At 42.6% G+C, this 57,671-nt stretch carries 56 protein-coding genes, 1 tRNA gene, 1 pseudogene and 1 other annotated feature; of the genes and pseudogenes, 48 read left to right on the top strand and 10 right to left on the bottom strand.

Annotated features, from left to right (window positions below; translation table 11 throughout):
* Positions 1 to 26: 26 nt before the first annotated feature.
* The 10 genes from rpmE (at position 27) to H8S07_RS07715 (ending at position 9,003) form a co-directional block, all read left to right on the top strand.
* Complete coding sequence (gene rpmE / locus H8S07_RS07760; RefSeq protein ID WP_021860808.1) at positions 27 to 230, top strand: 50S ribosomal protein L31; 204 nt, start codon at positions 27 to 29, stop codon at positions 228 to 230.
* 72 nt (positions 231 to 302) lie between these two features.
* Entirely contained in the window at positions 303 to 1,229 is a 927-nt protein-coding gene (locus H8S07_RS07755; RefSeq protein ID WP_186855791.1) for a DUF1385 domain-containing protein, read from the top strand.
* A complete protein-coding gene (gene prmC / locus H8S07_RS07750; protein WP_021860806.1) occupies positions 1,210 to 2,085 on the top strand; it encodes a peptide chain release factor N(5)-glutamine methyltransferase in 876 nt (291 codons plus the stop codon). Before H8S07_RS07755 ends, prmC begins: the two co-directional genes overlap by 20 nt.
* A 41-nt stretch (positions 2,086 to 2,126) precedes the next feature.
* A complete protein-coding gene (gene prfA, locus H8S07_RS07745; protein WP_021860805.1) occupies positions 2,127 to 3,200 on the top strand; it encodes a peptide chain release factor 1 in 1,074 nt (357 codons plus the stop codon).
* A gap of 55 nt (positions 3,201 to 3,255) precedes the next feature.
* Positions 3,256 to 4,158, top strand: a complete 903-nt coding sequence (locus tag H8S07_RS07740; RefSeq protein ID WP_118519447.1) for a DUF2156 domain-containing protein — start codon at positions 3,256 to 3,258, stop codon at positions 4,156 to 4,158.
* Positions 4,159 to 4,180: 22 nt separating this feature from the next.
* Entirely contained in the window at positions 4,181 to 5,374 is a 1,194-nt protein-coding gene (locus H8S07_RS07735; protein ID WP_118519446.1) for a pyridoxal phosphate-dependent aminotransferase, read from the top strand.
* Positions 5,375 to 5,409: 35 nt separating this feature from the next.
* Positions 5,410 to 6,465: a histidinol-phosphate transaminase gene (hisC, locus tag H8S07_RS07730; RefSeq protein WP_118519445.1), complete on the top strand. Its 1,056-nt coding sequence runs from the start codon at positions 5,410 to 5,412 to the stop codon at positions 6,463 to 6,465.
* Positions 6,466 to 6,474: 9 nt separating this feature from the next.
* A complete protein-coding gene (locus H8S07_RS07725; RefSeq protein ID WP_118519444.1) occupies positions 6,475 to 6,987 on the top strand; it encodes a COG2426 family protein in 513 nt (170 codons plus the stop codon).
* Positions 6,988 to 7,016: 29 nt separating this feature from the next.
* A complete protein-coding gene (locus tag H8S07_RS07720; RefSeq protein WP_117536747.1) occupies positions 7,017 to 7,988 on the top strand; it encodes a carbohydrate kinase family protein in 972 nt (323 codons plus the stop codon).
* The gene (locus tag H8S07_RS07715) at positions 7,972 to 9,003 is read left to right on the top strand and encodes a 3-deoxy-7-phosphoheptulonate synthase (RefSeq protein WP_117536746.1); all 1,032 of its coding nucleotides are present in this window, start codon (positions 7,972 to 7,974) and stop codon (positions 9,001 to 9,003) included. The genes H8S07_RS07720 and H8S07_RS07715 overlap by 17 nt, the downstream gene beginning before the upstream one ends.
* Positions 9,004 to 9,052: 49 nt before the next feature.
* Here H8S07_RS07715 and H8S07_RS07710 read toward each other — a convergent pair whose 3' ends face one another.
* A complete protein-coding gene (locus H8S07_RS07710) occupies positions 9,053 to 9,412 on the bottom strand; it encodes a helix-turn-helix domain-containing protein (protein ID WP_021860798.1) in 360 nt (119 codons plus the stop codon).
* A gap of 190 nt (positions 9,413 to 9,602) precedes the next feature.
* Between H8S07_RS07710 and H8S07_RS07705 the strand changes: the two genes are divergently transcribed.
* From H8S07_RS07705 to H8S07_RS07610, 20 genes are all read left to right on the top strand, one after another.
* Positions 9,603 to 9,836, top strand: coding sequence for a hypothetical protein (locus H8S07_RS07705; protein ID WP_021860797.1), 234 nt, complete (start codon positions 9,603 to 9,605; stop codon positions 9,834 to 9,836).
* Between the two features lie 201 nt (positions 9,837 to 10,037).
* Positions 10,038 to 10,499, top strand: coding sequence for a hypothetical protein (locus H8S07_RS07700; protein ID WP_118519440.1), 462 nt, complete (start codon positions 10,038 to 10,040; stop codon positions 10,497 to 10,499).
* A 104-nt stretch (positions 10,500 to 10,603) separates the two neighbouring features.
* On the top strand, positions 10,604 to 11,659 hold the full coding sequence (gene ispG / locus H8S07_RS07695; RefSeq protein WP_021860795.1) for a flavodoxin-dependent (E)-4-hydroxy-3-methylbut-2-enyl-diphosphate synthase: 1,056 nt from the start codon (positions 10,604 to 10,606) through the stop codon (positions 11,657 to 11,659).
* Complete coding sequence (locus H8S07_RS07690; RefSeq protein ID WP_186855790.1) at positions 11,652 to 16,199, top strand: PolC-type DNA polymerase III; 4,548 nt, start codon at positions 11,652 to 11,654, stop codon at positions 16,197 to 16,199. The genes ispG and H8S07_RS07690 overlap by 8 nt, the downstream gene beginning before the upstream one ends.
* 72 nt (positions 16,200 to 16,271) lie before the next feature.
* Positions 16,272 to 17,138 carry a DMT family transporter gene (locus H8S07_RS07685; protein WP_118519438.1) on the top strand — a complete coding sequence of 289 codons (867 nt, stop codon included), beginning with the start codon at positions 16,272 to 16,274 and terminating at the stop codon, positions 17,136 to 17,138.
* Between the two features lie 5 nt (positions 17,139 to 17,143).
* The gene (locus tag H8S07_RS07680; RefSeq protein ID WP_118519437.1) at positions 17,144 to 17,707 is read left to right on the top strand and encodes a tRNA (mnm(5)s(2)U34)-methyltransferase; all 564 of its coding nucleotides are present in this window, start codon (positions 17,144 to 17,146) and stop codon (positions 17,705 to 17,707) included.
* Positions 17,708 to 17,789: 82 nt separating this feature from the next.
* Positions 17,790 to 18,266 carry a pyridoxamine 5'-phosphate oxidase family protein gene (locus tag H8S07_RS07675; RefSeq protein WP_118520862.1) on the top strand — a complete coding sequence of 159 codons (477 nt, stop codon included), beginning with the start codon at positions 17,790 to 17,792 and terminating at the stop codon, positions 18,264 to 18,266.
* A gap of 151 nt (positions 18,267 to 18,417) precedes the next feature.
* Entirely contained in the window at positions 18,418 to 19,728 is a 1,311-nt protein-coding gene (locus tag H8S07_RS07670; RefSeq protein WP_021860790.1) for a phenylacetate--CoA ligase family protein, read from the top strand.
* Position 19,729: 1 nt separating this feature from the next.
* On the top strand, positions 19,730 to 21,484 hold the full coding sequence (gene iorA / locus H8S07_RS07665) for an indolepyruvate ferredoxin oxidoreductase subunit alpha (RefSeq protein ID WP_186855789.1): 1,755 nt from the start codon (positions 19,730 to 19,732) through the stop codon (positions 21,482 to 21,484).
* The gene (locus H8S07_RS07660) at positions 21,484 to 22,053 is read left to right on the top strand and encodes an indolepyruvate oxidoreductase subunit beta (RefSeq protein ID WP_117536739.1); all 570 of its coding nucleotides are present in this window, start codon (positions 21,484 to 21,486) and stop codon (positions 22,051 to 22,053) included. The genes iorA (H8S07_RS07665) and H8S07_RS07660 overlap by 1 nt, the downstream gene beginning before the upstream one ends.
* A gap of 10 nt (positions 22,054 to 22,063) precedes the next feature.
* Positions 22,064 to 22,483: an ACT domain-containing protein gene (locus tag H8S07_RS07655; RefSeq protein WP_021860787.1), complete on the top strand. Its 420-nt coding sequence runs from the start codon at positions 22,064 to 22,066 to the stop codon at positions 22,481 to 22,483.
* A 44-nt stretch (positions 22,484 to 22,527) separates the two neighbouring features.
* Entirely contained in the window at positions 22,528 to 23,859 is a 1,332-nt protein-coding gene (locus H8S07_RS07650; protein WP_117536738.1) for a phenylacetate--CoA ligase family protein, read from the top strand.
* A 14-nt stretch (positions 23,860 to 23,873) separates the two neighbouring features.
* Positions 23,874 to 24,320, top strand: coding sequence for a hypothetical protein (locus H8S07_RS07645; protein WP_021860785.1), 447 nt, complete (start codon positions 23,874 to 23,876; stop codon positions 24,318 to 24,320).
* 13 nt (positions 24,321 to 24,333) lie between these two features.
* Positions 24,334 to 24,570, top strand: coding sequence for a putative signal transducing protein (locus tag H8S07_RS07640; protein WP_021860784.1), 237 nt, complete (start codon positions 24,334 to 24,336; stop codon positions 24,568 to 24,570).
* 71 nt (positions 24,571 to 24,641) lie between these two features.
* A complete protein-coding gene (cobT, locus tag H8S07_RS07635) occupies positions 24,642 to 25,805 on the top strand; it encodes a nicotinate-nucleotide--dimethylbenzimidazole phosphoribosyltransferase (protein WP_186855788.1) in 1,164 nt (387 codons plus the stop codon).
* Entirely contained in the window at positions 25,793 to 26,353 is a 561-nt protein-coding gene (locus H8S07_RS07630; RefSeq protein WP_186855787.1) for a bifunctional adenosylcobinamide kinase/adenosylcobinamide-phosphate guanylyltransferase, read from the top strand. The genes cobT and H8S07_RS07630 overlap by 13 nt, the downstream gene beginning before the upstream one ends.
* The gene (locus H8S07_RS07625; protein WP_186855786.1) at positions 26,354 to 27,130 is read left to right on the top strand and encodes an adenosylcobinamide-GDP ribazoletransferase; all 777 of its coding nucleotides are present in this window, start codon (positions 26,354 to 26,356) and stop codon (positions 27,128 to 27,130) included.
* A gap of 101 nt (positions 27,131 to 27,231) precedes the next feature.
* A complete protein-coding gene (locus H8S07_RS07620; RefSeq protein ID WP_021860780.1) occupies positions 27,232 to 27,618 on the top strand; it encodes a bifunctional adenosylcobinamide kinase/adenosylcobinamide-phosphate guanylyltransferase in 387 nt (128 codons plus the stop codon).
* Positions 27,615 to 28,211: a histidine phosphatase family protein gene (locus H8S07_RS07615; protein ID WP_186855785.1), complete on the top strand. Its 597-nt coding sequence runs from the start codon at positions 27,615 to 27,617 to the stop codon at positions 28,209 to 28,211. The genes H8S07_RS07620 and H8S07_RS07615 overlap by 4 nt, the downstream gene beginning before the upstream one ends.
* Before the next feature lie 123 nt (positions 28,212 to 28,334).
* Positions 28,335 to 28,405 (top strand) — tRNA-Gly (locus tag H8S07_RS07610).
* A 134-nt stretch (positions 28,406 to 28,539) separates the two neighbouring features.
* On the opposite strand, the gene H8S07_RS07605 is transcribed toward H8S07_RS07610, so the two are convergent.
* From H8S07_RS07605 to H8S07_RS07585, 5 genes are all read right to left on the bottom strand, one after another.
* Positions 28,540 to 29,775, bottom strand: coding sequence for a phenylacetate--CoA ligase family protein (locus H8S07_RS07605; RefSeq protein WP_186855784.1), 1,236 nt, complete (start codon positions 29,773 to 29,775; stop codon positions 28,540 to 28,542).
* A gap of 44 nt (positions 29,776 to 29,819) precedes the next feature.
* The gene (locus tag H8S07_RS07600; RefSeq protein WP_186855783.1) at positions 29,820 to 30,392 is read right to left on the bottom strand and encodes an indolepyruvate oxidoreductase subunit beta; all 573 of its coding nucleotides are present in this window, start codon (positions 30,390 to 30,392) and stop codon (positions 29,820 to 29,822) included.
* The gene (gene iorA, locus H8S07_RS07595; protein ID WP_186855782.1) at positions 30,385 to 32,208 is read right to left on the bottom strand and encodes an indolepyruvate ferredoxin oxidoreductase subunit alpha; all 1,824 of its coding nucleotides are present in this window, start codon (positions 32,206 to 32,208) and stop codon (positions 30,385 to 30,387) included. The genes H8S07_RS07600 and iorA (H8S07_RS07595) overlap by 8 nt, the downstream gene beginning before the upstream one ends.
* A 347-nt stretch (positions 32,209 to 32,555) precedes the next feature.
* Positions 32,556 to 33,902: a 3-phosphoshikimate 1-carboxyvinyltransferase gene (gene aroA / locus H8S07_RS07590; protein ID WP_186855781.1), complete on the bottom strand. Its 1,347-nt coding sequence runs from the start codon at positions 33,900 to 33,902 to the stop codon at positions 32,556 to 32,558.
* Positions 33,892 to 34,989 carry a prephenate dehydrogenase gene (locus H8S07_RS07585; protein ID WP_186855780.1) on the bottom strand — a complete coding sequence of 366 codons (1,098 nt, stop codon included), beginning with the start codon at positions 34,987 to 34,989 and terminating at the stop codon, positions 33,892 to 33,894. The genes aroA and H8S07_RS07585 overlap by 11 nt, the downstream gene beginning before the upstream one ends.
* Positions 34,990 to 35,216: 227 nt before the next feature.
* On the opposite strand from H8S07_RS07585, the gene H8S07_RS07580 reads away from it, so the two are divergent.
* From H8S07_RS07580 to H8S07_RS07555, 6 genes are all read left to right on the top strand, one after another.
* On the top strand, positions 35,217 to 37,292 hold the full coding sequence (locus H8S07_RS07580; protein ID WP_021859538.1) for an elongation factor G: 2,076 nt from the start codon (positions 35,217 to 35,219) through the stop codon (positions 37,290 to 37,292).
* Between the two features lie 143 nt (positions 37,293 to 37,435).
* Entirely contained in the window at positions 37,436 to 38,794 is a 1,359-nt protein-coding gene (gene trkA / locus H8S07_RS07575; RefSeq protein ID WP_021859539.1) for a Trk system potassium transporter TrkA, read from the top strand.
* A 14-nt stretch (positions 38,795 to 38,808) separates the two neighbouring features.
* Positions 38,809 to 40,254 carry a TrkH family potassium uptake protein gene (locus H8S07_RS07570; RefSeq protein WP_118520842.1) on the top strand — a complete coding sequence of 482 codons (1,446 nt, stop codon included), beginning with the start codon at positions 38,809 to 38,811 and terminating at the stop codon, positions 40,252 to 40,254.
* A 14-nt stretch (positions 40,255 to 40,268) separates the two neighbouring features.
* Positions 40,269 to 41,921 (top strand): CvpA family protein, encoded by a 1,653-nt coding sequence (locus tag H8S07_RS07565; protein WP_118520840.1) that lies wholly within the window; start codon positions 40,269 to 40,271, stop codon positions 41,919 to 41,921.
* 18 nt (positions 41,922 to 41,939) lie between these two features.
* A complete protein-coding gene (locus tag H8S07_RS07560) occupies positions 41,940 to 42,872 on the top strand; it encodes an AEC family transporter (RefSeq protein WP_117536728.1) in 933 nt (310 codons plus the stop codon).
* 312 nt (positions 42,873 to 43,184) lie between these two features.
* Positions 43,185 to 45,104 (top strand): Ig-like domain-containing protein, encoded by a 1,920-nt coding sequence (locus H8S07_RS07555; RefSeq protein WP_186855779.1) that lies wholly within the window; start codon positions 43,185 to 43,187, stop codon positions 45,102 to 45,104.
* Positions 45,105 to 45,257: 153 nt separating this feature from the next.
* On the opposite strand, the gene H8S07_RS07550 is transcribed toward H8S07_RS07555, so the two are convergent.
* Positions 45,258 to 46,631: a CapA family protein gene (locus H8S07_RS07550; protein ID WP_186855778.1), complete on the bottom strand. Its 1,374-nt coding sequence runs from the start codon at positions 46,629 to 46,631 to the stop codon at positions 45,258 to 45,260.
* Between the two features lie 152 nt (positions 46,632 to 46,783).
* Positions 46,784 to 47,206 (bottom strand): ATP-binding protein, encoded by a 423-nt coding sequence (locus tag H8S07_RS07545; RefSeq protein ID WP_117536725.1) that lies wholly within the window; start codon positions 47,204 to 47,206, stop codon positions 46,784 to 46,786.
* Positions 47,207 to 47,565: 359 nt separating this feature from the next.
* On the opposite strand from H8S07_RS07545, the pseudogene H8S07_RS14630 reads away from it, so the two are divergent.
* A pseudogene (locus H8S07_RS14630) lies at positions 47,566 to 48,183 on the top strand (P-II family nitrogen regulator); the annotation flags it as partial.
* Between the two features lie 81 nt (positions 48,184 to 48,264).
* Positions 48,265 to 48,484: a binding site (T-box leader), on the top strand.
* Positions 48,485 to 48,610: 126 nt separating this feature from the next.
* A complete protein-coding gene (leuS, locus tag H8S07_RS07535; RefSeq protein WP_117536723.1) occupies positions 48,611 to 51,040 on the top strand; it encodes a leucine--tRNA ligase in 2,430 nt (809 codons plus the stop codon).
* Positions 51,041 to 51,120: 80 nt separating this feature from the next.
* Here the strand turns inward: leuS and H8S07_RS07530 are convergent, their stop codons facing one another.
* Positions 51,121 to 52,164 (bottom strand): site-specific integrase, encoded by a 1,044-nt coding sequence (locus H8S07_RS07530; protein ID WP_186855777.1) that lies wholly within the window; start codon positions 52,162 to 52,164, stop codon positions 51,121 to 51,123.
* 125 nt (positions 52,165 to 52,289) lie between these two features.
* Positions 52,290 to 52,679: a hypothetical protein gene (locus H8S07_RS07525; protein ID WP_186855776.1), complete on the bottom strand. Its 390-nt coding sequence runs from the start codon at positions 52,677 to 52,679 to the stop codon at positions 52,290 to 52,292.
* A 151-nt stretch (positions 52,680 to 52,830) separates the two neighbouring features.
* On the opposite strand from H8S07_RS07525, the gene H8S07_RS07520 reads away from it, so the two are divergent.
* The 10 genes from H8S07_RS07520 to H8S07_RS07475 all read left to right on the top strand — a co-directional run bounded on the left by H8S07_RS07520 (position 52,831) and on the right by H8S07_RS07475 (position 57,663).
* On the top strand, positions 52,831 to 53,019 hold the full coding sequence (locus tag H8S07_RS07520) for a helix-turn-helix domain-containing protein (RefSeq protein ID WP_186855775.1): 189 nt from the start codon (positions 52,831 to 52,833) through the stop codon (positions 53,017 to 53,019).
* A 50-nt stretch (positions 53,020 to 53,069) separates the two neighbouring features.
* Positions 53,070 to 53,261 carry a MerR family transcriptional regulator gene (locus H8S07_RS07515; RefSeq protein ID WP_186855774.1) on the top strand — a complete coding sequence of 64 codons (192 nt, stop codon included), beginning with the start codon at positions 53,070 to 53,072 and terminating at the stop codon, positions 53,259 to 53,261.
* A complete protein-coding gene (locus H8S07_RS07510; protein WP_186855773.1) occupies positions 53,248 to 53,598 on the top strand; it encodes a hypothetical protein in 351 nt (116 codons plus the stop codon). The genes H8S07_RS07515 and H8S07_RS07510 overlap by 14 nt, the downstream gene beginning before the upstream one ends.
* Entirely contained in the window at positions 53,520 to 54,965 is a 1,446-nt protein-coding gene (locus tag H8S07_RS07505; protein ID WP_186855772.1) for a DNA primase family protein, read from the top strand. Before H8S07_RS07510 ends, H8S07_RS07505 begins: the two co-directional genes overlap by 79 nt.
* A 125-nt stretch (positions 54,966 to 55,090) precedes the next feature.
* Positions 55,091 to 55,489: a hypothetical protein gene (locus tag H8S07_RS07500; RefSeq protein ID WP_186855771.1), complete on the top strand. Its 399-nt coding sequence runs from the start codon at positions 55,091 to 55,093 to the stop codon at positions 55,487 to 55,489.
* 16 nt (positions 55,490 to 55,505) lie between these two features.
* Positions 55,506 to 55,991: a hypothetical protein gene (locus tag H8S07_RS07495; protein ID WP_186855770.1), complete on the top strand. Its 486-nt coding sequence runs from the start codon at positions 55,506 to 55,508 to the stop codon at positions 55,989 to 55,991.
* Positions 55,992 to 56,132: 141 nt separating this feature from the next.
* The gene (locus tag H8S07_RS07490; RefSeq protein WP_186855769.1) at positions 56,133 to 56,342 is read left to right on the top strand and encodes a hypothetical protein; all 210 of its coding nucleotides are present in this window, start codon (positions 56,133 to 56,135) and stop codon (positions 56,340 to 56,342) included.
* Positions 56,335 to 56,502, top strand: a complete 168-nt coding sequence (locus H8S07_RS07485; RefSeq protein WP_186855768.1) for a hypothetical protein — start codon at positions 56,335 to 56,337, stop codon at positions 56,500 to 56,502. Before H8S07_RS07490 ends, H8S07_RS07485 begins: the two co-directional genes overlap by 8 nt.
* An 11-nt stretch (positions 56,503 to 56,513) precedes the next feature.
* Positions 56,514 to 56,855, top strand: coding sequence for a phBC6A51 family helix-turn-helix protein (locus tag H8S07_RS07480; protein WP_186855767.1), 342 nt, complete (start codon positions 56,514 to 56,516; stop codon positions 56,853 to 56,855).
* A gap of 268 nt (positions 56,856 to 57,123) precedes the next feature.
* Positions 57,124 to 57,663 carry a capsid assembly scaffolding protein Gp46 family protein gene (locus tag H8S07_RS07475; RefSeq protein WP_186855763.1) on the top strand — a complete coding sequence of 180 codons (540 nt, stop codon included), beginning with the start codon at positions 57,124 to 57,126 and terminating at the stop codon, positions 57,661 to 57,663.
* Positions 57,664 to 57,671 lie beyond the last annotated feature (8 nt).

The raw sequence follows: 57,671 nt of genomic DNA, 5'->3' as shown, positions 1-57,671 counted from the left end.
AAAAATAAAAAGAAGAGGTGAAAATCATGAAAGAAGGAATACATCCAGCATATTATCAGGCAACCGTAACTTGCAACTGTGGTAACACATTCGTAACAGGATCAACTAGCGAGGACATCCACGTAGAGATCTGTTCTAAGTGTCATCCGTTCTATACAGGACAGCAGAAAGCAACTCAGGCTCGTGGCCGTGTTGATAAGTTCAATAAGAAATACGGAATGAACAAATAAGTTCGCAGGTTTTGGGTTGAGGTTTTGTAATCTCAACCCTTTTTTCGTTATAAAAGTTTTAAAGGAGGCTTTATGAAGTCATCAGAAATCGGAGGCCAGGCAGTCATCGAAGGTATTATGATGCGCAACGGAGATGAATATGCCGTGGCAGTGAGAAAGCCGGACGGAGAAATCCATGTGAAGACGGAACATTATGAAGGAATTTCCGGTAAATGTGGGATACTTTCTAAGATTCCATTTATCCGGGGGATTTTTAAATTTGCAGATTCTATGGTTCTTGGAATCCGGACATTAATGTATTCGGCAGAATTTTTTGAGGAAGATGAAGAAGAACAGAAAAAGGAGCTGACAGCAAAAGAACAGGAGAAAAAAGAAAAACAGGATGCATGGGCAATGCGCGGTATGCTTGCGTTTTCTCTTGTATTTGCTGTTGTGATCTTTATGATGGTTCCGTATTTTCTGTCTTCATTGTTCAAAAATATTATTCCGTCATACGAAATCCGGACACTGCTGGAGGGAGTGGTACGGATTCTGATATTTATTTTATATCTGGCACTGATTTCCAGAATGGAAGATATACAGCGCACGTTCATGTATCATGGTGCAGAGCATAAATGTATCAACTGTATTGAACATGGAATGGAACTGAATGTTGAAAATGTCCGCAAGAGTTCCAGACAGCACAAACGTTGCGGAACCAGCTTCCTGTTCCTGGTTCTTGCAATCAGTATTATTTTACTGCTTCTGATCCATGTGGATTCCATGGGGATGCGTGTTGTTGTAAGACTCCTGCTTCTGCCCGTAATTGCCGGAATTTCTTATGAGATCCTGCATCTGGCGGGAGACAGTGACGGTGCACTTATCAATCTTGTGAGCAAACCGGGACTTGCGATCCAGAAGTTGACAACGAAAGAACCGGATGACAGTATGATCGAAGTCGCGATCCAGGCAGTAGAAGCAGTGTTTGATTGGAGAGATTATGAACGGAAAAATTTTTAATCTGGAAGAGCTTTTTCGAAGTGGCAAAGAGAGACTGCGCGAAGCACAGATTGAAGAAGCAGATCTGGATGCGTGGTATCTGTTGGAATATATTACCGGAGTTACGAAGACGGCATATTATGGTAACCCCAAAGCAGATGTGCCGGAAGAACAGGCAGAAGAATACGAAGTCGCACTTGCAAAGCGCGCAGAGCACATTCCATTGCAGCATATTACCGGGAGACAATACTTTATGGGATATGAATTCCTTGTAAATGATCAGGTACTTGTTCCTCGACAGGATACCGAGAATTTGGTAGAAGAAGCATATCGTCATATAAAAGAAAAATTAAAAAAAGAGCCGAATAAGAAAGTACAGGTTTTGGATGTGTGTACCGGCTCTGGCTGCATTTTACTAAGTCTTATGAAGCTGTGCGGACAGATCGAAGGAACCGGTGTGGATATATCCGAAGGCGCACTGGAAGTAGCGCGACAGAATGGAGAGAGACTTAAGGCGGATGCTGTATTCAGGAAGAGTGATTTGTTTGAAAATGTGGAAGGAGCATACGATATCATCGTTTCCAATCCACCGTATATCCGGAGTGCCGTAATCGAAGAGCTTGCCGATGAAGTAAAATTACATGATCCGTATATTGCGCTTGATGGGAAAGAAGACGGACTGTATTTTTACCGGAAGATTATTGCTCAGGCAGGAAAATACCTGAAACCGGGCGGATGGATCTTATTCGAGATCGGGCACGATCAGGCAGAAGAGGTATCCGCGCTTCTTGCGCAGGCGGGATACGACAAAATTGATGTGAAAAAGGATCTGGCAGGACTTGACCGTGTTGTCAGTGCAATGTACAATAAAGGATAGCCTTGAAACAGGTGTGAAGAGAAGAAACAGGAGGAGAAAATATGTTTGACAAATTAGAAGATTTGCTCATTCGATTTGAAGAAATATTAAGCGAGCTTCAGGAGCCAGATGTTGCAAATGATCAGAACCGTTTCCGTAAACTGATGAAAGAGCAGAATGATTTGACCCCAATCGTTGAGGCTTATAAAGAATATAAAGCCTGCAAGCAGGCAATTGCAGATAGTCTTGAGATGTTAGATGAAGAGTCTGATGAAGAACTGAAAGAACTTGCAAAAGAGGAACTAAGTGAGTCCAAGAAGAGAGTGGAAGAATTAGAGCATGAGCTGAAGATCCTTCTTCTGCCTAAGGATCCGAACGATGACAAGAACGTTATAGTCGAAATCCGTGCAGGAGCAGGGGGAGATGAAGCTGCTTTATTTGCTGCTGAGATTTACCGTATGTATCTGCATTATGCAGAAGGACGCCGTTGGAAAGTTGAGATGATTTCATTAAATGAGAATGGAATCGGTGGATTCAAAGAGTGTGTATTTATGATTACAGGACAGGGCGCATATTCCCGTTTGAAATACGAAAGCGGTGTACATCGTGTACAGCGTGTGCCGGAGACAGAGAGCGGCGGGCGTATCCATACATCCACGATCACGGTAGCGATCATGCCGGAGGCAGAAGATGTAGACGTAGTGATTGATGACAAAGATATCCGTATTGACGTTATGCGTGCATCCGGTAACGGTGGACAGTGTGTCAATACAACAGACTCTGCGGTACGTCTGACTCACTACCCGACAGGAATCGTGATTTACAGCCAAACAGAGAAATCCCAGTTACAGAATAAGGAAAAAGCTTTCCGTTTGTTACGTTCCAAATTATACGATCTGGAGATGGAGAAGAAACAGGCATCTGAAGCAGAAGCAAGAAGAAGCCAGATCGGTACAGGAGACCGTTCTGAAAAGATCCGTACTTACAACTTCCCACAGGGACGAGTAACAGATCACCGTATCAAGCTGACACTGCATAAACTGGACTCTATTCTGAATGGAGATCTGGACGAGATCATCGACAGCCTTACAGCAGCAGACCAGGCAGCAAAGCTCGCGAATATGAACGAAGAGTAAAAATTATACGAATTGTTTATAACGAGATAAATGAACAAAATATAGAAGGAAGATTATGGAAGAATATCAGTTTAAAAAGGCAGCACTGGAAGACAAAGAGATCATTGATCACTATTTCAGGCATCATACCAGCCGGAGCTGCGAGAGAACTTTTGTAAATCTGTATCTCTGGTCAAGACAGTATCCGGTAAAATGGGCAGTCATAGAGAATACACTTGTATTCAAAAGTGAGGACGAGAATCACATTGCCTTTGCTTTTCCGGCAGGAAAAGATGAGGATGTGAAGAATGTGATCCCGGTTCTGGAAAGATACTGCGAAGACCGGGGACGTACATTTTCCATGTATAATGTGACACCGGATAATTTTGAACGTTTGCAGGAATGGTTCCCGGACAGATACCAGATCGAGTATGACCGTGACCAGGCGGATTATGTTTATGAGACTGAGAAGCTGGCAACCTTATCCGGTAAAAAATTACATGGCAAGCGAAACCATATTAATAAATTTAAAATTATGTATGAAGACCGCTGGAGCTACGAACCGATGACAAAGGGTAATGTGGAAGACTGTTTCCAGATGGCATTAAAATGGAGAAATGAAAACGGTTGTGAGGAAGATCTGGAGAAGAATGCAGAGATCTGTGTGACACTGAATTCACTCAGATTGTTTGAAGAACTGGGTCTGAAAGGCGGTGTACTCCGTATTGATGGAGAAGTAGCAGCCTTTACGGTAGGAGAACCAATCTGTTCGGATACTTTTTGTGTGCATATTGAGAAAGCATATGCAGAAGTACAGGGAGCATATCCTATGATCAACCAGCAGTTTGTATCACATGAGTGCATGGATTACAAATATGTAAACAGAGAAGAAGATACCGGGGCAGAAGGCTTAAGAAAGGCAAAGATGTCCTACCGTCCGGTGTTCATGGTGGAAAAAGGCACTGTGACAAGAAAATAAATAATAAAAAGGAGTGTGTAACATGATTGCAGAGAAGATGAAAGGAATGGTAGCAAACAGTTCTGCCATTCGTGCGATGTTCGAAGAAGGTAACAGACTGGCAGAGATATACGGGGCAGAGAACGTTTTTGATTTCAGCCTTGGCAATCCGAATGTGCCGGCTCCGGAAGCAGTAAAAAAAGCGATTATCGAGCTTGTAAGTGAGAGTGATCCGATCGTACTGCATGGCTACACAAACAGCAACAGCGGTTATGCAGATGTAAGAGAGACAATTGCAAATTCGCTGAATGAGAGATTCGGAACTTCTTTTGAAGGAAAGAATATCATCATGACAGTAGGGGCAGCAGGTGGCTTAAATGTTATTTTGAAGACACTGTTAAATCCGAGAGATGAAGTAATTGCGTTTGCACCATATTTCGGAGAATACCGTTCTTATACAAACAACTTTGACGGAGTACTGGTTGAAATTTCACCAGATAAAGAGACGTTCCAGCCGAAGCTTGATGAGTTCGAGCAGAAGATCACAGCAAAGACAAAAGCAGTCATTGTGAACACACCGAACAACCCGACAGGTGTTGTATATTCAGAAGATACAATTAAAAAAATGGCAGCGATCATGGAAGCAAAACAGAAAGAATTCGGAACAGAGATTTATCTGATTTCTGACGAACCATATCGTGAACTAGCATACGATGGAGTGGAAGTGCCATATCTGACGAAGTATTATGACAATACGATCGTAGGATATTCCTACAGTAAGTCGTTATCACTTCCTGGAGAACGCATTGGATATCTTGTGATTCCAGACGAAGTAACAGACAGTGAAACGGTATTGTCAGCAGCTAATGTAGCAAACCGTATTCTCGGATTTGTAAACGCACCGACATTGCAGCAGAAAGTCGTTGCAAAATGCATTAACGAGAAGACAGATCTGTCTTTCTATGACAGAAACAGAGAGACTTTATACAATGGACTTCTGGAGTGCGGATTTGAGTGTATCAAACCACAGGGAGCATTTTATCTGTTTGTAAAATCTCCAATTGCAGATGAGAAGGAATTTTGCAGCATTGCGAAGAAATACAATCTGCTCCTCGTTCCGGGAAGCTCTTTCGCATGCTCTGGATATGTAAGACTTGCATACTGTGTATCTTATGAAACAATTGTAAATTCTCTTCCGAAGTTCAAAGAGCTTGCAAAAGAGATGAAATGTATCTAGGCAGTTGTTAATGATGTACAGATAAAGGAGAGTCTATGTATTCATTTGAAGAGAATATAAGGAAAGTAGAACCGTATGTTCCGGGAGAACAGCCGACCGGAAAAGTAATTAAATTAAATACAAACGAGAATCCGTATCCGCCGGCAAAAGGTGTGACAGAAGCGCTGGAGTCTATGAATACGGATCTTCTCCGCAAATACCCGGATCCGACAGCAGATATTCTTGTGAAAGAACTGGCAGATTTTTATAATGTCGGAGAGGAACAGGTATTTGTAGGAGTGGGATCGGATGATGTGTTATCCATGTGTTTCCTGACATTTTTTAATTCGGATAAGCCAATCTTTTTCCCGGATATCACGTATTCATTTTATGAAGTATGGGCGAACCTGTACCGCATCCCATATACGTGCAAGGAGCTGGATAAGAATTTTGAGATTGTTCCGGAAGATTATTACGGAGAAAATGGAGGCGTGATCTTTCCGAATCCGAATGCGCCGACCGGGCTTTATCAGGAACTTGATAAAGTGGAAGATATTATCCGACACAATCCGGATGTGATTGTAATTGTAGATGAGGCATATGTTGATTTTGCAGGAGAGTCAGCACGTTCACTGATTGACAAGTACGATAATCTGATCGTTGTGCAGACCTTTTCAAAAGCAAGATCCATGGCAGGCATGCGGATCGGATATGCGATCAGTAATCCGCATCTGATCAAATGCCTGAATGATGTAAAGTATTCATTTAACTCTTATACGATGAACCAGACATCACTGGTCTGCGGTGTCGAAGCTGTAAAAGACCGTGCACATTTTGAAGAAACGGTGCATAAAATTATCGAGACAAGAGAATGGGCAAAAGAAGAGCTGGCAAAACTTGGATTTGAGTTCCTTGATTCCAAGGCGAACTTTATCTTTGCAAAACATCCCGAATACGATGCAAAAGAACTTTTTGAAGCAATGAAAAAAGAGAATATCTATGTGCGTTTCTGGGGAAGCAGACGGATCGAGCAGTACATGCGGATTACAATAGGAACAAAAGAAGAGATGGAAACAATGTTTTCATTTCTTAAGAGATATATGAATAAATAGGAGAAGAATATGACAGAAACTTTAGTGCAGGGCCTGATACATGCCCTTAGAGGAAGCATGGGAAAAGAAGCAATCGTCTTTATCATTTCCATGATTCCGATCGTAGAACTTCGTGGTGCATTACTTGTTGCAGGACCAATTCTCGGTGTGCCGGTAGCAGAAGCGATTCCGCTTTCAATTATTGGAAATATCGTGCCGGTGCCTTTTATTCTGCTTCTGATCACACCGATCTTTGCATGGATGAAAGGAACGAAGAAGCTGAAACCACTGGTGGAAAAGCTGGAAACAAGAGCAATGAGCAAAAAAGACCAGATCGAGAAATATGAGTTCTGGGGACTTGTACTGTTTGTTGGTATTCCACTTCCGGGAACCGGAGCGTGGACAGGATCTCTGATCGCAGCGCTTCTGGGAATAAGATTCAAAAAAGCGTTTCCGGCAATCATGCTTGGAATCTGTATGGCAACTGTCATTATGTGGTTTGTTTCTTATGTCCTGCTTGGCGGCGTGCATTTGCTTGGATAGAGAAAAGAAGAAAAACGGGAGAGACTATTATGGATAAGATTTATGATGTAACAGCGATGGGCGAGATGCTGATCGATTTTACGAAAAACGGAGAGAGTGAACAGGGAAACGGTCTGTTTGAAGCATGTCCGGGCGGAGCGCCATGCAATGTTCTTGCAATGCTGAACAAGCTTGGCAGAAAGACTGCTTTTATTGGAAAAGTTGGAAATGACCAGTTTGGAAGACTTTTAAAAGATACGATCGATGCGATAGGGATTGAGACAAAAGGTCTGATCTTGGATGAAGAGATTAAGACAACACTTGCCTTTGTTCATACATTTCCGGACGGAGACAGGGAATTCTCTTTTTATCGTAAACCAGGTGCAGATATGATGCTGGAAGAAAAAGAAGTTGATGAAGAATTGATTCGCGGATCAAAAGTATTTCATTTCGGTACATTATCCATGACAGATGAGCCGGTTCGCACAGCGACAAAGAAAGCGCTCGAGACTGCAAAAGAAGCAGGATGTCTGATCACATTTGATCCGAATTTACGACCACCGTTATGGAAATCTCTGGATGAAGCAAAAGAGATGATGGAATATGGATTTACACAGTGTGATGTGTTAAAAATATCTGATAATGAGATTCAGTTTGTATCCGGAAAAGAAGACTATGATGAGGGAATTCAGTATTTACAGGATAAATATCACATTCCACTCATTTTCCTGACAATGGGAAAAGACGGAAGCCGTGCATATTACAAAGATATGCGTGTAGAAAAAGCGGGTTATCCGGTGAAAGCGATAGAGACAACCGGAGCAGGGGATACATTCTGCGGATGTGCGATCAATGGTGTGTTAAAATATGGAATCGATAATCTCACAGAAGAAAATCTGGAGGAAATCCTTCAGTACGCGAATGCCGGCGCAGCGCTTATTACATTAAAAAAAGGAGCTATCCGTTCCATGCCGGAACCGGAACAGATAGAAGAGATGATAAAAAATGGCAGTCAGAATTAATAAAGAACTTCCGTCACCGGCGGAATTAAAAAAAGAATATCCATTGTCGGATAAATTAAAAAACATTAAAGAAAAAAGAGATGAGATGATCAAGGATGTATTTGCCGGTAAATCCGATAAATTCCTTGTAATTGTCGGACCGTGCTCCGCGGATAATGAAGATGCGGTATGCGAATATGTAAACCGTCTTGCGAGAGTTAATGAAGAGGTCGAAGATCGTTTGATCCTGATCCCGCGTATTTATACAAATAAACCGAGGACAACCGGGGAAGGATACAAAGGAATGCTGCATCAGCCAGATCCGGAGAAAGCACCGGATCTGTACGCCGGAATCCTTTCCATCCGTAAGATGCATTTAAGAGCAATGGAAGAGACAGGGCTTACAGCGGCAGATGAGATGCTCTACCCGGAGAACAGAAGTTATCTGGATGATATTTTATCTTATGAGGCGATCGGTGCAAGATCTGTGGAAAATCAGCAGCATAGATTAACAGCAAGTGGAATGGACATCCCGGTAGGAATGAAGAATCCGACCAGCGGAAATCTCGAGGTTATGCTAAATTCCATTGTTGCAGCACAGAAAGGACATCGTTATATTTATCGCGGAATGGATGTGTCTACAAGCGGTAATCCTTATGCACATGCGATTCTGCGTGGTGGTGTAGATAAATACGGAACCTGTATTCCGAACTATCATTACGAAGACTGCATCCGCTTATATGATCTGTACCAGAAAAAAGATCTGGAGAATCCGGCAATTATTGTAGATGCCAACCATTCAAATTCGAATAAGAAATTCAAAGAACAGATCCGTATTACAAGCGAAATTCTGCACAGCAGAAGATACAATCCGGCTCTCAAAGATATGATAAAGGGTGTTATGATTGAGAGCTATCTGGAAGAAGGAAGACAGGATATCTGTGATCATATGACTTACGGAAAATCAATTACAGATCCGTGTCTTGGATGGGACGATACAAGAGATCTGATTCTGAAGATAGCAGAAGAATGTTAATAGGAAAATAAAAAATACGTATACTAAAATCTCGGTTTTGGTATACGTATTATTGTATTTTTAAGTGGGAAGTTGCTTCCCAGGACTCTAAGAGTTCCAAGTAATGTAACAACTCCTTTTTCGATTGGAGTGACAGCTTACGGTATCTTGTAAGCAGGAGCGCTTCGGTCTGCGAAGTGTGCGGCTCATCAAAAGTGGTAATTTCAACAGGGGAATCATCAAGCAGATAATCTACGCTGACATGGAACAAATCTGCCATAACATTCAGTTTGTCATGGGAAGGTTCTCGGCTTTTTGTTTCATATCCGGCAACAGTAGAACGTGCAACATTTAAAGCGGCGGCAAGCTGAGCCTGTGTCATATGATTTTGCCCGCGTAAAGCTTTTAATTTTTCAGCGAATGATGCCATAATACGTTACCGCCTTTCTGGATATTGGATAATATATATGTATTTTAACAATTGTTTCGATAAAGAACATAGAATGTGCCAATACTCAACAATAAGCAGAACAAAAGTTCCGAAACGCGACACAAATGAGACATGAAAGGAACAAATCAGCTGGCATCATAAATTTATTATATGGAAAGGAAGCGATATTATGCGTCAGGAAAGATTTAAGATGGAAAGAGAAGGACTGGTTGAAGAAGGTCAGGAGGTCGTGATCAGCGAAAGAAGCGCCGTGACCGGTCAGTATACTTATCTGGTAGAGCCGTCAGTTGCAATGTCCGGCATTTACCGTACAAGAGAGCGTATCATGTCCCGAAAAGGGATTATCAAGGAAATCGAGAAGACAGAGAGAGGTTTTTATCTCGTAGTGGAGATGGAGGAATAAAGTTATTTACACAGGGACAGACAAGAAATTTCACCGGATGATAATTTCCCCAAAATAAAAAATCTCCATTATGACTAAGAAAATTCAATAGAGGGAACATTATTTTGGAAAAGACACAAGGCGCTTGCCATTGACACCCGATTGGAAAAAACTTATAATTTGTATAAAACATATTAGTATTATACGGAAGGACGAAGATAGATGTTTATAGCAAAAAATGATGAAGAACAAAGAAGCAGAATCTGGAGGGCAGTCGTACTGGTTTCAACTGCGCTGATCATCCTGATTGCAATCTTCCTGCTGACGAAGATGTTCACTTCCAATCCGGTAGAAGGAACCTGGAAGGATGAGAATGGAAGAATGGATCTGAGTATCCATGGCAGCGGTTCGGCAGATGTGACGCTGTTAGATTTCCAGGAGCAGGACAAAGTAGAAGTGCCTTTAGCTTATTCGATTGATAAGGATGCGAAGACGATTACATTTTCCTATGATGACGCGAAGTTAAAAAGCGTAGCTGATAAGTCTAAGGGCGCATATAGCGAAAATGATCTGGAGACAGCTCTTGAATCGCTGGCATCGACTTACACGTACAGTGTTGACCAGGAGTGTCTGACACTTACGGAGAGCGAATATGGCGATCAGATGGTATTAGATAAGGAATAATTAAGATCCCTCTATTTTCCCTGTTCAAAGGAACGGGTGATAGAGGGTTTTTCCGACATTTAGAGAGAAAAGAAACAGAATAATTGCGGTTAAGGAGAGGAATTATGACAAGAGAACGTACGAAAGTAGTACAGATTGGAAATGTGAAGATCGGTGGAGGAAATCCGATTGCAATTCAGTCTATGACGAATACGAAGACAGAAGATGTAGATGCAACGGTTGCACAGATCCATGCGCTGGAGAAAGCAGGGTGTGAGATTATCCGCTGTGCTGTGCCGACGATAGAAGCGGCGGAAGCACTTGGAAAAATCAAGAAGCAGATTCATATTCCATTGGTGGCGGACATTCATTTTGATTACCGGTTGGCGATTGCTGCGATTGAGAATGGCGCAGATAAGATCCGTATCAATCCGGGAAATATCGGGGATGCATCCCGCGTGCAGGCAGTGGTAGATAAGGCAAAAGAACATGGCATCCCAATCCGTGTCGGGGTAAACAGCGGTTCTCTGGAGAAGAATCTGGTAGAGAAATACGGTGGCGTTACAGCTGAAGGCCTGGTTGAGAGTGCCATGGATAAAGTACATATGATTGAAGAGATGGGCTATGACAATCTGGTTGTCAGCATCAAATCTTCCGATGTACTGATGTGTGTGAAAGCGCATGAGCTGATCGCTGACCAGTGTAAATATCCATTACATGTAGGTATTACAGAGTCCGGTACTTTACTTGCCGGAAATATTAAGTCATCCATTGGGCTCGGTCTGATCCTGCATCAGGGAATCGGAGATACGATCCGTGTATCACTGACCGGAGATCCGACAGAAGAGATCAAGTCTGCAAAATTAATTTTAAAGACACTCGGACTTCGTAAAGGTGGAATCGAAGTTGTGTCCTGTCCGACCTGCGGAAGAACGAAGATCGATCTCATAGGTCTTGCAAATCAGGTAGAGCAGATGGTAGCTGATATTCCGCTTGATATCAAAGTTGCGGTGATGGGCTGTGTCGTAAACGGACCGGGAGAAGCAAAAGAAGCAGATATAGGAATCGCCGGAGGAATCGGAGAAGGACTTCTGATCAAGAAGGGCGAGATTGTGAAGAAAGTAAAAGAAGATGAGTTGTTAGAAACATTAAGATGGGAGCTTTTACACTGGAATGAATAAAAAATTTTTTGAAGTATTTCCAACATTAAAGGTGAAAGATGATATGCGTCTGTTATTACAGGACGTAGAAGTTAGCAAAGTCACGACGAATTCTAATCGTGACTTTGTCCGTATTCATATAGAAAGTGCTCATTTACTTCAGAAGAAGATGATCTACCGTGTGGAATCTATGGTAAAGGAGCAGTTATTCGGAAAAAACAGACTCCAGATAGAGGTAAAAGAGCAGTATCATTTATCGGCACAGTATACGCCGGAGAATCTGCTTAACGAGTATCTGGACAGTATTCTGGAAGAACTGGGGACGGAGAGTGTCGTAGAGCGCAGCATGATGCAGAGCGCTACGTGGTCTTTTGATACGGAAAATGTACTGAGACTCCAGCTTACAGATACAATTGTTGCAAAGGGCAAGAAAGAGCATCTCGTACATTATCTGGAGCGGATATTTGCAGAGCGTTTTTGTTGTCCGATTGAAGTACACGTTACATATAAGAAAGCAAAAGACAGCAAATTAAAATATAATGACCAGAAGATTCAGCAGGAAGTAGAAGCAATTCTGGAACACACAGCGGCAGTGAGAGAAGAAAATGCCGCTCAGGAAGCGGAAGCTTCGGACGAAGATAAGAAAAAAGAAACGAAAAAAGAGGAAAAGAAAGCAGCAGCGGTGCAAAAGTCTGCATCAAAACCAATGACTGGTGGAAAAGGTAAGAAATTTTCCGGAAACTTTGGTAAAAAAGAGCGGTTTTCTCCATTTAAGCGGAATCCGGACGATCCGAATCTACTCTATGGACGTGATTTTGATGATGATCCTATCGAGTTATCCACAGTTGTAGGTGAGATGGGTGAGATTACCTTCCGTGGCAAAGTCATTGAATTTGATACCCGTGAGATCCGTAATGAGAAGACAATTGTCATGTTCGCAGTGACAGATTTTACCGATACGATCATGATTAAGATGTTTGTAAGAAATGAGCAGCTCCCAGATGTATTAGGTGATATCAAGAAAGGCGCTTTTCTGAAAATCAAGGGTGTAACAACGATCGATAAATTTGACGGAGAACTGACAATCGGTTCGGTAACCGGAATCCGCAAGATCAGTGATTTCACAGAATCCAGAATGGATACTGCGCCGGAGAAACGTGTGGAGCTTCACTGCCATACAAAGATGAGCGATATGGACGGTGTCTCTGAGGTAGTTGATATTCTGAAGCGTGCCCATGAATGGGGACACAAGGCGATCGCAATCACAGACCACGGCGTGGTACAGGCATTCCCAATTGCCAATCATTTTATTGAAGGATTGGATAAAGACGATCCATTTAAGGTGATTTACGGAGTGGAAGGTTATCTGGTTGATGATCTGCAGGATGTTGCAGTGAATGAAAAAGGGCAGAGCCTGAATGACACATATGTAGTATTCGACCTTGAGACGACCGGATTCAGCTCAATCAAGGACAAGATTATCGAGATTGGTGCTGTAAAGGTGGAAAATGGAGTGATTACTGACAAATTCAGTACATTTGTCAATCCGAAAGTGCCGATTCCGTTTGAAATTACGAACCTGACGGGCATTACCGATGACATGGTTATGGAAGCGCCGGATATCGAGACGATCCTGCCTCAGTTTCTCGAATTTGTCGGAGATGCGGTACTGGTGGCACACAATGCAAGCTTTGATGTAAGCTTTATTGAACAGAATTGCAGATATCAGGACATCACACCGGATTTTACATCGGTAGACACGGTAGCGATGGCGAGAATCTTACTGCCGACTTTATCGAAGTTTAAGTTGAATGTTGTGGCGAATGCACTGCACATTTCTCTGGAAAATCATCACCGCGCTGTTGATGATGCGGGAGCGACGGCAGAGATTTTCGTAAAATTTGTGGAAATGCTGCGCGCCAGAAATATTAAGACGTTGACGAAATTAAACCAGTTTGGAGCGCAGAATAAGGATGCAATCAGGAAATTACCGTCCTATCATGTAATTATTCTTGCAAAGAACCAAACCGGTCGTGTGAATCTTTACAAACTGGTGTCGGAGTCACATCTGGACTTTTATGCGAGACGCCCGCGTATTCCGAAGAGTGAGTTGTCAAAATACAGAGAAGGCTTGATTGTAGGAAGCGCCTGCGAAGCGGGAGAGCTGTATCAGGCGATCTTAAATGATAAGTCTGAACAGCGGATTTCCAGAATTGTCAACTTCTATGATTATCTGGAAGTACAGCCGCTTGGAAACAACGAATTCATGATCGATAGCCCGAAGATTACGAAGGTAAACAGTGAGGAAGATTTGCGTGAGATCAACCGGAAGATTATTGCGTTAGGTGAAAAGTTCAATAAGCCGGTTGTGGCAACCTGTGATGTGCATTTTCTGAATCCGGAAGATGAAGTGTACCGCCGGATTATTATGGCGGGTAAGGGATTCCCGGATGCGGATAACCAGCCGCCGCTGTATCTGCACACAACGGATGAGATGTTAGAAGAATTTGAATACCTCGGTTCTGCGAAAGCAAGAGAAATCGTAATAGAGAATCCGAACCGGATTGCCGATATGATCGAACGGATTTCCCCGGTGCGTCCGGATAAGTGTCCGCCGGTTATCCCGGATTCGGATAAGACGTTGCGTGAGATCTGTTATAATAAAGCGCACTCCATGTACGGAGAGGAACTTCCACCGGTTGTTACGGAACGTCTGGAGAGAGAGCTGAACTCTATTATTTCCAACGGATTCGCTGTTATGTATATTATCGCACAGAAGCTGGTATGGAAATCAAATGAGGACGGCTATCTGGTAGGTTCCCGTGGATCCGTAGGATCTTCTTTCGTTGCTACGATGGCGGGAATCACGGAAGTTAATCCGCTAAGCCCGCATTATTACTGCCCGAATTGTCATTACAGTGATTTTGATTCGGATGAAGTGCGTGCGTATGCCGGAGGCTGTGGATGGGATATGCCGGATAAGAACTGCCCAGAATGTGGCACACCGTTGATCAAAGATGGTTTTGACATTCCATTTGAGACTTTCCTTGGATTCAAAGGAAATAAAGAACCGGATATTGACCTGAACTTCTCCGGTGACTACCAGAGTAATGCGCATAAATATACAGAAGTTATTTTCGGAGCAGGTCAGACTTACCGTGCCGGAACGATCGGTACGCTGGCAGATAAGACAGCGTTCGGTTATGTGAAGAATTATTATGAAGAGCGCGGACAGGGAAAGAGAACCTGTGAGATCAATCGTATTGTAGGTGGATGTACCGGTATCCGCAGAAGTACCGGACAGCATCCGGGTGGTATTATCGTACTTCCACTGGGTGAGGATATTAACTCGTTCACTCCAGTGCAGCATCCGGCAAATGATATGACAACAGATATTATCACAACACATTTTGATTACCATTCCATCGATCACAACTTATTGAAGCTGGACATTCTCGGACATGATGATCCAACAATGATCAAGACGCTGGAGGAATATATCAGCTCACCGGCGATGGACAATGAATACAATGAAACAGATCACAAATTTGTAGCGACGGATATTCCGCTGGATGATCCGGACGTAATGTCACTCTTCCACGATACATCGGCGCTTGGAATCGCACCGGATGATATCGGAGGCTGTCCGGTTGGCTGCCTTGGTATTCCGGAGTTTGGAACGGATTTCGTTATCCAGATGGTTGTCGATACGAAACCAAAGACGTTATCGGATCTGATCCGTATCTCCGGTCTGTCTCACGGAACGGATGTATGGCTGAATAATGCGCAGGATCTTATCAAGAGTGGCAAGGCAACGATTTCCACAGCAATCTGTACGCGAGATGATATTATGACGTATCTGATCAATAAAGGACTGGACAGTGAGGAATCCTTTACGATTATGGAACGTGTGCGAAAGGGAACAGTAGCAAAGGGAAAATGTAAGGAGTGGCCGGACTTTAAGAAAGATATGATCGACCATGATGTACCGGACTGGTATATCGGTTCCTGCGAGAAGATCAAATATATGTTCCCGAAAGCCCATGCGGCTGCATATGTCATGATGGCATACAGAATTGCTTATTGTAAAGTTAATTATCCGCTGGCATATTATGGCGCTTATTTTGGAATCCGTGCTAATGCATTTTCTTATGAAAAAATGTGTCAGGGTAAGGAAAAGCTGCAATATTATATCAATGACTATACAAGAAGATCTTCCTCGCTTACGAATAAAGAGCAGGATGAGATGAAGGATATGCACATCGTGCAGGAAATGTATGCGAGAGGATTTGAATTTATGCCAATCGATATTTATAAAGCGAAAGCGACAAAGTTCCAGATTATTGACGGAAAACTGATGCCGCCGTTCTCTACGATTGATGGAATGGGAGATAAGGCTGCAGAGGCAGTAGAAGTTGCCGCAAAAGATGGTCCATATCTGTCCAGGGATGATTTCAGACAGCGTACAAAAGCAAGTAAGACGGTTATTGATACGATGAATGATCTTGGATTGTTTGGAGAACTGCCGGAATCCAACCAGTTATCATTGTTTGATTTTTAAACGGATATTTTAAATCATCATTACAGAAATATAATGAAAAGAAAGTAAAAAAGATAAAGGAGTCAGTAAGACATGGAAAGTAAGAAACGGTACAAAGGAATTATATGTATTATCATGTCAGCTTTTTGTTTTGCATTGATGAGTTTCTTTGTACGAATGGCAGGAGATTTACCACCGATACAAAAAAGTTTCTTTAGAAACTTTGTGGCGGCTATTTTTGCCGGCGTTATATTAATGAAGAATGGAGTACCATTTCACTGTAAAAAAGAAAATTTAGGCTATATGCTTGGAAGATCCATCTGTGGAACGATTGGAATCCTCTGTAATTTCTATGCAGTAGATCATCTGGTGCTGGCAGATGCATCGATGTTAAATAAGATGTCTCCATTTTTTGCAGTAATCTTCAGCTACTTTCTGTTAAAAGAAAAGATTACGGTGCCACAGGGATTATTTGTAATCGGTGCATTTGTGGGAAGTTTATTTGTGATCAAACCGACATTCAGCAATATGGATCTGCTCCCTTCCCTGATCGGACTGTGTGGAGGAATCGGTGCAGGAGCGGCATATACGATGGTAAGAAAACTTGGAGAGCGGGGAGAAAAGGGACCGTTTATTGTATTTTTCTTCTCTACCTTTTCCTGTGTTGTGACGTTGCCATGGCTGCTTTTTGACTATCATCCGATGAGTCTTGCACAGATCGGGATTCTGCTGTTTGCAGGATTGTCGGCGGCAGGAGGCCAGTTCTCTATTACAGCAGCATATTGCTATGCTCCGGCGAGAGAGATCTCTGTTTATGATTATTCACAGATTATCTTCTCGGCAGGACTTGGATTTTTCTTCTTCGAACAGATCCCGGATCTGTTAAGCTGGATCGGCTATGCAGTCATCTGTCTGATGGCAGTAGCAATGTTTTTATATAACAATCGCAGAACGGAGTAAAAGATATGAGACAGTCACAGATTACACAGTGGTGTCAGGCGATCATAGAATCGCAGGCAGTAAAAGAAGGCCTGTATATCGATGCAACAATGGGAAAAGGTGGAGATACCGCCTTCTTATGCAGACTTGCAGGTGAAAATGGACATGTTCTTGCATTTGATGTGCAGGAAAAAGCGCTCCATCTTACAAAAGAGCGTCTTACAAAAGAAGAACTTGCAGACCGGGCAGAGCTTTATCTGTGCGGACATGAGCATATGGCAGAATATGCAGGAGAAGAGACTGTGGATGTGATCTGCTTTAATTTTGGATATCTGCCGGGTGGAGATCATAAGGTTGCAACCCATGCTGAAACCAGTATGCAGGCAATCCTGCAAGGATTGAAACTTTTGAAGCGTGGAGGGATGATGAGTCTCTGCATATACAGTGGCGGCGATACCGGTTTTGAAGAAAAAGATGCAATTCTGAATCTGTTGCGTACACTGCCGTCAAGAGAATATACAGTGATCGCAAATGAGTATTATAATAGAAAAAATAATCCGCCTATGCCAGTGTTTATTTTTAAATCATGATATACGAGTAGAATTGTGGAAGTATGAAGTATGGAGCAATTCGTATGGCATAATAATATACAAGAAGAAAGGAGTTCATAAGATGAGAAGAACAGACAGAGAAGTCACAGACAGAGAAAAACAGATGGAAATCCTGCATGTATGTAAAGTTGCAAGAATTGGAATCCAGGATGGAAAGGGCGTATATGTAGTGCCTGTAAACTTTGGGTTTACAATAGAAACAGATAAATTGACAATGTATGTGCATGGAGCAAAAGAAGGCAAGAAACTGGACTTAATAAAAGAAAATCCATATGTTGGATTTGAGATGGACTGCAAAGATGAACTCGTTGAAGGAAAAGTTGCATGTCAGTACAGCTACTATTATGCAAGTATTATCGGCAGTGGCAAGGCATCTGTCGTAGAAGATCAGGAAGAAAAATGCAAGGCTCTGGCAGCGATCATGAAACATCAGACCGGTAAAGAGTTCAAAGACTTCAGTGAGAATCCGAAGCTTGCAGATGCAGTTGGAGTTTTCAAAATCGAAGTGGATGAATATACATGCAAGCAGCATGCATAAAAAGGTGTCTGTAAAGTACCTTTTGTTCAATTAATGCTTTAAACTACGAAAGTAATGTGCTATACTATAACAAGTGGCAGGCGTAAAGGTTTTGCGCCTGTTTTCGTAATATTGGGGAGAAGAATCCCGGTAGCATGAAGGAGGATGTAACATGATTTGGGCAAAGGAAGAAACCCTGCCAAGAGCTGAGATTGAGAAGATCCAGCTGGAGCGGTTAAAAGAGACCGTACATTATATTTATGAAAAAGTAGAACCATACCGTGAGAAGATGGATGCAGCAGGTGTGAAACCGGAAGACATTCAGACGCTGGATGATCTGAAGAAGCTGCCATTTACATATAAAGCAGATTTCAGAGATCATTATCCAACAGGACTGTTTGCAGTAGATAAGAAAGAACTGGTACGTTTCCATGCAAGTTCCGGAACAACCGGTAAACCGACCGTTGTAGGATATACAAGAAAGGATCTGGATACATGGCTAAATAACGTGGCACGAATCGCCTGTATGGGCGGTGCGACACCAGACGATATCGCACAGAATGCATTTGGATATGGAACATTTACCGGAGCGCTCGGACTGCAGGGCGGATTGGAGAAAATCGGAGCAGCAGTCATCCCGATGTCATCCGGTAATACAAAGAAGCAGATTATGTTTATGCAGGATGTTGGAACAACACTTCTGATCGCAACACCATCTTATGCACTGCATCTTGGAGAAGAGATTCGTGCAAGAGGACTGGATCCGGAGAAGGATCTGCATGTCCATATCGGTCTGTTCGGCGGTGAGGGCATGACAGAACCTATGCGTGACGAGATGCACAAAGTATGGGGGGAGAATTTCCTCTGCACACAGAATTATGGTATGAGTGAATTATGTGGACCAGGTGTTGCAGGTGAGTGTGAACAGCTCTGCGGTATGCATATTAATGAAGACTGGTTTATCCCTGAGATCATCGATCCGAAGACAGAAGAAGTACTCCCACCGGGAGAAAAAGGAGAACTGGTTGTAACTTGTCTCGGAAAAGAAGCGCTTCCGCTTGTTCGTTACAGAACTGGTGACCTGACCAGATTATTTTATGAACCATGTAAATGTGGAAGAACTACAGTGCGCATGGAGAATTTATCCGGTCGCGCAGATGATATGCTTGTTATCCGTGGTGTCAATGTATTCCCGACACAGATTGAAGAAGTGATGTTACAGATTCCGGAGATCGGACCACATTATGAGATCGTAGTAGAGAGAAAGAACCGTCTGGATGTTATGACGATTACTGTAGAATTAGTAGATGACAGACTGCTTGACAGCTACAGCAAGTTAAGCGAACTGGAGCAGAGAATCAAAAAGGGATTAAAAGCACAGCTTGGACTTGCGACACAGATCAAACTGGTTGCGCCACATTCTCTGAAACGATTCGAAGGAAAAGCAAAACGAGTAACAGATTTACGAAAGGATGGACTGTAAAATGGCAGAAAATAAAAAAGTAATTATGCTCGGCAATGAAGCGATTGCCAGGGGAGCATATGAAGCGGGAGTGAAAGTTTCCGCAGCATATCCGGGAACACCGAGTACAGAGATCAGTGAGAATCTGGTAAAATATAAGGATTCTCTGTACTGTGAGTGGTCACCGAATGAGAAAGTAGCAACGGAGGTTGCAATCGGAGCCTCCGTTGCAGGTGTCCGTGCAATGTCCTGTATGAAGCACGTTGGATTTAACGTGGCGGCAGATCCGGCTTATACTGTTTCCTATATGGGAGTTAACGGCGGACTGGTTATTGTTGTCGCAGACGATCCGGGACTTTACAGTTCCCAGAATGAGCAGGATACAAGAATGGTGGCACGTGCAGCACAGCTTCCGGTACTGGAGCCTTCTGACAGTTCAGAGGCAAAAGAATTTATGAAAATAGCTTTTGATTTAAGTGAGAAATATGACAGACCATTTGTATTCCGTACAACAACAAGACTCGCACATTCACAGGGACTGGTAGAGTTATGTGATCCGGTAGAAGTGCCGGACAAACCGTATGTAAAAGACATCCGCAAGACGGTTATGATGCCGGGCAATGCGAAGCTTCGCCATGTCGAGATTGAAAAACGCAATCTGGAACTCGCTGAAGTTGCAAATACACTTCCAATCAACCAGGTAGAAATGAACGATACGAAGATCGGTGTGATCACAAGTGGTATCCCGTATCAGTATGTAAGAGAAGCAATGCCGGATGCATCTGTTCTGAAACTGGGAATGGTGAATCCGCTTCCGAGAAAACTGATTGAAGATTTCGCTTCCAAAGTAGAGAAGTTATATATCGTAGAAGAGCTTGATCCGGTGATCGAAGAACAGGTAAAATCCTGGGGAATCAAAGCAACAGGTAAAGAGATCTTCACTGTTCAGGGCGAATACAGTGCCAATATGATCCGTGAAGCAATTCTCGGAGAGAAGCTGGATCTGAAACAGCCGGCGCAGGCACCGGGAAGACCGCCAATCTTATGTCCGGGATGTCCACACAGAAGTGTGTACTATGTACTGAATAAATTGAAAATGCATGCGGCAGGAGATATCGGATGTTATACATTAGGAGCCGTTGCACCGTTAAGTGTAGTAGATACAACAATCTGTATGGGCGCAAGTATTTCCAGCTTACATGGTATGGAGAAAGCAAAAGGTAAAGAATATATCAAAAACTGGGTAGCTGTTATTGGTGATTCTACATTCCTTCATACAGGAGTTAATTCCCTGATGAATATGATGTACAATAAAGCAACAGGAACGGTTATGATTCTTGATAACTCTACAACCGGTATGACCGGACATCAAGATCACGCTGCAACCGGTAAGACACTGCAGGGAGATCCGACTTATGCAATCGATATTCCGGCACTTTGTCGTGCAATCGGTGTGAAGAATGTAATTGAAGTCAATGCATTTGACATTGAAAAATTGGAACAGGTTGTCAAAGAAGAAGTTGCGAAAGATGAAGTTTCCGTTATCATTACAAAGACACCTTGCGTACTGCTCAGCAAGAAGAAAAAACCATTATACGTGGCACACGCAGACAAATGTAAGAAGTGTGGAATGTGTATGAAACCGGGATGTCCTGCAATGACAAAGAATGAGGACGGAACGGTTCATATTGATGATACAATGTGTACCGGATGCGGACTGTGTGATAGCTTATGTAAATTCGGAGCAATAGAATTAGTAAAGGAAGGTGAGAAATAATGGCAGTAAAGAATATTATGATCGTCGGAGTCGGCGGACAGGGAACCCTTCTCACCAGCAGAATCCTTGGCGGACTGGCAATTGCAGGAGGTTATGATGTTAAATTATCCGAGGTACACGGAATGGCACAGCGTGGAGGAAGCGTTGTAACATTTGTCCGTTACGGAGATAAAGTAGCAGAGCCGATCGTGGAAGAAGGACAGGCAGATGTGATCATCGCATTTGAGCGTCTGGAAGCACTGCGCTATGCACATTTCCTCAAAAAAGATGGTGCACTGATCGTCAATGATTGGCGAATCGATCCGATGCCGGTTGTGATCGGAGCAGCTGAATATCCGGAGAATATTCTGGAGAATCTGAAAAAAGATTACCGTGTCTATGCAGTGGATGCTACAGAGGAATCTAAGAAACTTGGCAATCCAAGAGTATTTAACTTAATTGTACTCGGAATTGCAGCACAGCACATGGATTTTTCCAAAGAGCTCTGGTATGATGTGATAGAGAAGACGGTACCGCCGAAAACAATTGAGATTAACAAAAAAGCCTTTGACGTAGGCTATCAGTTATAGGAGGTGTCTTATGATCAGACAGGTATCAGTATTTGTAGAGAATAAACCGGGAAGTCTTATGGATGTAACTTCCAGACTGACAGAAGCAGGAGTGAATATCCGTGCAGTGGCAACATTTGACACACCGGAATTTGGAATTTTGCGAATGGTTGTAGATAAGCCGGATGAAGCAAAAGAATATCTGACAAAACTTGGGTATGTTGTGCGTATCCATGAAGTCATGGGAGTCGCACTGGAAGACAAGAAAGGCAACTTAAATCAGATGCTTGCAATTCTTGCAAAAGGTGAGCTGAACATCAATTATATTTATTCGTTTATTATCCGGGATGGCAAAGAACCGGTTATGGTGTTTAATACAGATGATTTTGCGAAAGCAGAGAAAGTATTAAAAGAAGCAGAGGTTAAGATTGTAGAAGAAGCCGATTTATAATACAAAGGTATTTTACAAGTACGAAGGAGGAGAGTTAACACGACATGGCAGCAGTATCATTAGAAAACTGGAAAGAACAGATCAGAGATCCGAAAATCGAGTGCATGAGCAGAGATGAGATGACAGCACTTCAGAGTGAAAGACTGATAAAACAGGTTGAAAACGTATATGAGCATGTTTCATTTTATCGTAAGAAGATGGATGAGATGGGAGTTTTGCCGGGAGATATCAAAGGAATCGAGGACATTAATAAGCTTCCATTTACAACAAAAGAAGATCTGAGAAATAATTATCCGTTCGGTCTGCTTGCAGTTCCGCAGGATAAGATCGTCAGAGTGCAGGGAACGTCCGGAACAACCGGAAAGCTTACACTTGCATCTTATACACAGAAAGACGTAGACGTCTGGGGTGAATGTGTGGCAAGAGGTCTTACGATGGCTGGACTTACCGCAGAAGACAGACTTCATATCTGTTATGGATACGGACTTTTTACCGGAGGTATGGGACTGGATTTCGGAGCAAGAAAATTAGGCGCTATGGCGATCCCGATGTCAGCAGGTAATACAAAGAGACAGCTCATGTGTATGGAGGATTTCGGAGCAACTGCATTTGCATGTACACCGTCTTATGCATTATATCTTGCAGAAGCAGCAAGAGAAGCAGGAGTTGTGGATCGTTTACAATTAAAGGTCGGAATCAACGGAGCTGAGCCTTGGACAGAAGAGATGCGTCACAAGATCGAAGAACTGCTGAATGTCAACTGTTTTGATATTTATGGATTATGTGAAATCACAGGACCAGGTGTTGCGTTAGAATGTATCCATCATAATGGTATGCATGTTTATGAAGATTACTTCTATCCGGAAGTACTGAATCCGGCAGATAATTCTGCATGTGCAGACGGAGAGACAGGAGAACTTGTATTTACAACACTTGCAAAAGAAGGTATGCCATTACTCCGTTACCGTACAAAAGACCTTACAAGCATTGATCACAGCACTTGTGCATGTGGAAGAACACTTCCTAGAATCCAGAAGTTCAAAGGACGTACCGATGACATGAAAGTTATCCGTGGTGTTAACGTATTTCCGACACAGGTTGAGACCGCGCTTCTGTCCATTGGTGGCGGTGTAGCTCCACACTATATTCTGATCGTAGACCGCGAGAATAATCTGGACGTTCTTACAGTTATGGTAGAAGTAGATGAGAAATACTTCTCTGATGAGATTCGTAAATTGGACGAACTAAAAGCAAAAGTCGGTGCAGTCTTAAAACAGGCACTGGGCGTTGCAGTCAGAGTTAAACTGGTTGAGCCAAAGACCATCCAGAGAAGTGAAGGAAAAGCAAAACGTGTCATTGACAACAGAGAGATGTAAAAGGAGGGGACAATATGGGAATCAGTAATACAATCCAGCAGTTATCAGTATTTCTGGAAAACCGCGAAGGACGTATGGACGAAGTGCTACGTGTCCTTGCAGAAAATGATGTCAATATCGTTGCACTGAGTCTTGCAGATACATCCGATTATGGTATGCTTCGTATGATCACATCGGATCCGCACAAAGGACGTGCAGCTTTAAAAGAAGCAGGAATCACAGCAATGCTTACAGATGTTGTGGCGCTTCGTGTACCGCACGAGACAGGATCACTTGCAAAAGCGATGCACCAGATCGTGGAAGGAGAAGTCAACATCGAATATATGTATGCGTTCGCAAATGGTGTGGATGCGGCAGCAGTATTAAAGAGTGACGATCCGGGACGCGTGATCGATATTCTGAAAGGCAGTGGATTCGACGTATACAGCGCAGATGAAGCTTACCACGCAACTGACAGTTAAGGAGTCGTTGATTATGGAAAATGATTTAGTAAAGATCTATACAGCGTATGATCATATCCAGGCAGAGATGGCAGTTGGTGCGCTGGAGAATCAGCAGATTCCGGCACTCAGAAAAGAACTTGGAAATGCCGGTCTTCTGAATATTTACGGAACCAACTCCATGAGCGGGGAAGAGATCTATGTACCGAAAGAGAGCAAAGAGAAAGCAAGAGAAGTTCTGATTGCGATAGGATTTTTAGAAGAGGAATAAAAGAAAATGGAGGGATGTCTTACGGCAGGACCTCCATTTTCGCGTGTGACAGAGACATTGGAGAAAGAAAAATGAAAGCAGAAAAGGGAAATAATCTTGAGAAAGAATTGCAGAAAATGCTCATAGCAATCCATCCGGCGGATCCATGTGTGGCAGAAACCGCACTGAAGCGCTGGAATTCAATCGCAAAGCCGTTGCACAGCCTTGGAAAACTGGAAAAAGACATCATCCAGATTGCAGGGATGACCGGTGATCCGAATGTACATCTGGACAAAAAAGCATTACTTGTGATGTGTGCGGATAATGGTGTAGTTGAAGAAGGTGTCACACAGACGGGACAGGAAGTGACCGCCATTGTTGCTGAAAATTTTCTGACCGGCAATACAAGCGCTGCGATCATGTGCAGACAGGCTGGTGTGGATCTCTTTCCGGTTGACATTGGCATGGTTACAGATACAAAAGTCCCAGATGTTAAGATCCGCTATGGAACAGCAAATTTCGTAAAAGAACCGGCAATGACGAGAGGAGAAGCAGTGCGTGCCATCCTGACCGGAATACAGATTGCCCGGGATAAGAAAAAGGAAGGCTATCAGATCCTCTGTATCGGTGAGATGGGGATTGGCAATACAACGACAAGCAGTGCTGTGGCATCTGTGCTTCTTGGAAAAGAACCGGAAGAACTGACAGGTCGTGGCGCCGGGCTTGACGATAGCGGTCTGCAAAAGAAGATACAGGCAATCTGTACGGGAATTGAAAAACATCATCCGCGGGCAGATGACCCGGTGGATGTACTTGCAAAAGTGGGAGGGCTGGACATTGCAGGAATGGCAGGCATCTGCCTTGGTGGTGCAATTGAGCATATTCCTGTCATGCTGGATGGATTTATTTCGGATGTGGCGGCGCTTCTTGCTGTGCACCTGTGTCCGGCTGTAAAAGACTATCTGTTGATTTCACACGTATCAAAAGAACCGGGGGCCGGGATGGTATTGCGAGAGCTGACAGCGGAAAAAGCCAGTGATGTCCACGGCATGAATCTCGGTATGTGTTTAGGAGAAGGAACCGGAGCAGTCGCATATTTACCGGTTCTGGAACTTGGATTATCCGTGTATCAGGAAATGAGCACATTTGCAGAGAATCAGATTGAGGACTACAAGGATTATACGAAAGAAAATCCGGCAAAGGATTCTCCGGAAAAAACAGAAGCAAATATAGGAGGAACGCCATGTTGCATGTAATTACCGGAGGAAGCGGAAGTGGAAAATCAGCCTATGCAGAGAACTGGCTGCTTGAACAACGCGAGAAAAATCTGTATGATGAAAATAGCGAAAATACGAATCCGTCTGCGCCACTCTATATTGCGACGATGATTCCATATGGAAAAGAAGGGGAAACAAAAGTTATAAGACACAGGAGACTGCGCGCGGGAAAAGGATTCCGGACATTTGAATGTTACCGGGATCTTGTGAAAGCAGACATTCCGGTAAATACGGGGATTCTGTTAGAGTGCATGTCGAATCTGACGGCAAATGAGCTGTATGACGAAGCAGGAAACATGAATAAACCTGAAAAAGTAAAAAGACAGATACTGGAAGGAATCCGGCATGTGATAGAAAAGACGGATTTACTTGTCATCGTTACAAATGAAGTTCAGGGAGATCAGATGGAATACAGCGAAGAGACGAAGATTTACCAGCGAGTACTGGGGGAAGTAAACCAGAGCCTTGCCGGACTTGCAGAGAAAGTAACGGAAGTCGTATATGGGATTCCGGTGGAGATAAAATAGATGAAGAAATTATGGAACAGTTTTAAAATTGCATTTGCAATGTACAGTAAAATACCAATGCCACAAAGCGAGTGGACGGAAGAAAATATGTCCTATGCTATGTGTTTTTTCCCTTGGGTGGGAGCTGTGACAGGCGGCATCTCCTATCTGGTCGTGTTGTTTGCAGATCTGTTAAAAGAAAGAGAAATCTCATTTGGCAGCCTGTTCTTTCCGGCAGTACTGACGGTGTTACCGGTTTTGATCAGTGGTGGCATCCACATGGATGGATTTCTGGATACGCAGGATGCATTAAGCTCCTGGCAATCGGAAGAGAAGCGTCTGGAAATTCTTAAAGATCCCCATGCAGGAGCATTTGCAATCCTGTCCGGCTGCGTTTATTTCATCTTGAGTCTTGGCATATATTCCGGCGTGACAGAGGAGAGCATGCGGCTGATCGGGATGGGATTCATACTATCCCGGACACTAAGTGGCATATCCGTACTTCGGTTTCCTCAGGCAAGGAAAAACGGTCTGGTTGCAGTATTTGCCGAGCGTGCAGATAAGAGAAGAACCTTTCGTGTATTGATCATCTATCTGGTGCTGGAAATTGTAGCATTGTTATGGGCAGGAAGAGGAGCAGGGCTTTGTTGCGTGATTGTTGCAGGACTTCTTTTTCTGTATTATCATCATATGGCATGTGCAAAATTTGGCGGAGTTACCGGAGATCTGGCAGGGTATTTTCTGCAGATCTGTGAACTTGGAATTGCAATGGCAGCGGTAATTGTGACGAGTGTGTAGATGATGCCAGCGGCAAAAGCACGCGAAGTCCTATGGGTTGCAATAGCGTTTGGAGAAGGTTGTTAGTGGCAGGTTTTGGTGGAGAATAACAGGAGAGAAAAATGATATTAATAACAGGCGGAGCCTATCATGGAAAACGAAATTATGCAAAACAGATGTACCCTGGTATAGATTTTGTAGATGGAATATCATGCGCAGAAGAGACAATCTTTGCATGTCAGGGAATGGATCATTTCCACAGTTATATTGAAAACCGGATGCGTGAGGGGAAAAAGCTTCCGGAACTTTTAAAAATAGTGGAAAAGTTAAAGTGTGAAAATTCAGAGATAGTGTTGATCACAGATGAAATTGGATATGGAATCGTTCCGACAGATGCATTTTACAGAGAATATAGAGAGACGCATGGTAGGGTATGCACGCAGATTGCGGCAGAAGCAAAAGAAGTGCACAGGGTAATCTGTGGGATAGGAACGGTGATCAAAGGATGAAAATCTATCTGATACGACATGGAAAGACAAAAGGAAATCTGGAAGAGCGCTATATCGGAAGGACAGATGAGCCTTTGTGCGAGGCTGGAAGAGAAAACTTGAAGAAATACCAGTACCCGCAGGTGGAGATGGTGTTTACCAGTCCCATGAAACGCTGTATGCAGACCGCAGAAACGATTTATCCGGGGCAGCAGTATCAATGCATAGAAGAATTAAGAGAGAGCGATTTCGGTGCATTTGAAGGCCACACATATAAAGAATTGTCCGGTGATGTCAGATATCAGGCCTGGATTGACAGCGGCGGTACATTGCCATTTCCGGGCGGAGAGAGCAGGAAAGAAGTGCGCGACCGCTGCATCCGTGGAATCGAGACCGCATTGAAAATCGCGGAAAAGGAGCATGCTTCACAGATTGCATTTGTCGTACATGGTGGAACGATCATGAACGTGATGGAGAAATATGCAAGACCGCAGGGGCAGTACTATGATTTCCAGGTGAAAAATGGGGAAGGCTATGTGCTAAATCTGAAAAGCAAGACGGAAAATAACCAGTGTAATTACAGGAAGTGTAGCTTTAATAAAAAAATGGAGTGAAAAAATCTGGTTGAAAGCTGAAAACTCAATTGAAAAAATAATTTGAAAAATTGAAAAAATAGTTGCAATTTATAAGAATCTATGATATCATAATTTTCGTTGCAGAGAGCAACAAAAATAAATGCGGGTGTAGTTCAATGGTAGAACACCAGCCTTCCAAGCTGGATACGTGGGTTCGATTCCCATCACCCGCTTTTTTATATATGATGAACCAAGCAAAAGAGCAGAATCATTACTTATGTGAATCCTCACTTTGTAATAATTCTGCTCTTCTTTTGAGCTCTCATAGCCTGTTAAAGAGCAGGCTTTTCGTGCTATAAAATATTATTTATTCATAACGTTCGTCAATTACACGTTTCGTTTTCTTCTCACTTCTCGGAAGAAGACCGATTTCCACAACTTTTACAAGCGGAGTAAATCCGATCTTGCTCTTTACACGTGTAGCAATGCGGTCTGCAAGATCAAGGAAATCAACGGTTCCGTTTGTCTCGACGTAGATACGCATCGTGTCTTTGCCGTCCAGATGAGAGATGCGGATCTGATATTCGCTGGATACTTCCTTGAATTCTTTCAGAATCTCTTCAATCTGGCTTGGGAATACATTTACACCTTTGATCTTCATCATGTCGTCAGTACGTCCCATGATCGTATCCAGACGCGGAAATTTGCTTCCACAAGGGCATTCACCCGGAATAATGCGGGAAAGATCATGTGTACGATAACGGATCAGCGGTGCGCCCTCTTTTACAAGAGTAGTGATTACAATCTCACCGAGTTCGCCGTCCGGAAGAACTTCACCTGTTACAGGATCAATGATTTCAATGTAAATATAATCATCCCAGTAATGCATACCGCAGTCATGTGAGCAGCTGATACCGATTCCCGGACCGTAGATTTCTGTCAGTCCGTAAATATCATACAACTCGATGCCGAGCTCCTCGGAGATACGTTTCCGCATCTTTTCGCCCCATCTTTCAGAACCGATGATACCTTTCTTCAGATGAATCTTATCTTTGATACCGCGACGTTTAATCTCTTCTGCGAGAAGCAATGCATAAGAAGAAGTAGAACCAAGGACTGTCGTTTTCATGTCCATCATCATCTGTAATTGTTTGTCGGTATTACCAGGTCCCATAGGAATGACCATAGAACCTAATTTCTCAGCGCCTGCTTGAAAACCGATTCCGGCAGTCCACAGTCCGTATCCCGGGGTAATCTGGATACGATCCATATTTGTCATGCCAGTCATTTCGTAGCAACGTTTGAACATAATCGCCCAGTCGTCTACGTCTTTGGCTGTATACGGGATGATGACCGGAAGTCCGGTTGTTCCGGAAGAAGAGTGGATGCGGACGATCTTCTCCTCCGGTGCAGTCATAAGTCCGAGTGGATAGGCATTTCTTAAGTCACTTTTCTCGGAAAATGGAAGCTTCTGGAAATCTTCCGCACTGGAAATGCTTGAAACACCGGCTTCGTTCAGTTTCTTTCCATAGAAACTCTCGGCTTTGATAAGAGCCTGAATCTGTCCGTTTACCTGTGCAATTTGTGTTTCTGTAATTTTCATAGGTCTGTCCTTTCTGTTATGTAAATGAAATGTTTCATATCCGGTTATTTTGTATAATTTAATGCCTGAAGGTTCATGGCGTGGAATTTTTCCGGAAGTGTCCGGAGCATTACATGTTCGATGTCTTCTAAGTTGAAGTCAAGTACACCGGTACGAAGTGCAGTTCCGAGGAGAATCATGTTCAGGACTTTGGATGAACCGATTTCCGCACAGGCTTTGTCAGCATCGATCAGTGTAAGATTCGGAACGTTTTGTTTTAAATATTCAAGCATTGGTTCGGAATCATAATTGCTTTCTGAAAGTGTTGCAGTTACCGGCTTGATCGCGCGAGTGCTTACAACAACATGACCGCCTTCTTTTAAGTATGGAAGCATACGGACCGTTTCGCCCGGTTCGAATCCAATGATCAGATCGGCAGTTCCGACGGCGATCATCGGGGAATAGAGCCCTTCACCGATACGCACATGGCTGAATACACTTCCGCCACGCTGCGCCATACCGATCGTTTCGGCACTCATAACCGGAATATTCTGTTCCATAGCTGCGGCAGCAAGAAGTTTGGATGCAAGGACGGTACCCTGTCCGCCAACACCGCAGAGTACAATATTTTTAATCATGCTGTTTACCTCCTTTGATCGCATGAACTGGACAGATCTGACTGCAAAGTCCACAGCCGGTGCACATAGATGAATCAATGGAAACATTTCCGTCTTCTGTAATGATTGCAGGACATCCCAATTCCCGGATGCATTTCTTGCAATGGATGCAGGAGGAAATATCTACATGCATCGGGGTGCCCGGTTTTGTGACAGCAATGCATGGCGATTTGAAAATGATCGCTTTTACACCCGGCTTATCTGCGAGCTCTTTTACGCAGGAGACAGCCGCCTCGTGATCCAGTGGATTTACTGTTTCTACATCCTGCACGCCGATACCGCGAAGAACCTGTTCGATATTGATTTTCTGGACGATTTCGCCCATAACAGTGCGGCCGGTACCGGGATGCGGCTGGTGTCCGGTCATGGCAGTGGTTGAATTATCCAGAACAACAAGTGTCATATTCGCCTGATTATAGACCGCATTGACAACTCCGGTGATCGCAGAAGCGAAAAACGTAGAATCTCCGACAAATGCAAAGCAGGCAGTATCCGGTTCAATTTTTTCCACACCCTGTGCGATATTCAGACCTGCACCCATGCAGAGGCAGGTATCTACCATATCAAGTGGACTGGCATTGCCGAGTGTATAACAGCCAATATCACCACAGAAAATAGTCTTGCGACCCTGCATTGCTTTTTTTACTGCGTAGAAAGAAGCACGGTGCGGACATCCTGCACACAGAACCGGCGGACGTACCGGAAGTGGAGGGACATCTGTAAGTTTTGGCTGTTCCTTTAACGGAAGATCAAGAAATGTGCGGATATAGGTATCTACGCTGTCTCTTGTATTTTCTCCGGCGTTGGCAGTATTGTGTGTCAGTTTTCCGAGAATTTTTACCGGAAGGTGATATTTTCCACAAATATAAGTAAGCTCCCGCTCAATGACAGGATCTAATTCTTCCAGACAGAGTACCTCGTCGAGTCCGTCTAAGAACTGGACTGCCAGCTTTTCCGGAAAAGGATGCGGAGTCGAAATCTTCAAATGGCGGACCATACCGGTTTCAATCAGTGTTTCCATCGCATAAGTAAAACTGATACCGCCGGATACGATTCCTTTCCTGCTGTCTGCAAAAGCGTCACAGGCAGGATAGATTTTATTTTTCTCATAGGAAGAAAACATATCCGCTAATTCAACATTTCTGGCTTCTATCTTCTGATGGTTCTGGTAAGAAAGCCGTGGGAAAATAACCCAACGCTTTGAGTCTTTGACAAAGCCTTCCGGCGTATGTACAGTATATTCTTCCGGATCTTTGACAGATACAGAAGCATAGCCGTGACAGACGCGGGTAGTCGGGCGCAAAAATACAGGAGTGTTATATTTTTCAGAGTATTCATACGCTTCCTGAATCATCTCATATGCTTCCTGTGCAGAAGACGGATCAAAACAAGGTAGCTTGGAAAATGCTGCGAAATGTCTGGTATCCTGCTCTGTCTGCGAGGAAATCGGTCCTGGATCGTCGGCGACAAGAATTACCATACCGCCCTTAACTCCGATGTATTCCAGACTCATCAGAGGATCGGAAGCAACGTTTAAACCAACCTGTTTCATTGTGACGAGTGTTCTTGCGCCACTGTAGGAGGCGCCTGCGGCTAGCTCCATTGCTGCTTTTTCATTAACCGACCATTCGACATAGACATCATCCGGACGGTGTTTGGCAATTGTTTCAAGAACTTCCGTGGATGGAGTTCCGGGATATCCGGCAACAACATTGACACCGGAAGCAACAGCACCAAGTGCAATCGCTGCATTTCCCATTAAAAATTCTTTATGCATGATCTCACCTCAAGTTCGTTAAAAATAGTAATAATTAAAAATAAGTATAGTCTGTTTTGAAGTGAAATTCAATGAAATTCATACAAAGGGTTGTATAAATATTCAAATCATAAGCGAGATTGGACGCTTTTGTAACAATGTATGTGCATCAAAAAAAGCACAGTCATGATGGCTGTGCTTATAGTGTTTTTATAGCATTTTGCTGCAAGATATAATGGATAAGAAGCTGCCGGTGGCATATTCTTTTTTATATAATAGGAAATTGTATTTCCTATTATATAAAAAGCCTCCGGCAGGATGCGCACTGCGGCGTACAATGATGATGTCGCAAGCGACCGCCGCAGGCGCTAGAATGTGCCAAGGCACATTCTTTGTTCTTCCATACAGTTTTCCAGCGACTGGAAGAAGTCAGGATAAGACACATCCACGCACTGGCTGTCCAGGATCTGTGTTGTACCGTCTGCGATTAACCCAGCAACTGCAAATGACATGGCAATCCGGTGATCAAGATAACTGTTAATCTTAGCGCCTTTTAATGGCTGTCCACCGCTTTGCGGGCTGGAACCCGGAATGATCATGCCGTCTTCCGTCGGAGTAATAGTGGCGCCCATCGCACGGAGACCTTCTGTAACAGTATCGATACGGTTCGTTTCTTTTACTTTCAATTCAGCAGCATCTTTGATGATGGTTGGGCCTTCCGCCTGTGATGCCATAACTGCAAGAATCGGAATCTCATCGATCAGCGTCGGAATCAGATTTCCTTCAATAGTAGTGCCTTTTAAATGGCTGGTGCGGACAAGCACATCAGCACGGCCTTCGCCGCCCTCGTAAGTCTGGTTTAACAGTGTGATATCAGCGCCCATGCCTTTGCAGACTTCTAAAAATCCGGCGCGGGTAAGATTCGTGCCGACATTCTTTACAAGCAGTTCACTGTCTGGAACGAGAAGCCCTGCAGCGATAAAATATGCAGCGGAAGAAATGTCACCCGGCACACAGATCTTCTGTCCGTAAAGCTGTTCACATGGTTCTACGCTGGCAGTTGCACTTCCGTCCGGGTGCATAGTAGAAGCGACTTCGGCGCCGAAACTTTGTAACATCAGTTCTGTGTGGTTTCGGGAAAGCGCCGGTTCTGTCACCGAAGTAGTACCGTCACCGTAAAGCCCGGCAAGAAGAACTGCGGATTTTACCTGCGCAGAGGCAACCGGTGATGTATAGGAGATTGCGTGAATCTTCCCCGGTGTGATGCGAAGCGGAGCACAGTTATTTCCGACTATACTCGTAACATTTGCCCCCATCAGATTTAACGGAGTCATAATTCTTCCCATCGGTCTGGAATTTAAAGAATCATCACCGGACATAACAGAAGCAAAATTTTGTCCGGCAAGAATACCGGACATCAACCGGGTTGTTGTACCGCTGTTTCCGACGTTCAGAATGTCGGCAGGTGCAGACAGACCGTGAAGTCCTTTGCCGTGGACAAGGATACTCTGTGGTGTTTCTTCTATTTCAATGCCCATCTTCCGGAAACAGTCGATGGTTGACAGACAGTCGGCTCCCTTCAGAAAATGTGTGATCTCTGTTGTGCCAAGAGAGATTGCTCCTAACATGATGGAACGATGGGAGATCGATTTGTCGCCCGGAATCGTAACTTCGCCTCTTAAACCTTTTACTGGATAGATTTCTTTAACGCTCATAAACAATATACCTGAATTTCTGCAAGAGTGCGCCGGCTTTTTCCTGTGAAGCCGCATCGTAGAACTCTATACGCAGAACCCCCTCTTCAAATTCTCTGTTGTGTACAATGCCGATATTTTTAATACTGAGATTATTGGAAGCAAGGATAGTTGCAATTGCTGCGATTCCACCTGCTTCATCAATGATGTCACAGTAAACGGCAAAATTTTTCTTGATCGGACCTGCCGATGTTTCACTGATCGAGTTCCGGTAAGTACGGGAAGAATCAAAAAGATTGTAAACACCTTGTTCGTCTCCGTCGTCTACCAGTTCTTTTGCTTTTGTAAGTGTTTTAATATAGGATCCAAGGATCTGGCTGATATTCTCCTTGTTCTGTGTGCAGATATTCTGCCACATTGTCGGAGAGGAAGAGGCGATTCTTGTGATATCTTTGAATCCTCCGGCGGCAAGATGCTTCATCAGCTCGTCTTTCGTATCGGTATCTTTTACAAAGTTGACAAGACTTGCTGCAATAATGTGCGGCAGGTGACTGATCGTACCGGTTACGTAGTCGTGTTTTTTATAGTCCAGAATTACCGGCAGTGCTTTCAGTGCAGTGACAAATGATTCATAGCGCGCTACCTTTTCATCGGAAACTTCTACAGATGGTGTCAGCACATAGTAAGCATTTTCAATGAGCATTGCTTTGGAATTGCTGTAACCGCTCTTCTCGGAACCTGCCATAGGATGTCCTCCGATAAAATATTTACCAAGCCCCAGAGTTTCTGCCTCTTCGTGGATGTTTGTTTTCACACTTCCAACATCTGTAAGAATACAGTCCTCATGCATATAGCAGGTAAGCTGCTTCAGATATGCACTGTTAAAAGAAACCGGTGCACATAAAAATATGTAAGAACAGTAATAGAAATTATCATCAATCGTAGTCGCTGCAACGTCGATCACAGATTCCTGTGTAGCGAGTGCCAGCGCTTCTTTATTTTTGTCGAATGCAATGATCTCGTAATCCGGGAAATACTGGCGTATCGCTTTCGCAATAGAACCACCGATCAGACCAAGACCGATGAATCCGATTTTCTGTTTGTCCATAGTAACTCCTTCCATAGATAAAGCCTGTTATTGGATTGAAAAAACAGGCTTTGAAACTTCTGAAATTTATTATATTTTCTTTTTTTGTGTTTGTCAATGCTATGATGCTTTAAAGTGAAAAAGTAAAGAAAGAAAATTGTAAAAAATGTATAAAAGAGTTGTAATTAGTCAGAAAATTTAGTACAATATACCCATGATAATTTACTATAGTAAGGAGGCAGCTTAATATGAAAGTATACAGGACGGATGAGATTAGAAATGTTGTTCTATTAGGACATGGAGGAAGCGGTAAGACAAGTCTTGTGGAAGCCATGGCCTATGTATCAGGGGCAACTACTCGTATGGGAAAAGTTGCAGACGGTAATATGATCAGTGATTTTGATAAAGAGGAACAGAAGAGACAGTTCTCAATCAGCACATCACTGGTACCGATCGAATGGGAGAAAGCGAAGATCAATGTTCTCGATACACCGGGATATTTTGACTTTGTCGGAGAAGTAGAAGAAGCAGTCAGTGCAGCAGATGCAGCAGTTATCGTTGTTTCTGGAAAAGCAGGTGTTGAGGTTGGAACAGAGAAAGCATGGGAATTATGTGACAAATATAATCTGCCTCGTATGGTATATGTTACAGAGATGGACGTGGATGATGCAAGTTTCCGTCAGGTAGTACAGGATCTGACAGATAAGTATGGTAAAGTGATTGCACCGCATTTCCAACCAATCCGTGAGAATGAGAAGTTAGTTGGGTACGTTAATATTATTAAGAATGCAGGAAGACGTTATACTGGTATCGGAGAGAGAGAAGAGTGCGAGATCCCGGATTACTGTAAACCAAACCTGGAGATCTACCGTGAGAAATTGTTAGAAGCAGTTGCGGAGACAAGTGATGAGTTTATGGAGCGTTATTTTGCAGGAGAAGAGTTTTCTGTAGAGGAGATTCGTTCTGCAATGAGAACAGAAGTTATGGACGGAGATATCGTTCCGGTTGCTATGGGATCGAATATCCAGGCACAGGGAGTTGCAAACCTCCTTTCAGATATTGTAAGATTCTTCCCAAGCCCGGACAGCAGAAAATGCGCCGGCATTAACCGTAAGACGAACGAGATCTATGAAGCAGATTATGATTTCGCAAAAGCAAAATCCGCATATGTCTTCAAAACTATGGTAGATCCGTTTATCGGAAAATATTCTTTCGTAAAAGTATGCTCCGGTGTATTAAAGGGGGACGATGTGCTCTACAATGCAGAGTCCGAAGCAGAAGCCAAACTTGGCAAGATTTATACAATGTCAGGCAACAAACCGGTAGAAGTCAGCGAATTATTTGCGGGTGATATCGGTGCGATCGCCAAACTTGCCAATACAAAGACCGGTGATACACTTTCAGCAAAGACAACGCCGCTGATGTTTGGAAAAACAGAATATTCCAAACCATATACATATATGAAATATGTTGTTAAGAACAAAGGCGATGAGGATAAAGTATCCCAGGCGCTGCAGAAGATGATGGCAGAAGATGTGACACTTAAGAGTGTTAACGACAGTGAGAACCGTCAGACACTGATCTATGGTATGGGTGACCAGCATCTGGAAGTGACGGCAAGCAAACTTGCTGCAAGATACAAATGTGAGATCACACTGGAGACACCGAAAGTGGCATTCCGTGAGACAATTAAGAAGAAATCAGACGTAGATACGAAGTATAAGAAACAGTCCGGCGGACATGGACAGTATGGACATGTCAAGATGAGATTCGAACCATCCGGAGATCAGGAGACACCTTATGTATTCGAAGAAGAAGTTGTGGGCGGAGCTGTTCCGAAGAACTACTTCCCGGCAGTTGAAAAAGGTCTTCAGGAATCTGTACTTAAAGGGCCTCTGGCAGGATATCCGGTTGTAGGTGTGAAAGCAGTTCTGTATGATGGATCTTACCATCCGGTAGATTCTTCTGAGATGGCATTCAAGACAGCAACGATCCAGGCATTTAAGAAAGGCTTCATGGAAGCCGGGCCGGTTCTTTTAGAGCCAATCGCTTCTGTGAAAGTTACAGTTCCGGATGATTATACCGGAGATATTATGGGTGATCTGAATAAGAGAAGAGGTCGTGTGCTTGGTATGAATCCATTAAGCGGCGGATATCAGGAGATTATCGCTGATGTTCCGATGACAGGTATGTTTGGATACTGCACAACACTTCGTTCCATGACCGGTGGACGTGGCAATTATTCTTATGAATTTGCACGTTATGAGCAGGCTCCTTCAGACATTCAGGAAGCAGAGATTGCAAAGAGAACAGCAGAAGAATAAATCTTTGATAAAAATTTGATTATGAAATAAGAAAAAAAGCTCTGGGAAGGGCTTTTTTTCTTATATTAAAAGTGCTATAATCGTGGTTGCTATTTATATTAGGAAAGAAATTTTGTCAAAGGAATATATGTGAGGAAAGAAAAATGAAAATAGTAATCATTGGTGATGGAAAGGTTGGCCATAAGCTGGCAGTCCAATTATCGGAAGAAGATTACGATATTGTGCTGATTGACCAGAACGAAGGCAAGTTAAAAGCCGCGTTGAACCAGCTTGATATTTTCTGCATTACCGGTAACGGTGCAGATGCAGAGGTTCAGAAACAGGCGGACGTACCACATGCAGATCTGGTAATTGCATGCGCATCAACGGACGAGATGAATATGCTAAGTTGTCTTCTGGCAAAAAGGCTAGGAGCAAAACACACGATAGCCAGAGTACGCAACCCAATTTACTACAGACAGATGGATCTTCTGAAGGAAGACCTGCATCTGAGTATGGCGGTTAATCCGGAGCTGACTGCGGCGAATGAGATTGCCCGTGTGCTTTTGTTCCCGGAGACGAGTAAAGTTGAGACTTTTATGAAGGGAAAAGTAGAACTTGTTGAATATCCGGTACGTGAGAACAGTCCACTGGTGGATATCGCACTTTCAGAGCTGTACCGGAAATTCCAGATCAAAGTACTGGTATGTGCAGTAAAGCGCAAAGGAGAAGTTTACATTCCGGATGGTGATTTTGTCTTAAGAGAAGGAGACAAGTTACATATCGCGGCCGCACATCAGGATCTGAAATCATTTTTCAAATCATTAGGAAGAAAGCGTACTCGTGTGAAGAATGTTCTGATCTGCGGAGGAGGGCATTTATGCTTCTATCTTGCAAATCAGCTTCTGCAGGCAGGAATGCAGGTGAAGATCATTGAGATCAAAGAAAAAAAATGTGAGAATCTCTGTGAATTACTTCCAAAGGCAACGATCATTCATGGTGATGCAACAGATCATGATCTGCTGCTGGAAGAAGGAATTGCCGAAGCAGATGCGATGGTTTCACTGACTGGTCTTGATGAAGAGAATATTATTTTATCTCTATTCGCAAAGACGCAGGGCGTGAATAAGATTATTGCAAAAGTAAATGAAGATTCCAGGGCACAGATGGTGGAAGGACTCGGCATTGACAGTATTATTTCGGCGAAGAGTGCAACGGCGGATGCGATCATGCGATATGTTCGTGCCCGTAAGAATTCTTACAGTAATGCCAATGTAGAGACGATGTATCGTCTTGTGAACGGAAAAGTAGAAGCGCAGGAATTTATCATTCGAAAGGAATGTGAATATACATCCGTCCCACTGAAAGAGCTAAGAACAAAGAAAAATACACTGATTGCATGTATCGGCAGACATCGCCAGGTTATCATCCCGAATGGTGATACAACGATGAAAGTTGGTGACAGCGTTATTGTCGTTACGAAGAATCATGTGATCCGCAATCTGAATGAGATACTTTTATAGGAGCCGGTGGAAATATGAATAGAAGAATGATTTTATATATTCTGGCAAAAATGATGGGAGTAGAAGGTGTGCTTTTGCTCCTTCCTGCTTTTGTCGGACTTTTATATGGAGAAAAAAGCGGAGCCTGCTTTTTATTTCCGGCAACAATATTGGCATTGATTTATATTATATTCGGAATCAGAAAGCCGAATAAAACGAAGATTTATGCAAAAGAAGGTATGATCATCGTTGCCAGTGCATGGATTTTATGGTCGATGTTTGGAGCAATTCCGTTTACGCTGGGAGGATATATCCCGAATTATCTGGATGCATTTTTTGAGACAGTATCCGGATTTACGACAACAGGTTCTACAATTTTAAATGATATTGAATCGCTGTCACACTGTATGCATTTCTGGAGATGCTTCACACACTGGATCGGTGGTATGGGCGTGCTTGTATTTGTACTGGTTCTGACTTCTCTAGATAAGAAGAATACGATGTATCTGATGCGTGCGGAAGTACCGGGACCAGAGAAAGATAAGCTTGTGCCGAAAGCGATGGCAACAGCGAGAATTTTATATGGAATGTATTTTGCACTGACAGCAGTAGAAATTGTATTGCTGCTTTTTGGTGGTATGTCCCCATTTGACAGTATTATCCATGCATTCAGTACTGCAGGAACCGGAGGATTTTCGAACTATGCTAATAGTATCGGACAGCTTGACAGTGCATATATTGACGGTGTGATCACGGTATTTATGATCCTGTTCGGTATCAATTTTAACCTGTTTTATCTGTTGTTGTTAAGACAGTTCAAACCGGTATGGAAAAATGAAGAACTGCGGACGTATCTGGCGATCATAGCAACAGCGATTGCCTTGATCACATGGAATATTACATCGATATATGGCAATCCGTTAAAGGCATTCCGGTATGCGGCATTTCAGGTCGCATCCATTATTACGACAACCGGATTCTCGACGGCCGATTATATGAAATGGCCGACGATGTCACAGACGATCATCATCATACTAATGATCATTGGTGCGTGTGCTTCATCCACAGGCGGTGGTATCAAAGTTTCAAGATTCTTGATTGTTGTTAAGAGTATTAAGAAAGAACTGAAACAGATGGTCCATCCGAAATCTGTCAACCTGATCCGTATAAATGGCAAGAAGATGAATCCGGACATTGTACAGAATGTATTCGTATATCTGGTTGCATATGCGGGAATTGCCGGGTTATCCGTATTATTGGTTTCTATAGATGATTTTGATTTTGCCACAAACTTCGGATCTGTAATGGGAACTTTGAATAATATCGGCCCGGGACTTGGTGTATCTGGTCCGGCAGGAAACTTTGCACAGTTTTCTCCATTTTCAAAACTGGTATTTTGTATGGATATGTTGATTGGACGTCTGGAAATCTTTCCATTCCTGATGCTCTTTACATCAATATCTTGGAGAAAGAAATTTTAGAATGGGAGGGTGTTATGAAAAAGAGAAGTAAATTTGCGATTGTTGTTATTTTGCTGGCGATTGCGGCGATTTATTATTATGTGTCAATTCCGGCAGTCAATATTCATTCGGCGCAGACATGGTTTTTTGTGATGACACTGTTTGTTGTCCTGATCATTTACTATGCGGTCAGAAAGCGTGTAACACGTGTGGAACTTGGGACGAATAAGATTTTACGTTCCATGATCGGACTGTTGGTTGTGTTTGGAATTGTGTATCTGGCAGGTTCTGTACTGTCATCCCCGATCATCAATGCGAAAAAATATCAGAAATTGATGAAAGTGAAGACTGGAGAGTTCAGTAAAGATGTAAAAGAATTGTCTTATGACAGAATTCCGCTTCTGGATAAAGATACTGCAGCACTTCTCGGAGATCGTAAGATGGGAAGTATGGTAGATATGGTATCTCAGTTTGAGGCAGATGATATTTACAGCCAGATCAATTACAAGAATAATCCGGTCCGTGTAACGCCACTGAAATATGCGAATCTGATCAAGTGGTTTACAAACCGCAGAGAAGGAATTCCGGCATATATCCGGATCAATATGGCTACACAGACAACAGAACTTGTGAAATTAAAAGAAGGAATCAAGTATACGACCAGTGAACATCTGAACCGTAATATTTACCGTCACTTAAGATTTGCACATCCGACTTATATATACGGAGAGTTAAGTTTTGAGATTGATGAAGCCGGAGTACCATATTGGATTGCACCGGTGAAGAAATATAACATCGGTCTGTTCGGTGGTGAAACAGTCGGAAAAGTCGTACTCTGTAACGCAGTAACTGGTGAAACGAAGACATATGACATCAAGGATGTACCGTCATGGGTAGACCGTGCGTATTCGGCAGATATTCTTGTACAGCTCTTTGACTATTATGGCACATTGAAACATGGATTTTTGAACAGTGTGCTGAGTCAGAAGGACTGTCTGGAGACAACGGATGGATATAATTATCTTGCACTGGATGATGATGTCTGGATGTATACAGGTGTGACATCTGTCAATGGCGACCAGTCTAATGTCGGCTTTGTATTAGCCAACCAGCGGACGATGGAGACGAAGTACTATACGGTAGAAGGCGCAACCGAAGCGTCAGCGATGTCTTCAGCGGAAGGTCAGGTGCAGAACTTAAAGTACGAGGCAACCTTTCCGCTGCTGCTTAACATTTCCAAGGAACCGACTTACTTTATTGCATTAAAGGATGATGCCGGCCTGGTGAAAAAGTATGCTATGGTAAATGTCCATAAATACCAGATTGTAGCGATTGGTGATAGTGTCAGTCAGTGTGAAGAGAATTACCGGAATCTGCTTGGTGAGAATGGTATCAAAAAAGCAGAAAAAGACACACGGGATGTGAAGAAGATTACCGGTAAGATCACGAAGATTGCACAGGCAGTCATAGATGGAACATCACATTACTATGTTATGTTGGAAGGATCCGATGACATTTTTGATACATCGGTTGTAGATTTTATCGATATCGTAAAATGCGAAGTCGGACAGACGATTTCACTGGAGTACAAAGAAGGCGATAAGGCGAATACAGTAATGTCTCTTAAAACGGAGACTGACAAAGAAAGCAATACACAGGATAAGGATACAGAGAATATAAACAAATAGATAAAAAGGGAGAACAGAATGGAACTAAGCATCTTACTGGCAGAACAAATTTTATCCATGTTTCTGACAATGATTGTTGGATATATCATTGTCAAGATTGGATTATTCAAGGAGACAGACAGCAAGATCATTTCCAATATGGTAGTTTACATCTGTTCTCCCTGCGTAATTATTGATGCGTTTCAGATTGAGTTAACCGATGATAAATTACAAGGATTATTGATTGCTGTTGTGGCAGCAATTTGTGTTCATATTGTTATGATTGGTGGGACGAAGCTAATGGAAAAACCACTGCATTTTAACCGGATTGAGAAGGCATCTGTCATTTATTCAAATTCAGGGTATCTGCTCATCCCGTTGGTAGGGAATGTTCTTGGAAAAGAGTGGGTATTTTATACAACCGCTTATAATCTGGTACAGACTGTACTACTCTGGACGCATGCAGTCGGAATCATCAGCAAAAAAGACGAAAAGAATTATAAAGAGATATTCCTGAATCCGAATATGATTGCTATGTTTCTTGGAATGCTTATGTTCATATCCAGGATTCGGCTTCCACAAGTGATCGGAACATGTGTAAGCAGTTTCGGAGATATGATCAGTTCGGCAAGTATGCTGGTAATCGGAATGGTGATTGGAAATGTTGATTTAAAGTGGGTGTTCCGTCAGAAGCGGCCGTATCTGATCTGTTTTATCCGGTTAATCTTTTATCCGGTGATCGGTGCAGTCGCATTTGGAGTTCTTGGCAGTATGGAAATACACCCGGATGCAGAATATATTCTTATGATCGTATTTCTCGCAACAGCCGCACCAGTTGCAGCAATGGTAACGCAGCTTGCACAGATTTACGACCAGGATGTCAAATACGCAAGTGTCATCAATGTGATGTCAGTGATATTCTGTATTATCACAATGCCATGTATGGTGATGCTGTACGAGAGTTTCTTTTAAACCTATAACATTTAGTGGAGGCTGTCAGTGGCAGATTTTGCAGTAAAAATAGTTTAATAAAATAACAAAGAAGGAAGAGCCGTTGAAAATGATATGTACCCTCTTTACTGGACGAACCAGTAAGGGGGTATTTTTACAAGACGATTTCGAAGTAAAATCAGAGAATGGATTTGGATTGAAGAATTATATGGAAAAACAATTATAGGAAACACGAATATATAGAGTTGATTATCAATAATACCGATTGGTTAAAAAATCAACAAACCACTATAATGAAAGAATACCACTTGTACGAAAAAAGGAGGAAGGATTATGAGAGGAAGAATCCAGAAAGCACTTGCCGTTATGGCTGCTGTGGCAGTAACGGTAACATCCGCAGGAGTTGCATCTGTGGATGCACAGGCAGCAACTGTGAAACCGAAAAAATTGACCGTAACATCGTCGGTTTCCAGCAAAGTTATTGATGTGAAGGGGACAACAAAGATTTCTGTAAAAAGTGTCAGCCCGAAGAATGCAAGCAGAAGCGTTACATACAAGTCAAGTAATACGAAAATTGCTTCTGTATCCAGCAAAGGTACAGTAAAAGGAAAGAAAACCGGAAGTGTAACGATCACAGCAACATCCAAAGTAAACAAGAAAGTAAAAGCTTCTGTAAAACTGAAAGTAAAAGATCTGAAACCAAGTAAGGTATCCATTCCGGCAGCTCTCAGTCTTACAAATGGAAAGAAAGCAATTGTTAAGGCAACAGTAAGTCCGGCGGGAGTATATGCACCTGTAAAATTCAGTAGCAGCAATACAAAAGTTGCAACTGTATCTTCCACAGGAACGGTAACAGCAAAAAGTGCTGGTAAAACGGTAATTACAACAAAGCTGACTCAGAAAAACAGCAAGGGTAAATATCTGACAGCAAAAACAACTGTAACAGTAAAGAAAGCAGAGACAAAACCGGAAGAAGTTCCAAGCGCAAAGAAAACAGATGTATTTGTATCACCTGCATACATTAAGAGCGTTATGGATGGAAAACAGGAAGAATCCAAGAATTATGTGATTCTTGATACATCTACAGAGGCTGCGCCATATAATGAAGGACATATTCCAGGAGCTTATCACTGCTCTGTGCGTCAGGTAGAGTCAAGTACTTATGCGGCATATGCAAATAATACAATTGACTATACAGATGAGAATCTTGGAAATCTGCATGAGCCTGCAGAACTGGCTGCATTATTGAAAAAATATAATATTACAAAAGATACCATGGTAATCTTATATGGTGCACATCCGGCAACAGAGCGTGTAGCATTTTGTTTCCTGTATTGTGGAGTTGAAAATGTAAAAGTGTTAAATGGTTCGCTTACAAACTGGAAAAATGCAGGATATGAAGTAGAGACAAAAGTTAATACACCTGTAACAGATGCAAATTATGATTTCGGAACAACAGTTCCGGCACATCCGGAATATATTGTTTCCAAAGAAGAACTGAAAGATAAACTTGCAAATGATAAGAATTTCCGTCTTGTAAGTATCCGAAGCCTGGATGAGTTCAAGGGATTATCGGATGGAAACTATCCGATGCTTCAGGAAAAAGGTGAGATTGCCGGAGCAGTATTCGGACGTGCAGGGAATGATGCGAACACAATGGAAGAATATATGAATGCGGACGGAACTTTGATTTCTTATGAGAGATTCAAAGGTTTTATGGCAGATAGCTATGTATATCCGACAAATGAGGTGTGCTTCTTCTGTGGAACAGGATGGAGAGCAACAATGCCTCTTCTGATGGCATATGAAAAAGGCTGGAAAGTAAGTCTGTATGATGGAGGTTGGTGGCAGTGGACCAGAGATCTGGAGCACAATGCGATCCAGATGCTGACACCGGAACAGGCAAGAACATGCAGCAGCTTTGAGTATACAAATATGGATGTAAAACTTCAGGTAGGAGATACTTATAAGAATAGTGATATTCATATCTTCCCTGCAAGTGGAACACTTCCAACTGTACGTTTCAAATCTAACAATACCAATGTTGCAACTGTAGATGCAGATGGAAATGTAACAGCTGTTGGCGTAGGTACAGTGAATATTAAGATGATTGCAACAGATTTCTCAGGAAGAAATACATCTTACACTGTAACTGTCACAGAGAAGCAGGCAGTACAGAGCACAAAAAAAGCAGAGAAGACTGTGAAAACAGAAGAGCCTTCCCAGACAGATGCTCAGGCAGATGATAAATAAAAGAAGATTAAAACTGACTTAGAGATTAACACAAAAAGTGGTAGAAAAAGAACCGGCGCGTGTGTGCCGGTTCTTTTGTGCCATTACAGTCCAAATGAAGACAGTCTTCAATACTTGGGACATCGGTAAGTGTTCTTATAAAAATTTAGGATTCTACAATCCATCTACAGTATCAGTAGAGGAATCCGTTGTACCTGTCGAGTCTGTTGTGCCGCTGCCGGAAGAATCCGATGCGCTGTCCGGCGAACTATCCGTGGAACTGTCTGAGCCGGCATCTGATGAAGTGTCAGATGTGGTATCTGTCGTTCCGGAAGTAGAATCGGAACTGTCGCTTGCAGGTGTTTTAAATTCTCCGTTTGCAATCGCTTCGTTATAGTTTTTAATCAGATCCAGAAGTGCCTGATTCTGATCTCCTTCTAGTGGTGTCGGGCAATAATCGTTGCGTACTGATGTGGAAGAGATTGAGCAAGGAATGATATTTTCTTTCGCATTTTTCTGAACTTTTCCCTTTTTGAAAGAGAATGTCTGCTGATAGATCATCGTATTCTTATCAGCTGGGTTGGAGTTTCCGCCAAAACAAAAGTTTCCAAGACTGTAGACAATGGATTTGCCTTTGTAGTATTCAATACCCTGCAAAACATGTGGGTGATGTCCGATAACGAGGTCAGCACCCTGATCTACTGCCAGGTGTGCAAGTGTCTGCTGGTTCGTGTCCGGACTGGTTTCTTTTTCCGTTCCCCAGTGGAAATTTGCAATGATCAGATTTGCGCCGTGTTCTTTTAAAGCCTGGATATTCTGTTTTACCTGTTCTTCGCGATCCAGATGATCATTCAGTTCATAAATACCGGTAAGTCCGACTTTGATCTTGCCGATTTTAATGATATCAACGGTATCGTATCCGAATGGAGCGATACCGGCATCGGTCAGGTTTTTGATTGTATCGGTATAACTCTGTTCGCCGTAATCAGAGCTGTGATTGTTCGCTGTATTGGCAGCTTCTACCGAATTGTTTGACAGAATCTGTGCATATTCCGGTGGCGCCTTGAAGGCGTAACTTTTATTTTCTCTCGTTGTCTCTGTAGTCAGTGTTCCTTCAAAATTCACAATAGAAAGATCATCCTTTTCCAGAATGGATTTTACATTTTTGAAGAAATAATCAGCGCCGTATTGATTATAGTAAGCCGGCAGGCTGGTCGAAGAATCAAAATGTTCATCTGTACCAAGTGTACAATCTCCCATGGAACTTATAGTCAGGGAAGTTGTGGAAGGATTACTCTTTCCTTTGATCGTAAATTCATTCACGGTTACACCGGAAGTGTCAATTGAAGGTGCCTTCTTTTTCTGAGCTGTCTGTTCCGTCTTCGGACTGGAGCCGGTAATTGCATGTACAATTGCTTTGATTCCGGAAAAGATTCCAAAGCAGATCAGAAGCAGAATCAGAATTACAACAGCGCGTCTGACGTGAAGATAGATTCTTCTAAGCTTCCGTCGGCGGCGCCTCAGTCTTTGTCTTTCGTTCTTGTCCATTGTTTGTTCCTCTTTTTCATTCTTTTAAATAAGCGTTATAATGCGCATCCTGCCGGAGGTTTTTTACATGATGGGGAATGCAATTTCCTATCATATAAAAACAGGCAGCTTCTGAATACAAAAAGCCGCCTGCTGTTGTCCTGATCAGATCATTAATTTAAAAATGTGCAACCGTCAGTATTAACTGCGGATAAATCGTCTTTGGCAGCACTGATGCTTACATAAAAGTCAATGTTGCATTCGCTAGAGAGTTTTTTCAGTCGTTCGATAAATTCCGGAATATTTTCCAGAGAAATGTCAGCATGTTTTAAAATACCATCGATAAAGATACACTCGATATCATGGTTAGAACTGTACATACCATATAAGAATCCGATATATTCATCTGTGTTAGTAATTGTTGGAAAATCATCCATACAGATTGTACGGATATCAAATGCTACACTTGCTGTGTCGCGATGTGTTTTTTTGATAAAAACAACATTTCCGTTGCATCTCTTAGCCTGCGCATTAGCCTGCTCAATCATTGTTTGTGTTTTTCCGCTGCCTTTTGGGCCTGTTAATAAATTTACCATGGCAAACTCTCCTTTATGTATCAGATTTACTGAATAATATCAGTATGAGTACTTGAGCTTATTATACACGAAATGACGAAAAGGAACAACTATTTTTTAGATTTTTATATAAAATTCTGAAAATTGTACATACGACTTGACAACTGAAAAAACGTACACTAAACTAAACCGCATGAAAGCAAAGGCGCTTCGAGATTATTCTCGAAGCGCCTTTGCTTTCTGATAATCATTACAGGGATAAAGAACACAAAGGTGTGTTTTTTTGTATGTCGGCGACAGAAATCCATGCCTTTCTTTATTTCATGATTTTTCAGACAGGTAATGAGAGAAGGAGGACGATTATGACAAAAGAGATAATGACAGCAGTTACAATGACGATCGTGTTTAAAGTGGTCGATAGAACATTGGGACTTCGGGTTTCGGAAGAAGAGGAAATTATCGGTCTGGATGCAACGGAACATGGACTTTCTTCTGCTTATGCAGGATTCAGTTTAATGGATGTTACAGGCGCAGGTATGAATGTAAATGAAAATACAGAACTTGGTGAGAGCGATTATGATGCGGCATCAGAAGTACAGCGTGCAGCGGCAGTGAAGGTAACTACGCCTGTAGATGCAGAGACAGGTATTCATAAAGTTGTAATTATTGCAAAACTTTCCCGTTATGAAAAACTGAAAAATGCATTAAATACACTTGGCGTAACCGGAATGACTGTAACACAGGTTATGGGATGCGGTATCCAGAAAGGCGCCGGAGAAAAATATCGTGGTGTAGAAATGGATGTAACAGTGCTTCCGAAGGTAAAAGTTGAAGTAATAATAGGAAGTATTCCGGTTGAAAAAGTAGTAGAAACCGTAAAGAAAACATTATATACAGGACGTGTCGGAGATGGCAAGATCTTTGTTTACAACGTACAGAAAGTCATTAAAGTCCGTACCGGAGAAGAAGATCTGGATGCGCTGAAAGATGTAGAATAAAAAATATCGTTTTGGAGTGGTGCAATCTTAAGATAGGGGTTGACTTATTTTAACATTCTTCATATAATAGATGGGAATAACGCAGAAACGTTGAAGAGGAATATTAAGAGATCATCGTTTTTCAGAGAGCTGTCGGTTGGTGTGAGACAGCAAGCGTAATCTCCCAACTCGCCTCGGAGTTCTATTATTGAACAGGAGTAGATAATAGCGGGTCTTCCCGTTACAGAAGTGAATGAGTGCATCCGGTATATCCGGGTGAAGAAGAGTGGTACCACGGAAATCAAGCCTTTTCGTCTCTTAGAGATGAGGAGGCTTATATTTTTATATAATAAGAATTTCAGTTTCTATTATACAAAAAGCCTCCGGCAGGCTCTGAAGGTGGAAATCAAACATAAAAAGTTATTTAGAAAACAGGAGGAATGGAAAGATGTCAAAGATCCCTTATAATCATAAGGCAATCGAGAAAAAATGGCGCGAAAACTGGGAAAAGAACCCGGTCAATGTGACAACGAACGATGACGGAAGCAAAAGAGAGAAATATTATTGTCTGGATATGTTCCCATATCCATCAGGAAATGGACTTCATGTAGGACACTGGAGAGGTTATGTAATCTCTGATGTATGGAGCCGTTATAAATTGCAGCAGGGCTATTACATCATTCATCCGATGGGATGGGATGCATTCGGACTTCCGGCTGAGAACTATGCAATTAAGATGGGTGTACATCCGTCTATTTCCACAGAAGCAAATATTAAAAATATCAAGAGACAGATCAACGAGATCGCAGCTTTATATGACTGGGATCGTGAAGTAAATACAACAGATCCGAATTTCTATAAGTGGACACAGTGGATTTTCGTGAAGATGTTCAAAGAGGGCCTTGCATATGAGAAAGAGTTCCCAATCAACTGGTGCCCGTCCTGCAAGACAGGTCTTGCAAACGAAGAAGTTGTAAATGGTAAATGTGAACGCTGCGGAGCAGAAGTTACCAAGAAGAATCTGCGGCAGTGGATGTTAAAAATCACAGCATATGCAGACCGACTTTTAAATGATCTGGACAAATTAGACTGGCCTGAGAAAGTTAAGAAGATGCAGACCGACTGGATTGGTAAATCTTATGGTGCAGAAGTTGACTTCCCGGTAGAAGGAAGAGAAGAAAAGATCACAGTATATACAACCAGACCAGATACATTATATGGAGCAACCTTTATGGTACTGGCTCCGGAGCATGAACTTGCAAAGAGTCTGGCTACAGATGAGACAAGAGAAGAAGTTGAGAAGTACATTTACGATGCATCCATGAAGTCTAATGTAGACCGTATGCAGGATAAGGAAAAGACAGGTGTATTTACAGGAAGTTATGCAATCAACCCGTTAAATGGCGAGAAGACACCAATCTGGTTATCTGATTATGTACTTGCAGATTATGGTACAGGAGCAATCATGTGTGTACCGGCTCACGATGACCGTGACTTTGAATTTGCAACAAAATTCGGCATCCCGATCATCCAGGTTATCGCAAAAGACGGAAAAGAAATTGAAAATATGACAGAAGCATACACAGAAGCTTCCGGAACAATGATTAATTCCGGTGAGTGGAATGGTATGGAATCTTCTGTACTGAAAAAAGAAGCACCACACATTATCGAAGAACGTGGAATTGGTCGAGCTACTGTTAATTACAAACTGCGTGACTGGGTATTCTCACGTCAAAGATACTGGGGAGAACCAATCCCGATCGTACACTGTCCAAAATGTGGTAATGTTCCGGTACCGGAAGAAGAACTACCGTTACGTCTGCCGGATGTAGAGTCCTACGAGCCGACAGGAACAGGAGAATCTCCGCTTGCTGCAATTGACGAGTGGGTAAATTGTAAATGCCCGCAGTGTGGCGCTGATGCGAAGAGAGAGACAAATACAATGCCACAGTGGGCCGGATCTTCATGGTATTTCTTGAGATATGTAGATAACCATAACGATAAGGAATTAGTATCCAGAGAGAAAGCAGACGCAATGCTTCCGGTAGATATGTATATCGGTGGTGTGGAACATGCGGTACTGCATCTTTTATACTCCCGTTTCTATACCAAATTCCTTTGTGATATTGGAGTGATTGACTTTGATGAGCCATTCCACAAATTGTTCAACCAGGGAATGATTACAGGTAAGAACGGTATCAAGATGAGTAAATCCAAGGGAAATGTTGTATCTCCTGACGATCTTGTAAGAGATTACGGATGCGATTCCCTGAGAATGTATGAACTTTTTGTAGGACCACCGGAGTTAGATGCTGAGTGGGATGACCGTGGTATTGACGGAGTAAACCGTTTCCTGAAGAGATTCTGGAATCTGGTTATGGACAGCAAAGATGCAAACATCGAAGCTACCAAAGAGATGATCAAAGAACGTCATAAGCTTGCAAAAGATATCACAACCCGTCTGGAAAGCTTCAGCCTGAATACAGCGATTTCCGGATTTATGGAGCATAATAACAAACTGATCGAGATTGCGAAAAAAGCAGGCGGAATCGATACAGAGACATTATCTACAATGGCAGTACTGCTTTCACCATTTGCACCTCATATCGCAGAAGAAGTTTGGGAGCAGTTAGGTCATGAAGGCAGTGTATTCAAAGCCGGATGGCCAACATACGATGAAGAAGCCATGAAAGATGATGAAATCCAGGTACCTGTACAGATCAATGGTAAGACAAGAGCAGTTATCTCTATTGCAGCAGAAAGCAGCAAAGAAGAAGCGATTACAGCAGGAAAAGAAGCAATTGCAGACAAACTGACCGGAAATATCATCAAAGAGATCTATGTACCGAAGAAGATCATTAATATTGTAATGAAATAATAATTAAGAGGCCAGAACCCTTGAAATATAGGGAACTGACCTCTTTTTTTTGCTTTGTTGATACTAAAATGATACTAAAATCATAGTTTTTGAATTTTTGATACAATTTCTTTCTGGCTGTGCGGGAATAAATGCGAGTATATTTTTAAAGTAATATCCGGCGATTCATGCCCCAACCGATCAGCAACAAGAACAGGATTCGCACCGAGATTAATAAGCAGTGAAGCGTGAGAATGCCTAATGTCATGAACTCTTATTATTTCCACTCCGGCACTTGCTGCCGCTTTCTGTAGCGCGCTTCTGATGTATTGCGGACGCAAAGGGAAAAGCCGGGCTTCCGGATCTGGTTTATATAGGCGCCTGGAATATTCGCGTATTTCTTCCGCAAGAAATACCGGTATATCTATCGTTCTACAGCCTTTTTCCGTTTTGGGCGTGTTGATCAGATCTTTCCCGGTAATGCGGTAGTAAGTCTTATTAATATGAATTTGATTCTTTGCAAAGTCCACATCATTAAGCGTCAGGGCGAGAAGCTCACCCTCTCGCATTCCGGTATAATATAAGATCTCAAATACTGTAAAGTACTGGATGTTGTTCCGGAGCTGATCAATAAATAGTTTGTATTCGTCAGGGGTCCAGAAAGACAGCTTGCGCGTCTTCCTGCTGCCTATCTTCTTTCCGCAAGGGTTCTTTTGAAGTCCCACGTAATCAACAGCATAATTAAAAACAGATGATAATACAATATTAAGCTGATTCATATAAGTATCGCTTAAGTTTTTGGATAGGATTTCATTTTGCCATTCTGCTATATCTGCCGGAGCAATGTCGGACAGAACCTTGTTTTTGAAGAATGGCAGGATATGCTTTTCTATCATTGGTAGTTTGGTGGCTGCAGTGCTTTCCTTTACCCTTGGGATATAGTAAGCCTTGTACTTCTCATACAAGGCTATAAAAGTAATATCCGGGCTTTTGGCGAACTGATCCAGGAATATTCTTTCCCACTCTTTAGCCTCTCGCTGCAGCTTAAACCCTCGTTTTAACTTCTGGCGCTTCTTCCCCGTCCAATCCGTGTAATAGAATTTACAGTACCAGGTGTTATTTTTATCGTCTTTATAGCTTGGCATTTTTCTATATTCTCCTTTTTCTCTTAAACCGGGCAAGGCGTGAGAAGTGAAAAGAATATAAAGTTTTAGCGTCGTGTTTCGCGACGTTATTCTCAAATCTGGGAAAAATATTAGTTATTCCTGGATTAATCGGGGTTATTCCGTTTACTTTTTATATATTCTGCAAAACGTCTAATTTCTGTAAGTTCTTCGTCTGTATATTCGTTTCCGTCAAAGTGCGTTGCGCGAATTCCTAAAGGTGGATAACTCCCATATTTTTCAAGTATTTCTTCTTGCTCTTTAGTTAGGGGCTCCGCTGTATAAGCTGGAGCGATTTTTCCAGAAACTAATTCATTTGTATCTATATTAAGTTCCTCGGTGATTTTTGTTATATTGGTGACTTTAGCATTAGAAATACCTCTTTGAAAGATACTAGCAAGCGTAGTATAAGGAATCTTGGTTATATCTGAAAAACTTTTTAGGCTGCCGTAGCGTTTAATTATTAATTTTCGTAATTCGTCTTCGATGTATCCCATTTTCTACCTCCTTGTATGAATAATATTAACACGCAAGAAAAACATTATCAAACAAAAATACGAAAAATCATAAAAAATTATTGACAAATACGAAAATTAGTATATCATAATAACCAATACGAAAAATCGTATTGAAAAGAGGTGATACAGAATGAAAATCGACAGGAAAAAATATTTACTTGCTCGCGCCAATGCGTGCATGAGTATTAAAGACCTTGTTGCCGCTGGTATTCCACGGGATACGCTTTACAGAGCAGAGCGGAAGAATGTCCGACCAGAGACAGCCGGAAAGATTGCTGAGGCTCTGGGCGTTGATGTAACTGAAATCATTGAAAACTAATCACAACGGGCAAGGCGTGAGAAGTGAAAAGAAGCAAAGGAGGAATAACAGTGAAAAGCGTATTTTATTCAGCGCAGGAAGTGGCTGAGTTGATCGGCTGCAGTCCTTCCAAGGCATACGAAATCATTAGGAAAATGAACGCAGATCTTGAAAAAGGCGGCTACGTTGTAATGCGTGGCAGAGTTCCAATAGCATACTTCAATGAGAAGTGCTACGGAGGTTCAGCCAATGCCGGAGAATAATCGAGATTCGTTCCTTGCTCAGTTCAGAGATCCGGAGCGCCTGACTCTGACAAGGCGAACATTTGTTAAAATGTACGGCTACGAGCTGAGTTATCCGGGAACGACAGCGGAAGCGATTGCCTTACTGAAAGAAGCAGGCTGCAGCAGGGCAGAGGAGTATTACAACGCCACTGTAGCAGAACAGGAACAGAAGCAAAATGAAATGTATAAAAGCGTGGCCGTATGGCTTAAGGCGCGGAAAGATGAGGGAGTGAATAAGTGGAAGAAAAAGAAACAGAAAAAGCAAGAAGCGGAACCGGTGCAGACGTCCGGGGACTGGATACAGGGGATGTATTAGAAAAATTTACGGAGTATCCGTTGACAGATATTGGAAGCTCTAAACTATACGCGGATATGTTCAAGAATAAGTTGCGTTTTGTCCGTGAATTGGGAGTGTTTTACTACTATAACGGTAAAGTCTGGATAAAGGACGTGAACGGAGTTTATGCGAAAAGATTAGCAAAGAAGTTTGCAATCAATTTGATCGAGAAAGCGAATAGGATAACTGATGATGAAATGCGCGAAAAGTATGTGAAGTATTACAACAAATTCAACGGATACAATCCACGGGAAAAACTGGTAAAAGATGCGCAATCTGTATATTTTATAGAGTTTTCAGAGTTTGATAAAAAATCATATCTGTACAACTGTCAGAATGGAACTTTCAACTTGAAGACGGGAAAGCTTCAGGAGCACAACGCAGACGATCTACTAACGCAGATCTCCAATGTTGCATATGATCCAAAAGCAAAGTGTGAACGATGGGAACGGTTTATTGATGAAGTCATGAAAGAAGACCGGGCAAGCAAGAACCTCCTGCAGATGATTTCCGGGTACTGCCTTTCTGGTACGACACAATTTGAATGTTTTTTCATGCTTTACGGAAAGAGCACAAGGAACGGAAAAGGAACTTTTAACAGTACCATGATGAAAATGCACGGAGATTATGCAAAGGTTCTAAACCCTGAATCCCTGACAGCAAAGAGCTTTTATAGCAATAGCGAAGCACCTAATGAGTCAATCGCAAACCTTGCCGGTGCGCGTTATGTGTGCGTATCCGAACCCGGTGAAAATATGGTGTTGAACTCTGATCTTGTGAAAACGCTGACTGGCGGCGATCCGATCAAGGCGCGTTTCCTCCGGCAGAACTCTTTTACATATATACCGGCGTTTAAGATTGTGATCAACACAAATTTTTTACCAAAGATATTGGATGACACAATTTTTTCAAGTGATCGCTTGATCCTATTGAATTTCAACGCACACTTTGACCAGGACAGCCGGGATAATACCTTAAAAAGCAAGCTGATAAAGCCGGGAGCGTTGAGCGGTATATTCAATTGGTGCTACGAAGGTTATAGGATGTTAGATAACGCTGGGAAGTTTGAAATTCCTGCAAAATCAAAGGCTTTATTTGATAAGTACCGGGACGAAAGCGATTTAATAAATGAATTTATTAGGGAGTGCCTTATTAAGTCTGAAGGCGCAAGAACAAAGTTCAAAAGCGTATTTGATGAGTATAAAAACTGGACGAGAGATAACGGGTATAAACATTGTGGACGCCGTAAATTTAAAGAAAAGCTTGAAAATAGAAATATTAAAATAAAAGACTATATAGGTCAAGATAACGTTTTTGAGTATGAACTTAAAGAGCACCTGTGGTAATGGAAAATGGAAAAATAACACCTATTTTTTAATAACGCCTATAAAGAAATGAAAAAAAATATTAATGAAAAAATGCCTTTATTTTTCCATATCCCATATGAGTGAATGATGAAAGGAGTGAAAACATGAAAGGAGTTTTACCATGTAATGCGGAAATATATGCAGTTTTTGACTGTGCCCCGGAAGAATGTATAAGAGAGCGAGTAGTAGCGTTTGGCTTTGATAATTTTGATAAGTCAGGCTATCCAGCAGCTTTCATTTTTGATGATGAACTAGGATTGTGCGAAGCGGGCACAATAGAGAATTTTAAATGTTTTGAATATAAAGAAAATGATCGAATAGCGGACGCCTTGGAGCGGATCGCTGATAAACTGGACATGCTGGCAGAGACAGGCGCGGAGATCGAGCAAGATCTTAATACCCTGGCAGAATGTACCGGATACATAGCACCGCCAGTATATGCGCCGGCAGAAGCCAAGGGAGCGCATTACTTGCGCATTGGTGGAAGTGTAGACGCGGGATAGTAGGAAGGAGAAAAAAATGATGTATAGAATTGTAAACAAAGAATTGGGAATTGCAAGTTGTAGTCTGGCAGAGCTGACAATAAAGCAAGTACAGCGCTTTCTTGGACAATGGGAACCGGGATCTAATATAGGAAGTCTTATTTTATTCTATGATGAAAAAGCCGATATGATCGTATTGAACAGCTCCAACAAGAAATATGATGCTTGGGTAGATATTGTAGAAGCTTATTTAATCGCAACAGGAGAAAACAGGAAGAAACTTCAAGAGATGCTATTTGAATACTCGAAAGATGCGGGAGAAGTTTTAAATAATTGTATTAGATGCAGGGCTTACAAAGAAAAGAACTTTCAAGCGTGCAAAAATATAACAGATGATGCGCAAAGAGATTACATTAATTACATTTTCAGCAAGTATGATCCTTATGCAGCTGTATGTATTGCGTATCGCGCCGGCGTTATTTATGGTAAGCGAGCAGAACGGAAGAAGAGAAGAGCGGTGTAGGACGGTCTTAAGAATACTATACATAACATACCTGAGCCGCGAGCCCCGGCGTTACAGGGGTATATAACCGCCCTTCCGGGAACGGTGCTACCAACACCAGAACCGGACGGCGGGAACAAAAAAGAAAGGAAGATAATAATCATGTGGTTTAGTCAATTATTTTTAAAAGTAGATAGCGGAGTAAGTATTGAGTTATACAAGGAAGACAACAGCGGGAAAGGGCTGTTCCTGGGAGAAGTACGCAGGGCAAACAGAGTCCCGGACGCGATCTGGAATAGTAAAGTATACCGGATATTCCCGGTAGACGCTCGCACTATGTGCGCTTTTATTGAGGAGTGCGCCGATGATTAAGATCAGAATATCTTATGAACAGGATCAGGAGCTTGAAGCGGTTAAAGAGCTTCTTACTCCGGTGGTGGAAAGGGTCAAGATTCAGCCGGCAAAAGGGAAATACAAGAGGGCTTATATTTGGGCGGGAACTATTGGAAATTTGAATGAATTTGAAGAATAGGGGGTGCATGCGTGCTAAATTCAAAACAGAAGAAATGCATTGAAATGATGGCATTAGGCGACCGGACACAAAAAGAGATAGCAGAGCAACTGAAAGTCACGGAAGCTACAATTTGTAACTGGAAGAAGAACGAAGACTTTCAGACGGAATACATAGAATTTATGCGGCAGAATTTGAGAGGGGCGGTAGCAAAAGCTTTTAACACGGAGCTACAGTTACTTAATGCAAGAAGTGAGATGGTGCGGCTGCTGGCGGCAAAGGATGTGCTTGACCGTGCAGGCTTCCGGCCGGATGACAATGTAAATGCTAATATCGATACAGACTTACACATCACGATTGACTACGGAGACTAAAGCGGGTATAATAATACTGCAATATGCAAGTACCGCACCTTAAAGGTGTAAGCTGATAACACGGCGTGGGAATAGTTTAAATACTGTTCCTGCGCCTTTTTTATTGGCGTGGCTGGTATTGCACATATTCTACTATTTCTCCTGAAGCGGTGGGCGTGCCTGGTAGGACGTACGTCCACCGGATAAAAGAGGGATAGAATATCGCGTGAGGTGCTACGGTAAAAGCATGAATGAGCCGGGAGGCATAAAATCGAAAGGGACTATGAACATGATGGAATTACTTAGAAAGCTGCAGATATTCGCAGACGAGGGCGCAGAAGGTGGCGCAGATGGTGCAGGGGCTTCCGCTGCAGAAGATCAGGAAGGAACACAGGGCGACCAGAGCGGATCCGGAGAAGGCGAACCGGGACAGGAACCGGAGAAGAAGTACACGGATAAAGACCTTGACAGGATCATAGCAAAAAAGATCGCTGCTGAACGAAAAAGAATGACGAAGTTGTTTAATGATGATCAACAGGAAAGCGATTTAGATAAAAGAGAAAGGGACGTGCTGAGGCGGGAACTCAGAGCAGACGCAAAAGAGCGTCTTGCAAGTGAGGGCTTACCGGTTGCGCTGGCTGATCTGATCAACTACAGTGACAAGGAAGAAAGCGAGAAGAGTTTAGACGAAGTTACAGCCACTTTCAGAGCGGCAGTTGCGCAGGGCGTAAAGGACGCGCTAAAGGGCAATGCTCCAAGGGTGAGCACTGGAGGCAGAGCAACAGAGTCGGACTTGATCCGGTCAGCATTTGCCAGGAACGCACGTTAGAGGTAAAT

Source organism: Dorea hominis, from assembly GCF_014287705.1.
GTDB classification, from domain to species: domain Bacteria; phylum Bacillota; class Clostridia; order Lachnospirales; family Lachnospiraceae; genus Dorea_D; species Dorea_D hominis.
This window is presented reverse-complemented; position numbering and strand designations above follow the sequence as displayed.

Bases quoted from the DNA above. Each gene is read 5' to 3' on its own strand.
- H8S07_RS07700 (WP_118519440.1), top strand. From the start codon at position 10,038: ATGTTTATAGCAAAAAATGATGAAGAACAAAGAAGCAGAATCTGGAGG.
- H8S07_RS07740 (WP_118519447.1), top strand. From the start codon at position 3,256: ATGGAAGAATATCAGTTTAAAAAGGCAGCACTGGAAGACAAAGAGATC.
- prmC (WP_021860806.1), top strand. From the start codon at position 1,210: ATGAACGGAAAAATTTTTAATCTGGAAGAGCTTTTTCGAAGTGGCAAA.
- H8S07_RS07485 (WP_186855768.1), top strand. From the start codon at position 56,335: ATGATTAAGATCAGAATATCTTATGAACAGGATCAGGAGCTTGAAGCG.
- H8S07_RS07520 (WP_186855775.1), top strand. From the start codon at position 52,831: ATGAAAATCGACAGGAAAAAATATTTACTTGCTCGCGCCAATGCGTGC.
- H8S07_RS07600 (WP_186855783.1), bottom strand. From the start codon at position 30,392: ATGATTAAAAATATTGTACTCTGCGGTGTTGGCGGACAGGGTACCGTC.
- H8S07_RS07650 (WP_117536738.1), top strand. From the start codon at position 22,528: ATGGCAGCAGTATCATTAGAAAACTGGAAAGAACAGATCAGAGATCCG.
- H8S07_RS07685 (WP_118519438.1), top strand. From the start codon at position 16,272: ATGGAAAGTAAGAAACGGTACAAAGGAATTATATGTATTATCATGTCA.
- aroA (WP_186855781.1), bottom strand. From the start codon at position 33,902: ATGAGCGTTAAAGAAATCTATCCAGTAAAAGGTTTAAGAGGCGAAGTT.
- H8S07_RS07605 (WP_186855784.1), bottom strand. From the start codon at position 29,775: ATGAAAATTACAGAAACACAAATTGCACAGGTAAACGGACAGATTCAG.
- H8S07_RS07705 (WP_021860797.1), top strand. From the start codon at position 9,603: ATGCGTCAGGAAAGATTTAAGATGGAAAGAGAAGGACTGGTTGAAGAA.
- H8S07_RS07510 (WP_186855773.1), top strand. From the start codon at position 53,248: ATGCCGGAGAATAATCGAGATTCGTTCCTTGCTCAGTTCAGAGATCCG.
- H8S07_RS07715 (WP_117536746.1), top strand. From the start codon at position 7,972: ATGGCAGTCAGAATTAATAAAGAACTTCCGTCACCGGCGGAATTAAAA.
- H8S07_RS07545 (WP_117536725.1), bottom strand. From the start codon at position 47,206: ATGGTAAATTTATTAACAGGCCCAAAAGGCAGCGGAAAAACACAAACA.
- H8S07_RS07690 (WP_186855790.1), top strand. From the start codon at position 11,652: ATGAATAAAAAATTTTTTGAAGTATTTCCAACATTAAAGGTGAAAGAT.
- H8S07_RS07475 (WP_186855763.1), top strand. From the start codon at position 57,124: ATGATGGAATTACTTAGAAAGCTGCAGATATTCGCAGACGAGGGCGCA.
- H8S07_RS07495 (WP_186855770.1), top strand. From the start codon at position 55,506: ATGATGTATAGAATTGTAAACAAAGAATTGGGAATTGCAAGTTGTAGT.
- H8S07_RS07565 (WP_118520840.1), top strand. From the start codon at position 40,269: ATGAAAAAGAGAAGTAAATTTGCGATTGTTGTTATTTTGCTGGCGATT.
- H8S07_RS07630 (WP_186855787.1), top strand. From the start codon at position 25,793: ATGTTGCATGTAATTACCGGAGGAAGCGGAAGTGGAAAATCAGCCTAT.
- H8S07_RS07570 (WP_118520842.1), top strand. From the start codon at position 38,809: ATGAATAGAAGAATGATTTTATATATTCTGGCAAAAATGATGGGAGTA.
- H8S07_RS07680 (WP_118519437.1), top strand. From the start codon at position 17,144: ATGAGACAGTCACAGATTACACAGTGGTGTCAGGCGATCATAGAATCG.
- H8S07_RS07655 (WP_021860787.1), top strand. From the start codon at position 22,064: ATGATCAGACAGGTATCAGTATTTGTAGAGAATAAACCGGGAAGTCTT.
- rpmE (WP_021860808.1), top strand. From the start codon at position 27: ATGAAAGAAGGAATACATCCAGCATATTATCAGGCAACCGTAACTTGC.
- iorA (WP_186855782.1), bottom strand. From the start codon at position 32,208: ATGCATAAAGAATTTTTAATGGGAAATGCAGCGATTGCACTTGGTGCT.
- H8S07_RS07670 (WP_021860790.1), top strand. From the start codon at position 18,418: ATGATTTGGGCAAAGGAAGAAACCCTGCCAAGAGCTGAGATTGAGAAG.
- H8S07_RS07555 (WP_186855779.1), top strand. From the start codon at position 43,185: ATGAGAGGAAGAATCCAGAAAGCACTTGCCGTTATGGCTGCTGTGGCA.
- H8S07_RS07735 (WP_118519446.1), top strand. From the start codon at position 4,181: ATGATTGCAGAGAAGATGAAAGGAATGGTAGCAAACAGTTCTGCCATT.
- H8S07_RS07525 (WP_186855776.1), bottom strand. From the start codon at position 52,679: ATGGGATACATCGAAGACGAATTACGAAAATTAATAATTAAACGCTAC.
- H8S07_RS07675 (WP_118520862.1), top strand. From the start codon at position 17,790: ATGAGAAGAACAGACAGAGAAGTCACAGACAGAGAAAAACAGATGGAA.
- prfA (WP_021860805.1), top strand. From the start codon at position 2,127: ATGTTTGACAAATTAGAAGATTTGCTCATTCGATTTGAAGAAATATTA.
- H8S07_RS07585 (WP_186855780.1), bottom strand. From the start codon at position 34,989: ATGGACAAACAGAAAATCGGATTCATCGGTCTTGGTCTGATCGGTGGT.
- cobT (WP_186855788.1), top strand. From the start codon at position 24,642: ATGAAAGCAGAAAAGGGAAATAATCTTGAGAAAGAATTGCAGAAAATG.
- H8S07_RS07640 (WP_021860784.1), top strand. From the start codon at position 24,334: ATGGAAAATGATTTAGTAAAGATCTATACAGCGTATGATCATATCCAG.
- ispG (WP_021860795.1), top strand. From the start codon at position 10,604: ATGACAAGAGAACGTACGAAAGTAGTACAGATTGGAAATGTGAAGATC.
- H8S07_RS07710 (WP_021860798.1), bottom strand. From the start codon at position 9,412: ATGGCATCATTCGCTGAAAAATTAAAAGCTTTACGCGGGCAAAATCAT.
- H8S07_RS07660 (WP_117536739.1), top strand. From the start codon at position 21,484: ATGGCAGTAAAGAATATTATGATCGTCGGAGTCGGCGGACAGGGAACC.
- H8S07_RS07615 (WP_186855785.1), top strand. From the start codon at position 27,615: ATGAAAATCTATCTGATACGACATGGAAAGACAAAAGGAAATCTGGAA.
- trkA (WP_021859539.1), top strand. From the start codon at position 37,436: ATGAAAATAGTAATCATTGGTGATGGAAAGGTTGGCCATAAGCTGGCA.
- iorA (WP_186855789.1), top strand. From the start codon at position 19,730: ATGGCAGAAAATAAAAAAGTAATTATGCTCGGCAATGAAGCGATTGCC.
- leuS (WP_117536723.1), top strand. From the start codon at position 48,611: ATGTCAAAGATCCCTTATAATCATAAGGCAATCGAGAAAAAATGGCGC.
- H8S07_RS07725 (WP_118519444.1), top strand. From the start codon at position 6,475: ATGACAGAAACTTTAGTGCAGGGCCTGATACATGCCCTTAGAGGAAGC.
- H8S07_RS07530 (WP_186855777.1), bottom strand. From the start codon at position 52,164: ATGCCAAGCTATAAAGACGATAAAAATAACACCTGGTACTGTAAATTC.
- H8S07_RS07645 (WP_021860785.1), top strand. From the start codon at position 23,874: ATGGGAATCAGTAATACAATCCAGCAGTTATCAGTATTTCTGGAAAAC.
- H8S07_RS07560 (WP_117536728.1), top strand. From the start codon at position 41,940: ATGGAACTAAGCATCTTACTGGCAGAACAAATTTTATCCATGTTTCTG.
- H8S07_RS07580 (WP_021859538.1), top strand. From the start codon at position 35,217: ATGAAAGTATACAGGACGGATGAGATTAGAAATGTTGTTCTATTAGGA.
- H8S07_RS07625 (WP_186855786.1), top strand. From the start codon at position 26,354: ATGAAGAAATTATGGAACAGTTTTAAAATTGCATTTGCAATGTACAGT.
- H8S07_RS07500 (WP_186855771.1), top strand. From the start codon at position 55,091: ATGAAAGGAGTTTTACCATGTAATGCGGAAATATATGCAGTTTTTGAC.
- H8S07_RS07620 (WP_021860780.1), top strand. From the start codon at position 27,232: ATGATATTAATAACAGGCGGAGCCTATCATGGAAAACGAAATTATGCA.
- H8S07_RS07490 (WP_186855769.1), top strand. From the start codon at position 56,133: ATGTGGTTTAGTCAATTATTTTTAAAAGTAGATAGCGGAGTAAGTATT.
- H8S07_RS07550 (WP_186855778.1), bottom strand. From the start codon at position 46,631: ATGGACAAGAACGAAAGACAAAGACTGAGGCGCCGCCGACGGAAGCTT.
- hisC (WP_118519445.1), top strand. From the start codon at position 5,410: ATGTATTCATTTGAAGAGAATATAAGGAAAGTAGAACCGTATGTTCCG.
- H8S07_RS07755 (WP_186855791.1), top strand. From the start codon at position 303: ATGAAGTCATCAGAAATCGGAGGCCAGGCAGTCATCGAAGGTATTATG.
- H8S07_RS07720 (WP_117536747.1), top strand. From the start codon at position 7,017: ATGGATAAGATTTATGATGTAACAGCGATGGGCGAGATGCTGATCGAT.